We start from the raw sequence: 57,671 nt of genomic DNA on the forward strand, positions 1-57,671 counted from the left end.
CACTTCCCCCCCCCCCCCACCTCCCTTCCCCCGCGCCCGTTTCCCGGGTCCCCGCGCCCGGCCCCCCGGGGCCGCCCCCCGGGGCCCGGGGGGCCCGCCACGGGGAGCCGGTCAGTGCCGGTGTGGCGCGCGCGAGTTCAGCGACTCCTCCAGGCTGGTGGTGAACTCGCTCTGCACCCCGGCCAGTCGATCGTGGCTGCGGAAGCGGTCGAGCGCCGAACGCAGCCGGTCCAGGGCCTCCAGTTCACGGCCCCGGCTCAGCAGGTAGGCGGCGTGCGACTGTTCGGCGATGGCCTGGAGGTAGAGCAGGCCCGCTTCCTCGCAGCCGGCCAGCAGCCGGTGCCAGGCCAGGTCGACGGTCTCGCTGCGCCCGTGCGGGGGCAGGGTGTGCGCCTCGGTCAGCATCGACCACAGGTGGATCGAGGTGACCGGGCGGGCGGGCAGCAGCTCCCTGGCCTCCCGGGCCTGCCGCAGCGCGCCCTGCCGGTCCCCGGCCAGCAGGCTCACCCAGCTGTGGTGGACCAGGGCGACGGCCAGCGGCCGGGGGTCGCCGGACTCCACGGCCAGCGCGGCCGAGCCGGACGCCAGCCGGGCGGCCTCGGTCGCGCTGCCCAGGATCGCGGTGATCAGCGACTGGGTGGCGAGCGCGCGGGCGTACGCGGCGCGGCCCGCGGGCCCGGTCGCGGCCTCGCCGGCGGCCACCGCCCGGCGCGCGGCCTCGGCCGCCTCCTGGCGGCGTTCCAGCCCGAGCAGCGCGTTCGCCCGGGCGCCGTGCAACTGGGCGGCGGCCAGCTCGTCGCCGCACCGCTCGGCCTCCCGGACGCCCGCGCGCAGGCAGCCCAGCCAGTCGGTGAACCGGCTGGAGCCGTAGTACAGCGGGCCGGCGGCCTGGGCCAGCCGCCAGACCCGGTCCGGGTCGTCGGCGGTGCCGGTGATCAGCGCGCGGATCGCGGGCTCCTCGGCCTGGAACCAGTCCAGTGCGGCGCGGATGCCGTCGGCCGGCGGCAGGGCCCGCGGGGGGTGGACGAGCGTGTCGAAACCGTCCTGGCCCGGCTCGATGAACTCGCCGCCCTGCCGCAGCGCCGCCTGGTAGTAGTCCAGCAGCCGCTCCCGGGCGAGGCGTCGGCGCGGCTCGGGCTGCTCGGCGAGCAGCCCGGCGCTGAACAGCCGGACCAGCTCGGCGCGGCCGTAGCGCCCGGGCGCCGCACCGGTGAGCAGGTGGTGGGCGGCGAGTTCGCCGAGCGACCGGCGGGCGGTGGCCGGGTCGGCGCCGAGCACGGCCGCACTGGTCAGGGTGTCCACCTCCCGGCCCGGGTGGGCGGCCAGGAGGGTGAGCAGTTCGGCGGCGCCGGGGGAGAGGCGGCGGTACGTCAGGAGGAGCTCGGTGGTGACGCCGGTCGCGCCGTCGGCGTCCAGGACGGGCAGTCTGGTCTGCTCGTCGGCGAGTTCGGCGACCAGTTCGGCGATCGTCCAGTCCGGGCGGGTGGCCAGCCGGGCCGCGGCGATCCGCAGCGCCAGCGGCAGGTGGTCGCAGAGCCCGGCCAGTTCGGTGGCGGCGGCCGGTTCGGCCCGCAGCCGGTCGGGGCCGAGCGCGCGCTCCAGCAGCCGCAGGGAGTCGTCCTGGGGCAGCGGGGGCAGGCGCAGCAGGGCCGCACCGTCGGCGGCCACCAGCCCCTCCAGCGAGCCGCGGCTGGTCACCACGGCGGCGCAGCCGGGCCCCTGCGGCAGCAGGTCGGCGACCTGGTCGGCATCGGCGGCGTCGTCCAGGACCACCAGCAGGCGCCGCCCCCTGGTCCGGTCGCGGTAGAGCGCGGCCCGGTCGTCCCGGTCCTCGGGGACGGCGCCCTCGGAGACCCCGAGGGCCCGCAGGAAGCCGCCGAGGGCGGCTTCCGGGTCGGCCGGGCCGGCCGGGTCGAGGCCCCGCAGGTCGGCGAACAGCTGCCCGTCCGGGAAGTGCGGGGCGCGGCGGTGCGCCCAGGCGGTGACCAGCGCGCTCTTGCCGGCCCCGGCCGGTCCGACCACCACGGCCAGGCCGTCACCGGCGCGGTCCGGGCCGCACTCGCCGTCCAGCCAGCAGCCCTCGCTGTCCCGGCCGACGAAGTCGACCGGGCGGCGCGGGAGTTGACGGGGAACCCGCGGCGCGGCCGGAGGGGCCGCCGAGCGGGCCGGGGCCGGCTGCTCGGCCCGGCCCCCGGACAGCACCTCGGCGAGCGCCGCCTGGAGCGCCGGGCCGGGCCGGATCCCCAGCTCGCGGTCCAGCCGCACCCGGGCCTGGTGGTAGGCGGACAGCGCGTCCGCCGGCCGCCCGGCCTGGTGCAGACAGCGCATCAGCAGCGCCACCAGCTCCTCGCGCAGCCCGTCGGTCCGCACGTGCTGCTCCAGGGCCGGCACCGCCGCCACCCCGCTGCCCTGGCGCAGCCGCAGCCCGGCCCAGCTGAGCACGGCGGCGGTGCGGGCCTGCTCCAGCTGGTCGACCACGGCCGCGCGCGCGGCGGTGTCGGGCAGGTCGGCCAGGGCCTCGCCGCGCCACAGCCGCAACGCCTGCTCCAGCAGCGCGATCGCCTGCGCGTCCGCCGTGCCGCAGCCGAGTCCGGCCTGTTCGGCGGCCCGGTCGGTCAGCGCCTCGAAGCGCAGCGCGTCCACCTCCTCGGCCGGACCGGCCAGCAGGTAGCCGGACGAACGGGTGTGCAGCACGAACGGGGTGTCGGCGATCGCCTTGCGCAGCGCCGCCACGTGCCCCTGTAGGGCGGCCCGGGCGCTGGCCGGCGGCCGCTCGCCCCACAGCAGCTCGCAGAAGCCGTCCACCCCGACCACCCGGCCCAGCCGCAACGCGAGCAGCGCCAGGATCGCCCTGCGCTGCGCCCCCGGCAGCGAGGCGAAGCCGTCCGCCCCGGCCCGCAGCTCCACCGGGCCGAGGAGCCGAATCCGCACCAGTACCCCCACTTCACCCACGACGGGCAGGGCGTCCCCCCGCCCCATTGACGTCCGGGGCGTGCCCCGGGGTGGAGCAGTGTAGTGCCCTGAAGTGTCCTGTTCGCGCCAGATCGCCCACTCCCCGGGCGCCACCGGGTGGCGGCGCCCGGCGGAACGGACGTCGATGCCGGGCCCTGTGGATCTTGCCGGGTCCGGGTCCGACCCGACAAGATCCACCAGATCCGAGCAGACCCCATCCGGCCGCGTGCACGTGACCGGACCAGGCCTATCCTCTGACGACGCCGGGAAGACGCCGGAGGTTGTCGTCGGCGGCGGATCCGATCGGCGACAGGGGAGGAGAGGGCCGCATGCACATCGACCTGCTCGGGCCGGTCGCCGTACGACGGGACGACGGGACGACGGTCACACCCTCGGCCCCCAAACGCCGGGCGCTGCTGAGCACCCTCGCCATCCGGCTCAACCAGACCGTCGGCACCGACGAGCTGATCGAGCTGGTCTGGGACGGCGACGCGCCCCCCACCGCCCGCGCCGCGCTCCAGGGGCACGTCGCGGCCCTGCGCCAACTGCTCGACTGCCCCGGGCTCACCCTGGGCACCCGTGGCGCCGGCTACCTGCTGGCCGGCGACCCCGACCGGGTGGACCTGCTGCACTTCCGCGGGCTCTGCGACCGGGCGGGCGTGCTGCGGCCCGCCCCGGCCGCGCCCGCCGGGAGCACCGAGCCCGAGCCGCACGATCCGGCCGTGCCCCTGCTGCGCGCCGCCCTGGACCTGTTCCGCGGCCCGGCCCTCGTCGACTGCGGGTCCGTCCTGCTGCGCGAGCGCACCCTGCCGCACGTCACCGACCTGCGGCTGCGCGCCCTGGACCGGCTCGCCGAGGGCCTGCTCGGGGCCGGCCGCGGCGGCGAGCTGGCCGGCGAGCTGGCCGAGGCGGCGGTCGCCCACCCGACCCGGCAGACGCTGGTCGCGCGGCTGGTCCGCTGCCTCGACCAGGCCGGCCGCCGGGACGAGGCGGCGGCCTGGTACGACCGGGCGGTGGCCCGGCTCTCCGGCCCGCCCGGTCCGGAGCTGCGCCACGCCGGTGAACGGTCGGCGGACGGCCCCGAGCGGGACGCGCCGCCCAGACCCGCCCGGCTTCCGAGGCGTGGTGCGCCGGACCGCAGGTTCACCGGCCGGTCGGCCGAATTCGCCCGGCTCGACGAGGCCCTGGCCGCCGCCGTCCGGTCCGGCCACCCGATCCTGGTCACCGGACCGGCCGGGGTCGGCAAGACCAGCCTGGTCCAGCACTGGGTGCAGCGGTCCACCGGGCACTTCCCCGACGGAGTCCTGCACGCCGAGCTGGGCGGCTTCGACCCGGCCGGGCCCCGCGAACCCGCCGACGTGCTGGCCGGGTTCCTGCTCGCCCTCGGCGAGCCGGCGGGCGCCCTGCCCGCCTCGCCCGAGGAGCGGGAGCAGCGCTACCGGGAACTGCTGGCCGGCCGCCGGCTGCTGATCGTGCTGGACGACGCGCGCTCGTACGAGCAGCTCGCCCCGCTGCTGCCCGACCCGCCCCCGCCGGGGGACGGCCCGGACGGGAACGGGGCCGGGGACGGGGACGCAGGCACCCGCGGCACCCCCGTCGTCGTCGTCACCAGCCGCAGCCGGCTGCGCGACCTGCTGGTCCGCGACGGCGGCATCCCGCTCCCGCTGGGCGTGCTCGGCGCCGAGGACGCGGCCGAACTGCTCGCCCGGACCCTCGGCCCGGCCCGGGTCGCCGCCGAACCGCAGGCGGCCGCCGACCTCGCCGCGGCCTGCGACCACCTGCCGCTCGCCCTGCGGCTGGCCGCCGCCCGGCTGGCCGCCCGCCCCGGCTGGACCCTGGGCGACCTGGCCGCGGAACTCGCCGACGAGCAGACCGGCCTCGCCACCCTGGCCGGCACCGACCGCGGCCCGATCGGTGTCACCACCGCCCTGGACCACACCTACCGGACTCTGCCGCCCGCCCCCGCCCGGCTGTTCACCCTGCTCGGCCTGCACCCCGGCGCGGTGATCGACACCGCCACCGCCGCCGCGCTCGCCGATCTGCCGCCCGCCGCCACCCGCACCCTGCTGACCCGCCTCGACGCCGTCCACCTGCTGGAGGAGACCACGCCCGGCCGCTACGCCCGGCGCGAGCTGGTCCGGCGCTACGCGGCCGGGCAGGCCGCCGAACTCACCTGCGACGACCGGTTCGTCGCCCTCGACCGGCTGATCGCCCACTACCTCGCGGTCACCGCGGCCTGGACCACCGGCGGCTGCACCACCGCCGCCTGGACGCCCGAGGGCGGCGGCGCGGCCCCGGCGGAGGCGGCCGCCTGGTTCCGCCGGGAGGAGAGCGCCCTGCGCGCGGTGGTGGTCTGCGCCGAGCAGTTCGGCCGGACCGCCGAATCCTGGCAACTCGCCCACCGGATAGGCCTGCTGTACGAGACCACCGGCCACGACCGGACGCACTGGCGCGCCGTCACCGAGGCCGGCCTGCGCGCCGCCCACAGCTGCGCGGACCAGGCGGCCGTCGCCCGGCTGGCCACCGACCTCGCCGTCCTGCACGTCGACCGCGCCGCCCATCGCACCGCCGTCCAGCAACTGGAACGGGCCGTGGCCGCCGCAGACCGGGCCGGCGACCAACTGCTGCGCCACCAATGCCGTGCCCGGGTGGCCGGTGCGCTGCTGCGGGCCGGCCGCTACGACCAGGCCCTGCCGCTGATGACCGACCTGGTGAGCGCAGCCCGCACCCCGGCCGTCGGCGGCCTGCTCGTCCGCGCGCTCACCGACCTCGCCGACGCGCTGGTCCTGGCCGGCTCCCCCGGCCCGGCCCTGGTCCACGCCGACGAGGCCGTCCGGGTCGCCACCACCCGCTCCGGCGCCGAGGCCGTCCTCGCCACCCAGAGCCGGGCCCGCGCCCTGCACGCGCTCGGCCGCCGCGACGCCGCCCTGTCCACGGCCCGACTCGCCGTCGCCCTGGGCCGCACGGTCGGCGACACCGGACTGGAGTCCCGCACCCACGGCCTGCTGGCTGACCTGCTGTGCGAACTGGGCCGCACCACCGAGAGCGCCGTCGCCAGACGGCAGGCGGCCCGGGCCCTGGCGGCGGGGGAGCGCTGACGGTGCGCCGCCCCGCCGCCGCAGCAGCAGCCCTGCCCCGCTCGTCCCGCTCGTCCCGCTCGTCCTGCCCATCCTGCCCGTCCCGCCCATCCCGCCCATCCCGCTCGTCCCGTCCGATCGGCACAACCACAGGCGGAACTATGGGCAGAACCAGCACGCGCGGCCGTCCCACCAGCAGGTGGGACGCCGCGGCCCGCACCGGGGTGCCCGGCGCCTGAGCTGGGCGCTCGATGCTGGGAAAGGGCTGGGTGCGAGGCATACTTCTGCCCGGGCATACTTCTGCCTGGGACGGTCGATCAGGCACAACGCCTGGCAGAAGTAACGGCGCTAGCAGGGGCGGGACATGACGGCTGTGAGCGGCACGGGAGCGGGCACGGAGTCCGAGGGGGCCGGCGACTTCGGCCGCCTGCTGGCCGGGCACCGGGTGGCGGCGGGCCTGACCCAGGAGGAGCTCGCCGCGGCGGCCGGCGTCAGTCTGCGCGCCGTCGGTGACATGGAGCGAGGCCGCACCCGCGGGCCGCAGCGGCGCACCGTCCGGGCCCTGGCCGAGACGCTGGGCCTGGACGCCCCGCAAACCGCCGCGCTGGACCGCGCCGCTCAGTGCGGCCGCCCCCGGGGGACCAGGCCGGTGCCGGCCGCCGCCCCCACCCGCGGGCCGGCCGCCCCCGCCCCGGCCCCCGCCGGACCGGCCGAGACCGGGGACGCCGTGCCCCCCGTCCCGCTCGTGCCGGGCGCCCTCGCGCTGCCCCGCGACATCGCCGACTTCACCGCCCGCGAGAACGCCCTCGCCCTGCTGGCCGAGCTGGCCGAGGACGACCGACCCGCCCACCCCCGGGTGGTGCTGATCAGCGGTCAGCCCGGCCTGGGCAAGACCGCCTTCGCCCTGCACGCCGCCCACACCCTGGCCCCCTCCTTCCCCGACGGGCAGCTCTCGCTCGACCTCGGCGGCATGGCCGCCACCCCGCTCTCCGCCCGCGACGCGCTCGGCCAGGTGCTGCGCGCCCTGGGCGTCGCCGACAACGCGGTGCCCGCCGGGACGGAGGAGCGGGCCGGCCTCTACCGGGCCCTGGTGCGCGAGCGCCGGCTCGTCCTGGTCCTGGACAACGCCGCCGACGAGAGCCAGGTGCGCCCGCTGCTGCCCGGCTCCGGGCCCGCCGTGACCCTGGTGACCAGCCGCAACACCCTGCCCGGACTGGAGTCGGTGCTCCGCCTGCGGCTGGACGCCCTGGCCCCGGGCGAGGCCGCCGACCTGCTGGCCCGGATCGCCGGCCGCGAGCGGATCGACGCGGCGCCCGACGCCACCGCCGAACTGGCCCGGCTCTGCGGCTACCTGCCGCTCGCGCTGCGCATCGCCGGGCAGCGGCTGGTGGCCCGCCCGCAGCAGCCGGTCAGTCATCTGGTGCGCCAACTGGCCGCCGAGGAGCACCGGTTGGACCTGCTGGAGACCGGGGACCTGGCCGTCCGTCCGGCCTTCGCGCTGTCCTACCGGCGGCTGCCGGCCGAATCCCAGCTGGTGCTGCGCCGGTCGGCACTGACCGCCGGGCACGACTTCACCGCCGCCGTCGCCGCCGCCTACGCGGGCCTGCCGGTCGGCCGGACCGAACTCGTCCTGGAGCAGCTGATCGACGCCGGGCTGGTGCAACTCGCCACCCCGGAGCGCTATCGGCTGCACGACCTGGTCCGGCTCTACGCGGGCGAGCGGCTCGGCGCCGACGAGGGCCCCGAGGCGGTGGCGCGGGCCCGGGCAGGGGCTGGTGACTGGCTGCTGAACCGGGCCGCCGAGTACGGCCTTCGGTTCGACCCGGACCACGCGACGGCGGACCCCGACACCGATCCCGACGCCGACGCGGACCGGACCGGCCCCCCGGTGCCGCTCACCGAGGCGGCGCGCTGGCTGGAGGAGGAGCACCCGGAGTGGCTGGCCGCCCTCCACCAGGCCTTCGCCGCCGGCCGGCACCGGGAGGTGATCGACACCGCCGAGGCCATGCACTGGTTCTCCGACCGGCTGCTGAGCTGGGACATCTGGGCCGAGGTCTTCCAACTGTCGGTCGACGCGGCCCGCGCCTGCGGCGACCAGCTGGCCGAGGCCGTCCACGTCAACTACCTGGCGTGGACGTACGTCACCTGCCTGCACCGCTACCAGCGCGGCATCGACCTGGCCAACGAGGGGCTGGAACTGGCTCGCCGGATCGGCGCCCGCGAGCAGGAGGGCTGGGCGCTGACCTACCTCGCGGCAGGCCTTCGGCACCTGCACCGGCACCGGGAGGCCATCGACGCCTACCACCGGGCCGCGGACACCTTCGCCGCCGTCAACAGCCGCTCCGGCTGGATCGGCCGGCTGGTCACGCTGCGCGGCGCGGCCAACTGCCTGCGCGACTCGGGCCGGGCCGAGGAGGCGGTGGAGTCCCGCCGGCGCGCGCTGGCCGGCGCGTTGGAGCTGGTGGAGCGCTGGTCCTCGCCGCTGATGCACCTGGCGGCGGCCATGACGGCACACGAACTCGGCCTGGACCGCGCCGCGCTGGGGCGCTGGCCGGCGGCCGAGAAGGCCTACCGGCAGGCCCTGACCCACTACGAGGAGATCGGCCGGCCGGACAGCATGACCAAGACCCTCACCGAGCTCGGCACCGCCCTGATCGAGCAGGGCCGCGCCGAGGAGGCCCGCGAACTCCTCACCGAGGCGCTCACCGACCTCAGCGCGGACGGCCCCCGGCAGGGGCGGCGCCGGACGGGGTGAGGCGGGAAGCCCGGTGGCGGGCGAAACGCGCACGCCCGCACGGCGGGTGGGCCGTGCGGGCGCGTGAGCGGCGGACTGTGCGGGACGGTCAGATCCGGGTGTCCTCGACCACCGGCAGCGTGTGGTTCTCGGCGAAGGCGCTCGGGGCGAACGAGGTCCGCGGCGCGACGGTCGGCTTCTTGCCGCAGAAGGCCGGCTCCAGCGCGTTCATCAGGCCCTGCGTCACGGAGCCGTTGTTGGAGGCGTTGGCGAACACGACGACGGAGCGCTTGCCGTCCGGGGTGGCGAACGACTGGGTCTGGAAGCCCTGGACGATGCCGCCGTGGCCGTACACGTCACCGCAGGACAGCGAGATGCGGCGCAGCCCGAGGCCGTAGCTGATCTTGGCGGTGGGGGTGGCCAGGGCGGCCGTCATCTGCTTCAGCGAGTCGTCCGAGACCAGCCCGCCGGAGCTGCCCGCCATCAGCGCGGTGAGGAAGTGGTCGAGGTCCGCGGCGTCGGAGATGACCGCGCCGGCCGTCCACACCCAGGAGCCGGTCTGCGCGGTGGAGTCCAGCAGCGGCTTGGTGCGGTCGTCGTTGGTGAGGTAACCGGTGACGTGCGCGCCCTGGATGTCCTGGTCGGGCACGACGAAGGAGGTCTTGCTCAGGCCCAGCGGCTCGATGATCCGCTCGCGCAGGACGTCCTCGTAGGGGCGGCCGGTGAGGTGCTCGACCGCGAGGCCCATCAGGACGAAGTCGGTGTTGGAGTAGGAGTACCGGCTCCCGGGCGTGTACTGCTGGCCGTGCTTGACGGACATCGCCACCAGGTCGCGCGGCGCGTACACGTTGGTGCGGATGCGCGCCTCGAAGGCGCTGGTGGTCTCCTCACCGGCCTGCTCCAGCAGGTCGTTGGTGTGGTCGTAGATCCCGGCGCGGTGCTCCATGACCTGGCGGCCCGTCATGGTCCAGGTGTCCGGCAGGGTGCCGGCCGGCAGGTAGTCGCGCAGCGGCTTGTCGAGGTCGATCAGGCCCTGCTCCGCCAGCTGCATCACGAGAACGGCGTTGAACATCTTGCTGTTGCTGCCGACCCGGAACCTCCACGAGGAGTTCATCGGGGTGCCGTCCAGATCGGCCTTGCCGACGGCCAGCGACCGGGTGGACTCGGCGTCGCCGTGGTCGCGGATCACCGCGAAGGCGCCCGGGGCGCCCGCGTCGGTGGTCGACTGGAGGGCGGCGCGCACCGCGGCCGTGTCCGGGGTGGGCGCCCCGGTGGTGCCCTGGTCGGCGGCCACGGCGTGCGCGGCTCCGGTCGCCAGCAGGACGACACCCGCGGCCGCCACCGCGAGCGGACGCAGAAGGCTGATCTTCGCCATGATCCTCTGTTCTCTCACTCGGCTGACGCGGCGTCCGGCCACGTCCTCGAAGATCCACTATCACCGGAGGGGCCTGCGGCTGGCAAAGTGAACCCGATCGGCCGCACCATCCGTTTCCCGACCCGGGGTCAAGGTTTTACCTGCTGTCGTCTACCCGCGTCGACCGATCCACCCGATGCTGTTCGGGCGCCTCGCGCGTGCTCCCGCACCTTCGCCCAGGCCTTCCCCCTCATCGATCGTGGAGTTCCGCATGCCCCTGGCCACCTCCGCGCGCCGGGCCGGCGCGCTGCTGCTCGCCGCCGCCGGCCTGATACCGCTGTCCGGCACCGCCCAGGCCGCCACCGCCGCCACCGCCGCCACGTACACGCCGATCGTGTTCCCGGACCGGGACCACGGCGTCGTCTACGACCTCATCAACTCGGCCACCCGCTCGGTCGACGTGACCATGTACGAGCTGCGCGACACCACCGCCGTCAACGCCCTGATCGGCCGCCAGCGGGCCGGCCTCACCGTCCGGGTGATCCTCGACGGCCGGCACACCTCGGTCAACGGCGCCGCCTACTCGGCCCTGCGGGCCGCCGGCGTCGGGGTGACGTACTCCTCCTCCGCGTTCGTCTACACCCACCAGAAGACCGTCACCGTGGACGGCGCCAAGTCCCTGATCCTGACCGGGAACCTGGACTCCACCTACTACTCCAGCAGCCGCGACTACGGCGTCGTCGACACCGACGCCAACGACGTCGCCGCGATCGAGCAGGTCTTCGCCGCCGACTACGCCCAGACCTCGATCACCCCCTCCGACGGCGACAACCTGGTCTGGTCGCCCACCGACTCGCAGGCCCGCCTGCTGGACCTGATCAACGGCGCGCAGCACACGCTGGACCTGGAGCAGCTGGAGTTCGGCGACCAGGCCCTGGTGGACGCGGTCGCCGCGGCCGCCGGCCGGGGCGTCACCGTGCGGGTGGTGGGCATGAACCCCTCGTCCTACAGCAGCTACTTCGACCAGGTGGTCACGGCCGGCGGCCAGGTGGTCACCTACTCCTCGACCACGGGCCTGTACATCCACGCCAAGGCGATCGTCGCCGACTACGGCACGCCCTCGGCCAAGGTGTTCGCCGGTTCGGAGAACTTCTCCGACAACTCGCTGAACAACAACCGCGAGCTGGGCCTGATCACCACCGACCCCGGCGTGCTGACCACCGTCGAGTCCACCGTCGCCCGCGACTTCGCCAACGGCACGCCGTACTAGAACGGTTCGTCGCGCGGGCCTGATCGAGCGTCCGCGCCCGGGCCGCTCCCTACCCGAGGAATTGTCATGACTTCGTCCACCAAGCCCGGCTCCCGTCGCACCGCCACCGCCCTCGGCTCGGTGGCAGCCCTGGTCGCGGCCTCCGCCGGCCTCTGGGCCGCCACCGCCTCCACCGCGCAGGCCGCCGCCCTGCCCGCGCCCGACCACATCGTCGTCGTGGTGATGGAGAACCACGCCTACAGCCAGGTCGTCGGCAGCAGCAGCGCCCCCTACCTCAACTCCCTGGCCACCGGCGGCGCCAACCTCACCCAGTCGTTCGGCATCACCCACCCCAGCCAGCCGAACTACTACGCCCTGTTCTCCGGCTCCACCCAGGGCGTCACCGACGACAGCTGCGTCTCCGTCGGCGCCCTCCAGGGCCCCAACCTGGCCTCCGAGGTCACCGCCGCCGGCAGGACCTGGGCCAGTTACAACGAGACCCTGCCCGCGCAGGGCAGCACCGCGTGCAGCAGCGGCAAGTACGCGCAGAAGCACAACCCCTGGTTCGGCTTCGGCAACGTCCCGCTGAACTCGGCCAGGACCTTCGCCCAGTTCCCGACCGACTACACCACCCTGCCGAACGTCTCCTTCGTCGTGCCGAACCTCTGCAGCGACATGCACGACTGCTCGGTCGGCACCGGCGACACCTGGATCAAGAACAACCTCGGCGCCTACGCCACCTGGGCCAAGAGCCACAACAGCCTGCTCGTGGTCACCTTCGACGAGGACAACCGGCTCGCGGGCAACCGCATCCCGACCGTCTTCTACGGCGCCCACGTCACACCCGGCAGCACCTCCGCCGCGACCTACAACCACTACAACGTGCTGCGGACCCTGGAGGACCTCGCCGGCGCCACCACCCACGCGGGCAACGCGGCCAACGCCGGTGACATCACCGGCATCTGGAACTAGGTCCTGGCCCGCCGCTCGGACGATCCACCAGGAGTCGCCCCCGGACCACCGGCCGCCCCGCGCCCGCCGCGCGGGGCGGCTGCCGCGTCGGAGGTCGACAGCGGCGTGGGGGGCGGCGAGGATGGGGGCGTGCGATTCGATGCGGTGCCGATGCCGGAGCGGGTGGGGGAGCGGCCCCGGGACGTCCGGGGCTATCCGGTGCCGGCGATCACGCCGTGGCGGGGCGGCGAGCCGCAGTTCGCGTTGACCGACCACGAGCGCAGCGCGAACTGCGCGCTGGAGCGCCTCTGTTCGGTGTGCGGGGGGTTCATGGCCCGGGGCCCCGTGTGGCGCGTGGTCGGAGCGGCGGAGAGCGCGGCGATCGCGGCCGCGATCGCCGAGGGGCGGCCGTACCGCAACCTCGCGCCGACGATGGAGGGGCCCGGCCACCGGGCCTGCATGCTCTACGCGGCGATGGTGTGCCCGTACCTGGCCCGGCCGAACGCCCGGCGCCGGGCGACGGCGCCCGGCGGCGTGGACGAGCTGACGGCGGCCGCCGTCCGCGGGGCGGTGCGGGGCGGCACGGGGGCGGTGGTCGGGTTCGGCGACTACGAGTTCGCCGTCACCGGGAGCCGGGTGCTGTTCCGCTTCCTGGACCCGGTCGAGTTCCTGCCGCACGAGTCCGCCGACGAGCATGTGCCCGCGCTCCGGGCCGAGTTGGCCTCGCGCGACGGACTTTAGCGGAGGATTTGCGCGGTTCGCCCCGTACCGGCCACGAACCAGTGTCAGACTGAGGCGGACATGACCAGTCCTGGATCGGGGGCGGCCGTCCATCGGCGACGGCTTCAGGGCACCGACATCGAGGAGTACGTTTCTTGACCACTCACCTCAGGCACGGCACCGGTGCGCGGAAGGTGCTGGCGCTGCTGGCGGCACTGTGCGGGATCGTCGGCCTCACCGCGCTCGGTACGACCCCTGCGGCGGCGGCCGATTCGCGTCACGCGATCTACGCCATCGCGCACCGGGTCGACACCCTGGACGGGGTGGACGCCGCGCTCGGCCACGGCGCCAACGCCATCGAGATCGACGTCTGCGCCTGGTGGAACCCGAACGAATGGCGTGCCTACCACGACTGTTCCTCGGCCGGTGAGAACCGCCTGGGCCCCAGCTTCGACAGCATGATCGACCGCATCCTCTCCAACGCCAACGCCGGACGCCGGCTGTCGCTGGTCTGGCTGGACATCAAGGACCCGAACTACTGCGGGGAGCAGCCCAACCGCACGTGCAGCGTCGCCGGACTGCGCGACAAGGCGCAGCGGCTGACGGCAGCCGGGATCCAGGTCCTCTACGGCTTCTTCGAGTACCACGGCGGCAACACCCCGGACGTCGGCGGCAGGGGTTGGCAGAGCCTGGAAGGCAGGCTCGGCCCGCTGGAGGGCATCACGTCCACCGGTACCCGCGACCAGGTCCAGGGCGCCTTCAACCGGTCCGGTTCCGGATTCCCGGCCGGTCACCGGGCGATGGACTACGGCGACTCCGACATCACCAAGGGCTTCGGCAACTGTACGGAGGCCACCTACAACACGTGTGCGGAGCTGAAGAAGGGGGCCGGGGACCGCGCCGCCGGGCGGCTCGCGGCCACGCTGTCCTGGACGACCACCTACAACGACCCGTGGTACGTCGACAAGCTGCTCGGCGATGCGGGTGTGGACGGCATCATCGCGGGCTACGGCGCCTTCACCGGCGTGCGCGAGTACGACAACAGCTGGCAGTGCGCCAATGCCATCAACCTCGTCCGTGACTGGGTGAACCGCCACAGCGGCACCCACCGCATGGCCAACAGCGGCGACCGGCTGTTCCGCTAGGCCTTTCCGCCAGGCCTGTTCCGTGGGGCCCGTCCGCTGGGACCGTCCACTGGGCCTGTTCCGCTGGGCCCTGCCCGGCCGAAGGCACCCGCCGTCCCGCCCGCCGCCCGTGCGGCGGGCGGGACGGCGCCATGGCTAGCGGGTGATGGTCCACTGCTGCTCGGCGGAGCCGTCGCAGGTCCACACCCCGAGCTCCTTGTCGTCCTCGTGGTAGGTCAGGCAGTCCTGGTCGCTGATCCGGATCACGTACCGGTCGCCCGAGACGTTCTTCACCTCCCACTTCTGCTCCGAAGAGCCCTTCCACCCCTTGGTGTTGGCGAAGTAGGTGCCGGTGTTCTCGGTGAGGTCCCGCCCGAGTGCGTTGGTGATCCGGTAGCGGCCGCCGCCCGCGTCGCGGAACGTCCAGGTGCCGCCCGCGTCGCCCGGCTTCCCGGCGATCACCGAGGCGCCCTCGCCGGAGCCGGTGGCAACGGCGCCGAGGTTGTTGACGGTCCGCAGGTGCACGGGTGTGTTGAGCGCGGGCCGGCCGGAGCCGGTGGGGGTGCCGGTGCCGGGCTTGGTGCCGGGCTCGGCCGGCTCACCGGGCTTGCCGGTGTGCGGAGGCCTGGCCGGCGTGGCGGGCACCCCGGGGTCGTACGGCGTGCCGGGGTCCTGTGGCATCGCGGGGACGATCTGGGTGGCCGGCAGCCCGCCCGGCGCGGGAGTGCCCGGGTCCCTCGGCACGCCGGGGAACGCCATCGGGGAGAAGTTCACGACGCCGTCGGTGTGGTTGTAGCGCTGGCCGGCGCTGCCCGTGCCCCTCGGGTACGTCCAGGTGTGCTCGCGGGTGGTCCGGTTGAAGAGGCCGTAGAACCCCCAGTTGCCCCAGCCGCCGTCGAAGCCGTTGGCGAAGCTGCCGCCGCCGGAGAAGACCCAGATCCGGTAGGTCTGGTCCTCGCGCGAGGTCTTGTCGTGGTAGTCGACGTCGTACGTGAAGGCGACGTTCTGGAAGCTCTGTTCGTAGTTGTGGACGTACCAGGGGTCTCCGAAGGCGTTGTCGCCCTTGATGTTGAAGACCATGATGTTGTAGCTGCCGCCGGTCGCCTTGATCAGCATGTCGAGCGTGTCCTGGACGAACTCGCCGCGGGCCCGGTTCTTGACCTCCGAGGTGTGCTGCGCCGCCTGGATGCACCACACCAGGCTGGTCGAGCCGGGAGTCACCGCGTTGGCGGCGTTGCAGTTCTCCTGGGCCGGGTCGTACGAGCCGTCGGCCATCGCGGGCCCCGCCAGGCCGAGGACGGCCACGGCACTCATTCCTGCGGCCAGGGCCGACAGCTTCTTCGTCGAACGCACGTGCTCTCCTTGCGAGTTCTGTGATGGGCGGGACAAAATATGGCATTCCGGTCAGCCGATCAGTGCCATTTTGTCTCGATCCATACGCATCCCTTGCGTAGGCCTGACGCCCGCGGTGCGCCGGCCCGAACCCGTGCGGGCGATTTCTCAAGCCCCTTGTGAAGGACGGATGATCGGGCCGCCCGGGTTCAACGGGCCACGTCCGTCGATCACGCTGCCCGATCCCGGGGGCTCACGGCCGGTAGGCGGGGAGGCCCTTGACGGTGGAGACCTGGGCCGGGGCGGCGGAGCCGTCGGCGGGGAGGGTGCTGACGCCGTCGGGGGTGCGGGCCGCGATGGTCCGGCCGTCGGGGGACCACGCGGGTTCGGTGTAGTCGGTGGCGGCGGCGGGGGTGAGGTCCTTCTCGTCCTTCTGGTCGATCCGGCTGGAGCGGGTGAACAGGTGGTCGTGCCCGTCGACGGAGCGGACGAAGACGACGTGCTCGCCGTCGGGGGAGAGGGCCGGCTGGGAGCCCTGGCCCAGGTCGCGGGTGGCGGGGCGGATGTAGTCGTCGTAGAGGTAGACCTCGTCGGCGGGGGTGTTGGCGTAGATGATCTCGCCGTGCCGGCCGCCGGCGTCGGCCCAGGTGTTGCCGGTCTGCGGCGGCTGCGGCATGTTCGCGTTGCCGTCCAGGGAGGTGTGCGGGGTGAGCACCTCGGGGGTGCCGCCGACGGCCTTGGTGGGGATCTTCTCCAGGCGCAGGACGCCGCCCTTGGCGGCGGCGAAGACGATGGTGTCGAAGCGTTCGGCGGATTCGGGGAGGTCGCTGGGGCCCTGCGCGGCGTGCTGCCAGGTGGGGTGGGACCAGGTCTCGCCGCCGGGGGCCGTGGCGAGGGTGGCCTTCGCGCCGCCGTCGGGGTCGGCGACGACGAGGTCGCCGTTCCCGTCGATGAAGGCCGCCCTCCTGCCGTCGGGGGACCAGGCGAGGTCGCGGACGACGGTGCCGAAGTCGACGGTGGTGCCGTTCATCGCGACGGCCCGGGTGCCGGTGCTGATGGTCAGGTGGTTGGCGGCGCTGGTGCCGTTGACCTCCTTGGCACCCGGCGTGGGGGTACCCGGCGTGGGGGTGCTCGGCGTGGGGGTGCTCGGGTGGGTGGAGCCGCCCGGGGCCGGGGTCCCCGGAGCGGTGGCGCCGGGCGCCGCGCTGCCGGGGGCGGCGGTCGGGTCCGAGCCGGCGTTGTCGGGGCCGCAGGCGGAGAGCAGGACGGCGCCGACGGTGGTCATCACGGCGAGCGCGGCGGTGGTGCCGAATCTGTTGCGCACGGACATTTCCAGGTCCCCCTCGGGTGCTGTTCGCGTTCGAGGAGGAGCATCCCAGGGGGAGTTCAGCGGCCGGTGCGAGCCGTGTCACGGTCGTGGAACGACAGCCGCCCCGGCCGCCCTGCCGGGAGCGGAGCCTGATGCCGGGTCAGAGTCCGAGGGCGGTGAGGCCGGGGTGGTCGTCGGGGCGCCGGCCGAGCGGCCAGTGGAAGAGACGTTCGGCGGCGGTGATCGACAGGTCGTTGATGGCGGCGTGGCGGTGTGCCATCAGGCCGTCGCGGTCGAACTCCCAGTTCTCGTTGCCGTAGGAGCGGTACCACTGGCCGGAGTCGTCGTGCCACTCGTAGGCGAACCGGACGGCGATGCGGTCGCCGTCGTGCACCCACAGCTCCTTGACGAGGCGGTAGTCGAGTTCGCGGTGCCACTTGCGGGTGAGGAAGTCGGCGATCTGCTCGCGTCCGGTGAGGAACTCGGTGCGGTTGCGCCACCGGCTGTCGGGCGTGTAGGCGAGGGCGACGCGGTGGGGGTCGCGGGTGTTCCAGGCGTCCTCGGCGGCGCGGACCTTCCGTCGGGCGGTCTCCGGGGTGAACGGGGGCAGGGGAGGGCGCTGTTCGGTCACGGGGTCTCCTCGGGTGCGGCGGAGCCGACGGCGAGAACGGTCGTTCTCGCCGTAGCGGCTACCCTAGGAGAACCATCGTTCTCACGCAAAGGGCACGGCAGATGGACCAGCACGACCCGCGGGGCCTGATCCTCGACGCGGCCGAGGAGCTGTTCTACGGGCAGGGCATCCAGGCGGTCGGCATGGACGCCGTCCGGGCGGCCTCCGGCCTGACGATGCGCCGGCTCTACCAGCAGTTCCCGTCCAAGGACGACCTGGTCGAGGCGTACCTACGGCGCCGGGACGGGCGCTGGCGGGCGAACCTCGCCGCCTACGTGGCCGGCGCCGCCACGCCGCCGCGCGACCAGCTGCTCGCCGTCTTCGACTGGCTCGGTCGCTGGTTCGCCGAACCCGGCTTCCGGGGCTGCGCGTTCGTCAACTCCTTCGGCGAGCTGGGCGCCGTCTCACCGGCGGTCGCGGCGACCGCCCGGCAGCACAAGGAGGAGTTCAACGCCTACCTCGTCTGCCTGGCCGAGGCCGCCGGCGCCCCGCCCGCCACCGCCGCCCAGCTGGCGCTGCTCGCCGAGGGGGCCATGACCACCGCCGCCGTGCACGGCGACCCGAGCGCCGCCGCCGATGCCAAGGCAGCCGCCCGCGTACTGCTGGACGCCGCCCTGTCCGCCCGCACCTGACGGACCGGGGGGCCGTCAGCCCGGGACGGGGGCCGTGCGCCGCTCGAAGACCTCGGGGCGGGCCGCCTCCAGGGCGGTGGCGACGGCGCCCAGCAGGACGGCGTCCTGGCCGAGCCGGCTCGGCTCCAGCCGGGGCCGCAGCGGGGAGCGTTCGTACAGGGCCTGCTCCAGCGGGCGCAGCAGCAGGTCGGCGCTGCGCCCGATGCCGCCGCCGAGGACGATCACGTCCGGGTCGAGCAGCGCGGCGACGACGGCGAGGACGTAGCCCAGGTGGTCCACTTCCTGCCGGACGGCCTCGACCGCGGCGGGCTCGCCGAGCCGGGCCCGGGTGAACACCTTCTCGGCGGTGAGCGGCCGCCGCATCCCGAGGTCGAGGGCGGTGCGCACCACGGCGTCGGCGGAGACGGTCTCCTCCAGGGTGGTGCCGGTGCCGGTGCCGGTGTTGGTGTTGGTGGTGGTGTTGGTGGTGGAGGTGCAGCCCGGCAGGCGCAGCAGCCCGAGTTCGCCGGCCGCGCCGTGCGCCCCCGTCAGCAGTTCGCCGTCCTTGACCACACCCAGGCCGAGTCCGGTGCCGACCAGCAGGTAGACGAAGAGCCGGCTGCCCGCGCCCGCGCCGTAGGTGTACTCGCCGACGGCGGCGAGGTTGGCGTCGTTGGCGACGGTGACGGTGGTGCCCAGGCCGTCGGCTATTCGGTCGAACAGGCCGGGGCGGCCCCAGCCGGGCAGGCTGGCGGCGAGTCTGACACTGCGTCTGCGCTCGTCCCAGACCCCGGGCGTGCCGGCCACGGTGTGGGCGACGGCGGTGCCGGGCAGGCCCGCCTCGGCGATGGCCTCGCGGGCGGCCGCGACGACGGCGTCGGCGACGGCGTTGGCCGAGCGGCCGCGGTTGGGCAGGTCGCGGCGGGCGACGACGCATCCGGACAGGTCGGCGACGGCGACCCGCAGCCGGGCCCGGCCGATGTCGAGCCCGAGGACGTGCCCGGCGGCCGGGTCGGTCTCGTACAGGACGGCGGTGCGGCCGCGCTCGGGGGCGAACCGGCCGGCCTCGCGGGCGAGTCCGGCGAGTTCGAGGGTGGCCAGCGCGGTGGAGACGGTCGGCTTGGACAGCCCGGTGTCGCGGGCGAGTTGGGCCCGGGAGAGCGGGCCGTGCCGGCGCAGCCGCTCCAGCAGGAGCCACTCGTTGTTGCTCCGGAGCCGCTGCCGGTTCCACGGCTGTTGTCCAGGCCCTGACAGTGGAGCGAGGGTGGCGGGCTGCGGCGCCCCGTCCGTGGCCGTAGTCCGTCCTGCTGTGCTCATTCGGTCGATCGTAGGGCACTCGTCAGCCGACGAACGAGGACGGACGGTGAGAGGACGGGCGGTGAGCGGATCGGCGGAGTGGAGGAGTGGAAGCGCGGACCGCCGGTGGCGGCGGGGAGTCCCGGCTCCCTGCCGCCACCGGCGGTCGGATCGCCCGGCGCGGCCGCGCTCCGCCGGGGTCGGGGAGTCCGGCGGCGGGCCTCGCCGGGCCGGGGTCCGGTCCCACACACCGGACCCCGGGCTCGACGGGTGCGGGTGGGTCAGTCGATGGTGTAGCCGGAGCCGAAGGCGGTGACGCTGAGCGGGCCGTCCAGGTTGTAGTTGCCGGTGGCGGCGATTCGGCGCAGGCACTCGACCCGGTCGACGGACTTGCTCCATTCGGCGGCGGTGGAGGAGTTGGCCGGGTTGGTGAGGTCGTCGACGCGGACGTCGAAGAAGGCGTTCAGCCAGGTGCTCTCGCCGGCGCCGGACGGCGAGCCGACCTTGGCGTTGGTGCGGCTGATGAGGGCGGGCAGGGCGTCGTACTCGCTGCCGTTGCCGTGCTGGATGGAGGCGTCGTACAACTCGGCGCGGGCGAGGGCGGTGGTGAGGCCGAGCTGGTCGGCCTGGTTCATGGCGGGGGTGAAGTAGCGCTGGTCGACCTGGTCGTCCTGGACCTGCCGGAAGGTGGCGTCCTGGGCGGCCTGCTTCCAGGCGGCGACGTAGTCGCTCTCGGGCAGGCCGCTGGTGTCGCCGCTGCCGGCGGCGGCCAGGCGCTCCAGCTCGGGGATGAAGCGGGCGAGCGGGTTGTCGGGGGAGGCGGCGGTGTAGGCGCGGACGACCTTGAGCGCGTCGCCGTCGTTGGTGGTGAAGCCGGCGCGGCCGGCGGTGACGCCGCGGCCGTCGTTGATGTTCTCGGCGTAGCCGTACTGGAGTTCGGTGGTGCTGTTCTCGAAGATGCTGATCAGCTGGTCGGCCCGGCGGTGCTGATCGGGGGTCAGGCCGCCTGCGGACGCCCGCTGCACGGCCGCGGCGGTCGCCCGGGCGGGGGCGGCGGACGCCGAGGCGGAGGTGGCGGCCCAGGCCGCACCGGCGACCAGGGCGGCTGCCGCGGTGGCGGCGGCGAGGCGTCGGGTTCGGGAAACTCGCATGGGTGTGCTCCGATCTCCGGGGCGGTGCCGCCGGAGGCAGTGGGGGGTGGCGCGCCGGCCGACCGGGCGCTGTGGGGGCAAGAGCGCGAGCTCGCGGCAGCAGAGTACGGTCTGCGGTCGGTGACGGTCTATAAGGTAAGGAAAGTTTCCTAATAAAATTACTTCGGTCTCGGAGGCGGTACTCGGTCGTCGCCGATCGGGCCACCCCGGTGATACCGTCCGAGCGTCTGGCGACCGACTGCCCGGCCACCGCCGGGCCCGGCCCGCGAGCTCCCTGCACCGCCGACCCGGGTGCCCCGCGCGCACGCACACACCGCGTGCCCGCCGCGTGCGCACCGCCTGCGCCGTACGCGCGCGTACTGGACACGTCCCCGCGCCCGGCCGCCCCACCGAAACCCCGACCAGCACGGAGCACCGACCCATGAGCCTCCCGAGCACCACCCCACCCACCGTCACCCCGATACGGCCGCCGCGCCTGGTGGCCACCGACCTCGACGGGACGATCGTGCGCGGCGACCGCACCGTCTCGGCCCGTACCGTCGCCGCCCTCGCCCGGGTCGAACGGGCCGGCGGGCTCGTCGTCCTGGTCACCGGCCGCCCGCCGCGCCTGATGGGCGAGATCGCGGCCGCCTTCGGCCACCGGGGCGTGGCGATCTGCTCCAACGGCGCCTTCGGCTACGACATGCGCACCCGCACGGTGATCGCCGAGAACCCGATCCCGGTCGACGTGCTCGGCGAGAGCGCCCGGCGGCTGCGCGAGGCCGCGCCGGGGATCGGGCTGGCCGTCGAGTACGCCCAGGAGCTGGCCGGGGACGCGCACTACGAGGCGGGCGCCTGGGATGCCGACACCGCGGTGCAACGCCTCGACGACACACGGCTGTTCGGCCGCCCGGCGCCCAAGCTGATCGGCCGTCACCCGGAGCTGTCCGCGGACGAGCTGCTGGCGCTGGCCCGTCCGGTGCTCGGCGAGCTGGTGACGGTCTACCACGCGAACGGCGAGCGGCTGGTCGAGGCCGTCGCGAAGGGCGTCAGCAAGGCCGCCGCGCTCGGCGACCTGGCGCGGCGGCGCGGGATCACCCGCGAGCAGGCGGTCGCGTTCGGCGACATGCCCAACGACCTGCCGATGATGGCCTGGGCGGGCACCTCGTACGGCGTCGCCAACGCCCACCCGGAGGTGCTGGCCGCGGTGGACCACGTCATCGGCAGCAACGACGAGGACGGGGTGGCCGCCGTCCTGGAGGGCCTGTTCCCCGAGGGGTGAGTCACGCGCGGAACGGGCGTTCCCGGGAACGCCCGTTCCGGGACCACCTGTTACCGGAAGGCCCGTTCCCGGAACGGACGCTCCCGGGAAGGGAGCAGCCGCGACGGCGGCTCCGGGCGGGTGCACTCCCGGAACCGCCGCTTGCCGCCCGCGCCGTCAGGGCGCGCTGGTGTGGGTCAGGGTCTCCCAGCCGATGAAGTAGTTGGCCCCGAACGGGCTGTGCGCGGCCACGTACTGCTCGGTCTGCGGCATCGCCACGCCCTCGCGCAGGTGGTACTCGTTGTACGCGAGCTGGACGGCCGGGCCGAGGCCGGTCTTCGCCGAGCCGTCGCAGAGCCAGTCCGGCACGTTCGCGCCGTTGTCGTAGGCGGTGTGGAACTCCAGGGCCTTGACCAGCCGTTCACGCCCCTCGCCCCACAGGTCGAGGCCCTGGAGCCGGGCGGTCTCGGCGGTCTGGGCGGCGGCCTCCAGGCCCCAGCCGGTGTGCCCGAAGTCGCGGCAGGTCTCCTGCGAGAGCCCGTCCACGAAGGTCGACTGGCCGGACCAGTACTTCACCAGCGCGGCCTCGCCCTCGATCCCGGCCTTGGGCGGCGGCACCGGCAGATCGCCGTCGGAGGACAGGTAGACGTAGGCGGGCAGGCGCTTGCGCCACATGCCGGCGGCCTGGTCGAACAGGCCGCGGTCGTCGAGGAAGACCGCGATGCCCATCAGGGCGTCGGTCTCGATCAGCTCCCAGTTGCCGTTCTTGCGCGGGCTGCCGGGCGACAGCAGCGGCACGTAGACGGTGCGCAGCATGGTGGCGAAGCGGTCGACCGAGGCGGCCGGCCAGCCCGCCCCGGAGTGGCGGATCAACTCGGCGGCCCGGGACCAGTTGTTGCCCGACCAGCCGGTCTGCAGCGGGGCGTTGCTGTTGGTGTGCTCCTGGATCACGGCCGACCAGGCGTCCATGATCTCGATCGCCTTGTCGGCGTACCGCTGGTCGCGGGTGAGCACCCACTGCAGGGCGTGGGCGTAGGCGGCCATCGCGTCGTCGCGCTCGTCCGAACAGCCGTTGTCGGGGTGGGAGCTGGACCCGCACTCGACGGTGGCGCGCGGCCGGGGCCGCCAGTCCAGCGAGGCGTACTTGCTCGACCGGAGGCCGGCGAAGGCGGACGTCCAGGGTTCGGCCCCGGCCGCCAGCTTGTCCTTGAGGAAGCCGAGTTGCTGGTCGCCGACCAGCACGCCGGGGTGCTGGAAGGCGGCCCGCGGGCTGTGCGGGGCGGGTGCGACGGGTGCGGTGGCCCCGGCCGGTGCGGAGGCGAGCGGGAGCAGGGCGGCGAGTGCCGCCGCGGCGATCAGTGTCCTGGTGCTGCTACGTCCCATGGGGAGGTGTTCCTCTCGCGGGGGAGGCGGTCGAGCGCTGATGTCATGTTAGGAAAGTTGCCTAACATGGGAAGTGAACCACCAACCCCCGCGCGCGCCAAGAGGACCGGCTCCGTTCACCGCCGCACCCGTAGGCGTGCGTTCCGCATTTATCGCCTGTTGATCGTCGGGGCGTAACGTCGGACCCATGAACGAGATGACGGCCGAGTGGCCGGGGGCGGCGCCCGAGGGGCGGATGACGGAGCAGGACACCGAGCGGTTCCGGGAGTTGCTGGCACGGTTGGAGAACTCGCTGGCGGCGGATCGGACGGCTGACCGGGCGAGGCGACGGGCGGCGGCCGGGTCCGATGCCTGACGGGTCGGAGCGGCGCCCGGTGGTGGTGCTGCCGCTCTGGCGGCGCGGTGAGGCGTACGGGCCGGCTGACCGGCCCGGGGTGCCGCGGGGGCGCTCCGGGCCGGTGGCGGTCGATCAGGTGGCGGTGTCGCAGATGCCGCCGCTGCCGCCGGCGGCGCGGTGGAATCCGGACGGCTGACGGTACGGCACGTCAGCAGCTGCAGTCGCAGCAGTCACAACCATCACAACAGCCACAGCCGTCGCAGCCATCGCAACCGTTGCAGCAATTGCAGGGGTCGCAGCAGTCGGCGCAGTCGCAGTCGTGCCGCTGGCACCAGCCCTCCCGGCGCTCCCGGTTGAACGGGTCGTTGTGCTCGCAGCAGAGCAACTGGCAGGTGCAGGCCATCAGCGCCCACACGGCGCACCCGGCCAGCAGGTTGCGCGGTCGCGGCGGCTTGGCGCCGATCGGGGTGAAGCCGGGGTCCTGGGGCACCCACGGCGGGAGCGGGGTCCGGCCGGGATCCTGACCGGGAGTCTGCCCGGGCGGCGCCTGGCGCGGCGGCGCGTCGTGCGGGTGCTCCCCGGCGGCGTGCGGGTGCCCGCCGGTCGCCGCGTGCGCCGACCCGTCGGCGGCGGGTCCGGCGTTCCGGGTCTGGCAGGCGGCTGCGTGGGCGGCCGGGCCGAAGACCCGCTCGACGGCCCGCTCGGTCTCGTGCGCGAGCAGCAGGTGCACCAGGGCCCGGTCGGTCAGTTCGACCTCGCGCAGCGCGAGCCGGATGCCGTGGACGGCGTCGCGGCACAGGCGTTCGGCTTCGGCGCGCCCGGTGCCGGTGGCGGTCAGCGGGTTCCAGGCGCCGCCGGCGGCGTCGGCGGCCTGGTCCTCGGCGGCGTCGAGGAGGTGGGCGAGCCGGCCGAAGAGCCGGCCGGCCTCGGCGAGTGGGGCGGCGTTGCCGGGGCGCCCGGCGAGGACGGCGGTGTGCGCGAACGCGGCCGAGGTGGCGGTCTCGGTGGGCTCGGTGACCAGCAGGACTGAGCCGCCGGGCGGCAGCGACCGCTCCAACTCGCCCTGCCGGGAGGCGGCTTCGAGGAGTACGCCGGTGTCGAAGCCGACCGTCGAGGCGCTGCCGGCGCTCTGCCGGTCCCACCGCCGGGTGACCGCGCGGGCCCCGACGGCGACCGGGCGGCGGCCGAACACGCCGTCACGGTCCTCGACGTGGTCGCGGATCTTGACCGAGGCGAGGGCGAGCGAGACGGCGGCGGCGAGCCGGGCGCCCTCGCCCCGGGCGACGGAGGCGGTGCGCATGCCGCGCAGCGGGCAGGGCCCGGCGGTGCGCCGCCAGGAGGCGTCCTCGCGGGCGGCCTGGGCCTCGACCAGGACCGAGATGATCAGGCCGTCGTAGTTGGTGGCGGTGCGGGCGAGTTGACCGTGGTCGTCGCGCAGCGCGAGGCAGAGCCCGCACAGGTGCGCCAGCCACGACGCCTGAAGCCGTTCGGACAGCCGGTGCTTGCACGGTCTGATGATGCCGAACATGGTTCCCCCTCGCCGGTGGGCCGCTGACCAGCCCTGATCCGCCGCACATCATATGATCACCGCCCCTCCCGGGCCGAGGGGGCGGAAGAGTCGAGGCGGCGGAGGAGCCGGAGGAAGGGAGAGGGCGCGAGGAGCGCAGGGGCGCGCACCCGAACGCGGCGCGCCGTCCCGGCCGAGTCCACGCCTCCCGCCCTTCTCCACGCCCCGGTCACAGCGGCCCGCGCCCCTGGGAGTGATCTCATATCCGGGATAGCATCGCGAATATGGGAATCGAGACGGCCGTCGACGAGCGGCTCGCCAACCGGCTCGCCGAATTGAGGCTGGAACGGGGCTGGACGCTGGAGGAACTGGCCCGGCTGGCGGACGTCAGCCGTTCGACGCTGTCGCGCGTCGAACGGGCCGAGGTCAGCCCGACCGCCGCGCTGCTCGGGCGGCTCTGCGCCGTCTACGGGCGGACCATGTCCCGGCTGCTCGCCGAGGTCGAGTCGGCGCCGGCCCGGCTGGTGCGGGCCGCGGACCAGCGGATCTGGCGGGACGAGACCACCGGCTTCGTCCGCCGCTCCGTCTCCCCGCCGCACGGCTCGCTGCGCGCCGAGATCGTCGAGGGCCGGCTGCCCGCCGGCGCCGACATCGCCTACGACCGCCCCTGCCTGGCGGACCTGGAACACCACCTGTGGGTGTTCGAGGGGGTGTTGGAGCTCACCGTCGACGGCGAGCGGCACCTGCTCGGCCCCGGCGACTGCCTGCGCTACGTCTCCGGGACCAGCCGCTTCCGCGCCCCCGGCCCGGACGACGCCCGGTACGCCCTGGTGGTGGTGGAACCGTGAGGCGCCCGAAGACCCGGATAGCCGCCGGGCCCCGCGAGCGCTTCGACGCCGCCGGGCGCCGCGTCCTGCTGGTCTGCGTCGCCGGCGGCTTCACCACGCTGCTCGACCAGTCCGTCCTCAACACCTCCATCCCGGCCCTGCGCGAGAGCCTGCACGCCCAACCCGCCCACCTCCAGTGGATCGTGGCCGGCTACTCGCTCGCCTTCGGCCTGGCACTGATCCCCGGCGGGCGGCTGGGCGACGTCAGGGGCCGCAAGTGGTTCTTCGTCACCGGCCTCACCCTGTTCACCCTGGTCAGCCTGGTCTCGGCGACCGCCACCGCGCCCGAGGTGCTGATCGCCGCCCGGCTGCTCCAGGGCGTGGGCGCCGGACTGGTCAACTCGCAGATGATCGGCACCCTCCAGGACGTGTTCGACGGCCAACTACGGGCCCGCGCCCTCGGCATGTACGCCGTCACGGGCGGGCTGGCCTTCGCGCTCGGCCCGCCGATCGGCGGCGCGGTCCTGGCGGCGGCCGGCCCCGAGCACGGCTGGCGGCTGACCTTCCTGCTCAACGTGCCGTTCGGCCTGGCCACCGTCGCGCTGGCGGTGCGTCACCTGCCCAGGCCGCGCCCGAGTGCCCGGCACGCCGACCTCGACCTGGTCGGCCTGCTGCTGGTCGCCGCGCTCACCCTCGCCCTGATGCTGCCGTTCGTCCAACCGCCGGGCTGGACCGGCTGGCTGGCCTTCGCCGCCGTCGCCGTCCTGCTGCTCGGCGCCCTCGCCTGGTGGCAGCGCCGCTACGCCCGCTCCGGCGGCCACCCGCTGATCCACCCGGCACTCACCCGCTCCGCGCCGTACGCGCTTGGCACCGCGACCGCGATGGCCCAGTTCGGCTCCTCGCTCGCCGCCGGACTGGTGCTCACCATGTTCCTCCAGGACGGCCTCGGGCTCTCCCCGATGGGCGCCGCACTCGTTGCGCTGCCCTCGGCGGTGGCCATGGGCGTCGCCTCCGCGCTGGCCTGGCGGGTGGTGCAGCGCTTCGGGCGGCGCACCATCACCGCGGGCATGACCGGCTCCGCCCTGGTCATGCTGGCGAGCGGACTCGTCGCGCACTGGGCGCCCGCGGCCGTCCTGCCCTGGCTGCTGGCGCTGCTGCAACTGTTCGGCGGCGCCTCGATCGGCGTGATGGGCGCCACCAACCAGGCGTACGTGCTGCGCCACGCGCCCGCCGAGGCGGCCGGGGTGAGCGGGGCCATCCTGCAGATGGCCCAGCGGATCGCGGCGGCGGTCGCGGTCTCGGCGCTGTCCGGCGTCTACCTGCGGCAGACCGCCGGGGGCGGCGACCACCGCTCCGCCTACCTGGCCACCAGCGTGGTGTGCGCGGCGGTCGCCGCCCTCGCCGTCCTGGCCTCGGTGTTCGCCGGCCGGCGGGCGGCCCGGGAGGCGACCGGCGAGCCCGTCGCGGTGAGCCGTGGGCGAACAGCGGTCCGTTAGCGCAGGCCCGCACGTACGGTGGCGGGCATGACCGAGAACCGGATCGTGGACCTGCCCGAGGTGGCGCTCGCCTACCGCGAGAGCGGCCCGCCGGACGGCCCGGCGCTGGTGCTGCTGCACGCCCTCGGGGAGCGCGCCACGGACTGGGACGTCGTCCTGCCAGAGCTCGCCCCCAGGCACCGCGTGTACGCGCTCGACCTGCGCGGCCACGGCGACAGCGGCCGCACCGCCCGGTACGGCCTGGAGGAGATGCGCGACGACGTGCTCGCCTTCCTCGACGCGCTCGGCCTGGCGCGGGTCGACCTGGTCGGCCACTCGATGGGCGGCGTGGTCGGCTACCTGGTCGCCCAGGCCCGGCCGGAGCGGATCGGCCGTCTGGTCCTGGAGGACATCCCGGCACCGCACCCGCGCCCGGCCGGCGCGGTGCCGGACGCGCCGGAGGAGCCGGTGCACTTCGACTGGGCCGTGGTGAAGGCCGTCAAGGCGCAGGTCGACACCCCCGACCCGGCCTGGCTGGCGGGGATGGCCGGGATCACCGCCCGCACCCTGGTGGTCGCGGGTGGCTCGGCGAGCCACGTCCCGCAGGAGCGGCTCGCCGAGCTCGACCGGCTGATCCCGGACTGCCGGATGGTCACCATCGAGGCCGGGCACCTCGTGCACAGTGCCCGGCCCGTCGAGTTCGTTGCCGCGGTGGCGCCGTTCCTGTCCGCCTGACCCGGGCGTCCTGACCCGGGCGTCCTGACCCGGGCGTCCTGATGCGGGCGTCCTGACGCGCGGGCTCCGTTCGGGCCCGGTGCCCCCGGTCAGACGCCGAACTCGGCCGGCAGCCGGCCGGCGCGCACCGCCGCGACCAGGTCGGCGTGGTCGGCCTCGGTCCGGTCCGCGTACGCGACGGCGAAGGCGGCGACCGCCTCGTCCAGCGCCTCGCTCCTGCCGCAGTAGCCGGCCAGCAGGCCGGGGTCGGCGGTGTGCGCGTGCGCCCGGGCCAGCAGGGCGCCGGTGATCCGCGCGTAGTCGTCCAGTTGGCCCGGCAGCAGCGCGGCCGGGTCGACGCTGCCCTTGCGGTTGCGGAACTGCCGGACCTGGTAGGGGAGTCCGTCCACCGTCGTCCAGCCCAGCAGGGTGTCACTGACCACCTGCATGTGCTTCTGCCCGAGCACCACCCGGCGGCCCTCGTGGCCGTCCTGACCGGCCACCGGGTGGCCCGCGCGCTCCAGGTACGGCAGCAGCACGGACGGTCGGGCCTCCTTCACCTGGAGCACCAGCGGCTGGTCCCGGTGGTCGGTGAGCAGCACCACGTACGAGCGGGTGCCGACGCTGCCGGTGCCCACCACCCGGAACGCCACGTCCTGCACCCGGTAGCGGGACAGCAGGGTGCGCACCTCGGCGGGCACCGTCGCCACGTACGGGCCGAGCGACTGCGCGACGGCCCGCGCGGTCGCGTCGGTCACCTCGGTGAGCACCGGCGGAGCGGCCGTGAACCGCCGTCCGCCGTCCGCCGTACGGGCGGTGCTGCGGGCGGCGAACCTGGCGCTGGTGTTGCCCAGCGCCTTCGCGCCGACCTTGCGCAGCACCTCGGCCAGGTCGTGCGCCTCGGTGAAGGAGACCAACTGCTCGTCCGCGACGGCGTTCCAGGCGTCCAGCGCGGGCAGCTTGGCGAGCGTGCGCATCGTCCGGCGGTAGGAGCCGGCCGCGTGCTGGGCGGCCTCCCGGGCGGTGGTCTCGTCGGCCCCGGTCTCGCGGCCGGCCAGCACCAGGCTCGCGGCCAGCCGCTTGAGGTCCCACTCCCACGGGCCGGGCACGGTCTCGTCGAAGTCGTTGATGTCCATCACCAGTTGCCCGCGGGCGTCCCCGTACAGCCCGAAGTTGGCGGCGTGCGCGTCCCCGCACAGCTGGGCGCCGACCCCGGTGTCCGGGGTGCCCGCCAGGTCGGCGGCCATCAGTCCGGCCGAACCGCGCAGGAACGCGAACGGCGTGGCGGCCATCCGCCCCACCCGGATCGGCACCAACGCGGCGATCCGGCCCGCGTTGGACGCCTCGATCGCCTCGACGGCCGTCGGCCGCTCGGGCCCGGGCGAGAACTCCGCGTGCCGTTCCCGGGGGATGCGCCCGCGCAGCGCCTTCCCCCGTTCCCGCGCCCGCCCGCCCCGCCCCGACGCGAACCCGGCCACCGCGAACGCCCGCCGCCCCTGCGGCGCAGCTCCGTCCACACCGGCCACGGCCCCGTCCGCCACCTCGGTCACCTCGGTCACCTGCGTCACCGTTCCCCACCCGTCCCTTCCGGCTCCCACTCGCCCGCGACCTGCGCGAACGGCTTGCAGGGGGAGTGACGTCCGACATCTGACGACGGTTCCTGAGCCCGCCGGACGCGGGACGGCCGGCGAGCAGTCGGCGGAGGTCTCCGGAGGTCTTCGGAGGTCTGCGGAGGCGGGAAGGGCGTCCGCCCGTATCCTCGGGGCACGGCCCGCCGTGGAGGCCGGGCGTGGAGCTGGTCGGGACCGGGGGGCAGCGGTGAGCGACGGGGGGAGAGCCCGGCGGGGCAGGCCCACGGTGAACGACGTGGCGGCGCTGGCGGGCGTGTCGATGGCGACGGTGTCGCGCGTGCTGGCGGGCGACTACCCGGTGGCCGGGGCCACCCGGGAGCGGGTGCTGCGCGCGGTGCGCGACCTCGACTACGTCGTCAACGCGCAGGCGCGGGCGCTGGCCGGCCGGCGGTCCCGGACGGTGGCGATCCTGCTGGGCAACCTCGCGGCGCCCTTCCACAACCGGGTCGCCCACGGCGTGGAGCGGCAGGCGGTGGACGAGGGCTGCCTCTGCCTGGTGGCGGCGACCGACGACGACCCCGACCGCGAACTGACGCTGGTCGAGGAGATGCGGGCGCGCGACGTCGAGGCCGTCGTGCTGGTGGGCGGGGTGGAGGACAGCCCGGGGTACCGCTCCCGGATCGCCCGGTTGGCGCGCATCCTGGACGCGGCCGGCTCCCGGCTGGTGCTCTGCGGCCGGCCGGCCCCGGGGGAGGAGCTGCCGCTGACGGCCGTGCACTACGACAACGCGGGCGGCGCGCGGGCGGCCGTCGACCACCTGCTGGCGCTGGGCCACCGGCGGATCCTCTTCCTCGGCGGACCGGCCGCGACCACCACCACCCGGGAGCGCCTCGCCGGGTACGAGGCCGCGCTGGCGGCCCACGGCCTGCGCCGCCCGGCCGAACTGACGGTGGAGGGGTGTCACACCCGGGACGGGGCTCGGGCCTGGCTGCGCCGCCGCCTGGCCCAGGGGCCGCCGGACTTCTCGGCGGTCTTCGCGCACGACGACGACGTGGCGGCCGTCGTGCTGACGGTCCTGCGGGAGCACGGGATCGCCGTGCCCGGACAGGTCTCGGTGGTCGGCTTCAACGACCTGCCCGGGGCCGAGGACCTCAGGCCCGGCCTGACCACCGTGCGCATCCCGCACCTCGACCTCGGCCGCACGGCGCTGCGCCTCGCGCTGCACCGCCCCGGCCCCGAGCCGCAGCGGGCCGTCCTCGCCACCGAGCTGGTGCCCCGCGGGTCGACGGGGCCGGTCGGGTAGCCGGCCCTCCGGTCACGGGCCCGTGCCGGAAGCGTTGTCCTCGCGATAGAAAGCGCTTACTCTCCGGTCAGACAAGGGAGTTCGCGAGGAAGGACGGCCCGATGGACAGCTCGTGGACGGAGACCGGTGGCCCGGCGGCGATACCGGTCCTGAGCAGGCGCGGACTGCTCAGGACCAGCGCCGCCGCCACCGCCGCGGCGGCCGCGTGGTGGCTCGGCGGGCCCACCGAGGCCCGGGCCGCCGACGGCTACGACGCGATGCGCGCGGCCTGGTCCGAGCAGCTGGCCGGCACCGGGTACGACCCGGCCGCGCCGCCGTTCGCCCGCGCGCTCACCGCGCTGGGCGACCAGGCGCGGGGCCACCAGGCCGCGTTGAGCCCGCAGTCCGGGTCGCTCTGGCCCGACCTGCCGGTCGGCTCGGCCTCCGCCGCCGTCACGTCGACGGTCGGGCGGCTTCGGCTCATGGCCCTGGCCCTCACCCGGCCGGCCACCGGCTCGACGGGCGATCCCGGCCTCGGCGCCGCCGTCGCGACCGGCCTGGACTGGGTGCTCCAGCGCTCCTACACCGCCACCACCACGTCGTACGGGAACTGGTGGGACTGGCAGATCGGCGCCCCCCAGGCGCTGCTGGACGTGTGCGTGCTGCTCGGCGACCTCCTGACGGCCGAACGGGCGGCCGCGTGCGGTGCGGCCGTGGACCACTTCGTCCCGTCCACGGTGGTCGACAAGTACACCGGGACCAGCACCGGGGCCAACCGGGTGGACCTGTGCCGGGTGCTCGCGCTGCGCGGTGTCATCGGCCGCTCGGCGGCCCCGGTCGCCGCCGCGCAGCGGGGGCTGTCACCGGTGTTCCGCTATGTGACCACCGGCGACGGGATCTACGCCGACGGCAGCTTCGTCCAGCACACCTGGGTGCCGTACACCGGCAGCTACGGCGAGGTGCTGCTCGGCAGCCTGAGCCGGCTGCTGCGCCTGCTCGCCGGAACGCCCTGGGCCGTCACCGATCCCGCGCTGCGGAACGTCTTCACCGCCGTGGACCGGGGGTTCCTGCCGTTCCTCTTCAACGGCCTGGTGATGGACGGGGTTTCGGGCCGCGCCGTCAGCCGGGGCGTGCAGGCCGGCGACGCGCGGCGGGCCCGCCTGGACGACCACGTGCGCGGTCACGCCCTGCTCGGGGACGTCCTGCGGCTGGCCGACTCCGGGTCGGTGCCGGCCGCCCAGGCGGCGGCCTGGCGCGCCGCCGTGAAGGGCTCCCTCCAGCGCGACCAGGTGCTCCCCTACCTGTCCAACGTCCTCGCCGACATCCCCGAACTCGCCCGCGCACAGGCCCTCCTGGCGGACTCCGGCACCCGGGCGGCGGACGAGGGCACGGGCAGCCGGGTGTTCACCATGGACCGGGCCGTCCACCGCCGGCCCGGCTGGAGCGCGCAGCTCAGCCTGTCCTCGTCCCGGACCGCCTTCTACGAGTGCGGGAACGGCGAGAACCTGCGGGCCTGGCACAGCGGCAGCGGAATGCTCTACTGGTACGGCGGCGAGCAGGGCGACGAGCAGTACAGCGACTCCTTCTGGCCCACCGCCGACCCCTACCGGCTGCCCGGCACCACCGTGTCGACGCGCCCGCTGGCCGACGGGGCCGGCGGCGACTGGGGCCAGGCCCGCCCGGCGACCGCCTGGGCGGGCGGGGCGAGCGACGGCGACTGGTCGGTGGTCGGCCAGGACGTCCGGGGCCTCGGCTCCGCCCTGGTCGGGCGCAAGTCCTGGTTCTGCCTGGACGATTCGATCGTCTGCCTCGGCGCGGGCATCGGCTGCACCGACGGCGTCGCCGTCCGCACGACCGTCGACCACCGCAACCTCGGGGCCCGCGAAGATCGGGAGTTCGTGCTGGACGGCGTCCGCCAGCCCGCCGACCCCGGCTGGAGCCGGAGGGCCGACGGCGTCCGCTGGGCGGCGCTGGCCGGGTCGGGCGCCTGGGTGTTCCCCGACGGCGCCACCCTCGACCTCGCCCGCGAACGGCGGACCGGGGCGTGGGTCGACATCAACCGGGGCGGGGCGCCCGACCCGATCACCCGGACCTACCTGTCGATCGGCCTCGACCACGGCACCGACCCCGTCGACGGGACGTACCACTACGTGCTGATGCCCGGGGCCGGCCCGGACCAGGCGGCGGCCCGCGCGGCGGCCCCGACGGCCACCGTGCTCGCCAACACGGCCGACGCCCAGGCGATCAGCGTGCCCGGACTCGGACTCACCCTCGCCAACTTCTTCGCCCCCGGCACGGTCGGCCCGCTGACCGTCTCCGCCCCCTGCTCCGTCCTGCTCCGGGAGAACGGCGGCGACCTCTCCGTCGCCGTCGCCGACCCCACCCGGAAGGCGGCCACCGTCCAGCTGACGCTGGCGCGGGACGGCTACCGGCTCGCGAGCGGCGGCACCGGCATCACGGTGCTCTCGGACTCCGGGCCGCTGGCGCTGCGCTGCGCGGTGGCGGGCACCGGGGGAGCGAGCCTGTCGGCGGTGTTCCGGCGGGGCGCCGCCTTCCAGCGAGGCGCCGCCTGACGGGGCCGCCCGCCGAGGTCAGCGCACCGGGACGGGCCTCACTGGCCGACCCGCCCGTCGAGGCACTCGCGCAACAGGTCGGCGTGCCCGCAGTGACGGGCGTACTCGTCGATCCTGTGCACCAGCAGCTCTCGCACCGCGATGCCGTTCTTCCCCAGCCGCACGCCCAGATCGGGGTGTGCGGCCAGGGCGGCGTCGGTGGCGGCCTGTTCGCGGGCGAGGTCGGCGAAGGCCGCGTCGACCTCGGCCTGCTCGGCGACGGCTCCGTCGAAGTCCGCGTCCCGCCGGCCGTAGAGCTTCGGCAGCGGATCACCGTCGCTGATCCAGCCGCGCCAGTCCCGTTCCACTTCGGCGAGGTGCCGGACGAGGCCGAGCAGTGACATCGTCGACGGCGGGACGGAGCGGCGGGCCAGCTGCTCCGGTTCCAGGCCCTCGCACTTCATCCGCAGGGTGTGGCGGTAGTTCGTCAGGAAGTCGTTTAGAGTCGGGAGTTCGCCGTCCGGGCTGACTCCCTCGCTGTTGCGGGGGTCGTCGTCCGGGTCGGCCCACATGTCGGGGTAGACGGTCGCCTGGGTCCATCGCTCGGGTTGGTCGCTCATGCGGGCCATGTTCGTTCGTGCGGGCCCGAGCCGCCAGTGGGTTTCGCCGCGATGGTGGCGGCTCCTCAGAGCGTGGACGTGGGCGTGGGTGTCGGCGTGGGCGTGGGAGCGGCGGCCGGAGGCGGGGGGCCGGGGAGGGCGCTCGCGCGGGCGGCGAGGTCGGTGACGACGCCGGTGCAGCTGTCGCCCTCCTTCTGGTGGCCGCACACCTGCAAGGTGGTGTCGCCGGGGCTCGCGTCGACCATCACGGAGTAGTTGTCGTAGCCCCAGTGGATCAGGGCGGTCTCCTGCGAGCCGTGGTTGGTGGTGATGGTGGCGCTGTCCCCGGGGGAGCCGTCGGTGATCCCCGACCAGGCGGCCCGGCAGCGCGGGCTGTAGTGGACGTAGAGGACCACCTTGCCCACGTTGCCGGTCAGCAGGGTGCGCTGGTCGACGTCGCACCGCATGTCCTGGGGGTCCTTGCCCGCGCAGCCGACGCCCTCGCAGAGCGGCGCGGACCCGGCGGCCGTCGTCGCCGCCGTCTTCGGCGGGAGCGTCGCCGCCGATGCCGTGCCGTTGCCGCCGTGCGGGCCGCGCAGGTACAGGGCCGCGAACAGGATGAGCACGGCGGCGACGGCGGCTCCCACGCCGGCCGCCGGCCGCCGCCACGGGGCGGGCCGCGGTGAGGCGGGGGCGGCGTCGGGCGCTTCGGCCGCCGGCTCGGGCACCTCGGCGGGCGGTGCGGGTACGGGCGCGGGTACGGGCTGGGGCTCGGGGGCCTCGGCGGGCGGTGCGGGTACGGGCGCGGGGGCTTCGGCCGGCGCGGGCGCGGCCTCGGGGGAGAGCGCCTCGTCCGCGTCGCGCGCGGCCTCGGCCTTCCGCAGCAGGGAGGTGAGCAGATCGGCGTCGCACTCGACCGTGGCGATCAGGCCGGCCAGGGCCTGCGGGGTGATCAGGCGCTTCCCGTTCAGCCAGCGCTCCCAGGAGGCCTTGCTGAGGTAGGTCCTCTTCCCGAGTTCGGCCAGTGAGATCTGGTGCGCGTCCTTGACCGCGCGCAGCTCCTCGGCCAGACGCCGAGCGGGTTCCGAAAGATCGTCAGGGAGCGGCTTCCAGGACTGGCTCATCGCGGGTACCTCGGGCGGGTCGGTGGAGGATGCAAACTGATCCACTTTCGGATGATCAGTCTAATCGGTCGACCTCTCTCGGCCACCGCCCGCTTCCCCGAGCGCCGCGCCCTGCGGCGCGCCCACCCGGGGCCCGCGTCCCGGACACCGTCTCACGATGCCTCCGCCCCGGCGTCCCAAGGTGCAGCTCCGGGCCGTGGGACGACCTCGGACCGTCTCAGAACCGCCGAAGACGCTCGAAGATCGGCGGAGAATCCCGCAGAGTGGGCCGCGCCTTGGCCGGCACGCCGGCAGGCTCCCGGCCCGGGCACGGTCACAGTACAGAGCAACGGGGGAGAAGCCACATGGACCGCCACCACGCGTCGTACACCACGTCTCCAGCCCCTGCCGACGAACTCGCCAGGGAGCTCCGGTCGCTGAAGTCCGAGTCGGGCCTGACGTACGCCCGGATCAGCGAACGCACCCACTACGCGAAGTCCTCCTGGGAGCGGTGGGTGAACGGCAAGCAGTTCCCGCCGCGCGACGCCGTGGAGAGCATCGCCTCCGTCTGCGCCGGCGACACCGACCGGCTGCTCGACCTGTGGCGCCGGGCGGACGGCTGCCGCGCCGCGGGCGCACCGGTCGGCGCACCGCCGGACACCGCCGTGCCGCCGGCACCCGGGCCGACGGGGACCCACCGCTGTCGGACGGCCCTGCTGCGGCCGCTGATCGCCCTCGTGCTGGTGCTGGCGGCGGGCCTGGTGCTGGCCGTCACCGGCCGCCGGCCGTCCCGGCCGGACAGGACCTTGGGCTGACCACGACGACGCCCCCGCGGACGCAACGGATCCGCGGGGGCGTCGGGTGGTCCGGGCCAGGGCCGGCGGGCACGGGGTCAGGCGACCAGCCGGCTCCAGGTGCGGGCGTCCACCACCCCGTCGGCGGGCAGTCCGGCCGAGGTCTGGAAGGCCGTCACCGCGGACCGGGTGCCGGGGCCGAACGCGCCGTCCACGCCCACCTGGATGCCGTGCGCGACCAACTGGTTCTGCACGGCCAGCACCGCGCCGCCCGAGGCGCCGTCGGCGAGGGGCGCGACCGCCTGGCTCCACGTCTGGTTGCCCGCGATCCCGTCCGCGGTGGCGTGCGTGAGGTTCTGGAAGGCCGTGACGGCGCTCTGCGTGGCGGGCCCGTACGCTCCGTCGACGGTCAGGCTCGCGCCGTGCTGCACCAGCAGGTACTGGAGGGTCCGCACCGTCTCGCCCGAGGCCCCGCCGGTGAGCACCGGCCACACGGGCCCGGTCGGGTCTCCTCCGATGCGGGCCGCGACGTCGCGGCGCAGCTGCGGGATCAGCGCGTACAGGCGGTCACCGGGGCACTCGGTGTTGTTGAAGTCCCGGTGCCCGTAGATCTGGTAGGCCCGCAGCCCGTACTGGCGGCAGATGTAGGTGATCAGGTCGACCAGCGCCGCGTACTGCTCGCCGCGCGGGTCGACGGTGGTGTAGGTGCCCTCGTTCTCGATGCCGATCGCCACCGTGTTCTGCGCCGTGCAGTGGGCGGACTCGACGTGCTGGGCGCCGCCGCGCAGCGTGGACAGGCTGTTGTGGCGGCCCTCCAGGACGTACGCGCCGCGGCTGATGGTGAAGTGCTGCCCGGTGTCGATCCAGCCCTCGGAGTCCATCTGGTACGTCTGCATCGACCGGGCCAGCGAGAACGCGGCCGCCTGCGAGTAGTCCGTCACGTTGGGGGTCGCGGTGTGGTGCACGATCACCTTGTCCGGCACCCCGGCCAGGACGTTGACGGGGATGCTGGAGGGCCGGGCGCCCCACGCGGCCGTGTCGGCGACCGTCGGCCCGTCGGCGGCTCGTGCCACCCCGGCGGGCAGGGCGGACGCGAGCAGGGCACCGCCGCCGACCGCGAGGGCGCCGGTCAGGAAGGAGCGGCGACCGGGGCGGGGCGGGGTGAAGTCGGGGTACATGAACGGGGCCACCTGTTCCTTGGCGGGCTGGCGGGCTGGCGGGCGGGTCCGGGCGGGTCCGGGCGGGTCCGGGCGGGTCCGCGGGCGGTCCGCGGTCCGCACCGGTCGGACCGGTCGGCCGCCACGCTAGGAGCGCGGAGGCCCGGTCCACCATGGCTTCGCCGTCCCTCCCCCGTCCCGGGACGCCGCAGCCCGGGGCGGGAGACGCGAGGGTGCGTTCCTCGGGGCGCCTTCGCGCACCCGGCGCCGATCGCCTACCATCGCGGTCGGCCGCGTCGAGCGACGGGCGGGGCGACGGGCAAGGGCGATCCGAGAGGCGCGGAGCATGGGCGACGAGCGCGGCTACCTGCTGGACAACCGGCAGCGGGAGGCGGGTCGACGGTTCGAGGGCATCGCCGAACTGTTCGACCCGTGGACGCTGGAGCACCTGGACCGGCTGGGCCCGGCCGACGGGCACCACTGCTGGGAGGTGGGTGCGGGCGGCCCGGGGATCCCGCTGGCGCTGGCCGAGCGGGTCGGGCCGACCGGCCGGGTCCTGGCCAGCGACCTCGACACCAGCTGGCTGACCGGACTGCCCGCCGACCGCGTCGAGGTCCGCCGGCACGACGTCACCCGCGACCCGCTGCCCGACGAGCTGTTCGACCTGGTGCACGTCCGCCTGGTGCTGGTGCACCTGCCGGACCGGGCCGAGGTGCTGCGACGGCTGGCGTCGGCGGTCCGGCCCGGGGGCTGGCTGGTGGTGGAGGACGCGGACCCGGCCCTGCAACCGCTCGCCTGCCCGGACGAGCACGGACCGGACCAGGAGCTGGCGAACCGGGTGCGCCGGGCGTTCCGGGCCCGGCTCGCCGAGCGCGGCGCCGACCTCGCCTTCGGCCGCACCCTGCCCCGGCTGCTCCGCGAGGCGGGCCTGACGGACGTCGCCGCCGAGGCGTACTTCCCCGTCACCTCCCCGGCCTGCCGGGAGCTGGAGGCGGCGACGGTCCGTCAGCTCCGCGACCAGTTGGTCGGCCCCGGCCTCACCGCCGCCGACCTGGACCGGCACCTGGCCAACCTCCGCGACACCGAACTGGACGTGACCACCGCCCCGTTGATCACCTGCTGGGGCCGGCGCCGGTAGCCGACCACCGCGGGAACGCTCAGTCCCCGACCGGCCGGGTCGTCGAGGCGACGGCGTAGCCGGTGAGCAGGGCGGTCACGATGTCGGTGAGGCGGGGTTTCAGAACTCGGAGCTGGGGGCGTCCGTGACGGGGCCGAGGTCGGGTCGGTCGCGGAGGTCGAGGGCCTCGCCGTGGCGGGTGAGTTCGAGGAGGACGAGGGTGTTGGTGCCCGGGCGCCAGAGCGGGGCGGGGGCGTAGAGGGTGCGCTGCGGTCCCTCGTCGGTGTAGCGGCCGAGGAGGAAGCCGTTGAGCCAGAGCAGGCCGCGGCCCCAGCCGGGGAGGGCGAGGAAGGCGTCGGCGGGGGTGTCGAGGTCGGTCTCGAAGCGGTGGAAGGCCGGGTCGCCGTCGGTGGCGGTGGTGGCCGGGTCGAAGGCCAGGCCGCTCAGGTCGGTGAGGGGGAGCGGGCGGATCTCCCAGTCGTGGAGGCGCTGGCGTTCGTGCGAGACGCCGCGCCGGATGCCCTTGCGGTCGTCGAGTTGGGGGCCGTAGTTGGTGCGGCCGAGCGCCTCGACCAGGATGTCCAGGGTGGCGCCGGCCGGCGTGGTGGCCAGCGGGAGGGTGGCGCCGGGGTCGTTGCGGTCGAGGGTGCCGAGGGGGTTGCCGTCGGCGAAGACCTGGGCGCGGTCGCCGAGGCCGTCGACGCGCAGCGGCAGGGTGGGGCGGGGGCCGGGGACACGGGTGCGGTAGTGGATGAGGCCGAGTGACTGGCCGAGGTTCTCCATGGGTTCCGGGACGGGCCGGTGGTGGGGGGTGGCGAGCGCGTCGAGGGAGTCGAACAGGCGGGCCCGGCCGGTCCTGCGGTCGATGCGGCGCGGGGTCAGGCGGGGCGGCTCGGCGGGGAGTTCGCCGTCGGGCAGGGGGAGGTACCGGCCGATGACGTCGCGCAGGGCGTGGAACTTGGGGGTGAGCTCGCCGGCCTCGCCGATCGGGGCGTCGTAGTCGTAGCTGGTGGTGGTGGGCTCGTAGCCCGGGGTGTCGGGGCTGGTGCCGGTGTGGTTGGCGCCGGACCAGAGGCCGAAGTTGGTGCCGCCGTGGGCCATGTAGAGGTTGACGGAGGCTCCGGTGGCGAGGAGTGCGTCCAGGGAACGGGCGGTCTCCTCCGGGTCGCGGACGTGGTGGGGCCCGCCGACGCGGTCGAACCAGCCGATCCAGAACTCCATGGCGGCGAGCGGCCCCTTGGGCTGCTGGCGGCGCAGCACCTCGAAGCGCTCGGGGGCGCGGGAGCCGAAGGTCGCGGTGGCGAGCAGGCCGGGGATCGCGCCGCCCTGCTGCATGAAGTCCTCGGCGCCGTCGGCGGTGAACAGCAGGCAGTCCACGCCGCGCGCGAGGAGGCCGTCGCGCAGGTGGGCGAGGTAGGCGGCGTCGGTGCCGTAGCTGCCGTACTCGTTCTCGACCTGGACGGCCACGACGGGGCCGCCGCGGCTCGCCAGCAGCGGCACCAGCTCGGGCACGAGGGCGTCGAACCAGCCGTCCACGGCGGCCAGGAAGGCGGGGTCGGCGCAGCGCAGGCGCAGGCCGTCGACGGCGAGCAGCCGGGCGGGCAGGCCGCCGAACTCCCATTCGGCGCAGATGTAGGGGCCGGGCCGCAGGATGACGTCCAGTCCGTGCTGCTGGGCCAGCCGGACGAACCGGGCCACGTCCCGCCAGCCGGTGAAGTCGATCTCGCCGGTGGGAAGTTCGTGGAAGTTCCAGGGGATGTAGGTGTCCACGGTGTTGACGCCGAGGGCGCGCAGGCGGCACAGCCGGTCGTCCCAGAGCTCGGGGTGGACGCGGAAGTAGTGCAGGGCGCCGGCGACGATCCGGTGCGGGGCCCCGTTGCGGCGGAACCCGGAGTCGTCGTAGTCGAGTTCGATCGTTTCGATCATGGCGTGACCAGCTTTCGAGGGGGTGGCACGGGCTGCCAGGGTAGGGCAGGGCCGAACGGCGGACGCCCGACGGCTACCGGCGCGGCGCGGCGACCATGTGGGTGCGGTGGCGGTCGGCCACGGTGGCGAGGGTCTGCGCGCCGGGGGTGGCCCAGATCCGCTCGTTGAAGATCTCGACCTCGATCCAGCCGGTGTAGCCCGCGGCCGTGACCTGGTCGGTGAGGGAACGGAAGTCGATGTGGCCGTCGCCGACGTGGCCGCGCCCGAGCAGGACGTCGGCGGGCAGCGGCAGCGTCCAGTCGCACACCTGGTAGGCGGCGATGCGGCCGTCCCGGCCCGCCCGGTCGAGCTGTTCGGGCAGCGCCGGGTCCCACCAGACGTGGTAGCTGTCGACGACCACGCCGACCTGGGCGGCCGGGTGCGGCGCGGCGAGGTCGAGCGCCTGGCCGAGGGTGGAGACCACGGCGCGGTCGGCGCAGAACATCGGATGCAGCGGTTCGATGGCCAGCCGTACGCCGAACTGTCCTGCGTACGGGGCGAGTTCGGCGAGCAGGTCGGCGATCCGGGCGCGCGCGCCGGGCAGGTCACGGCTGCCCTCGGGCAGGCCTCCGGCGACCAGCACCAGGGTGTCGGTGCCGAGTTCGGCGGCCTCCTCGACGGCCCGCCGGTTGTCGTCGAGCGCGGCGCGGCGGCCCTCCGCTCCGGCGGCGGTGAGGAAGCCGCCCCGGCAGAGGCTGCTGACGGTCAGGCCGCTGTCGCGGACCAGCCGGGCGGCGCGGGCCGTTCCGGTCTCGGCGACCTTGTCCCGCCACAGGCCGATCGCCGGGATGCCCGCCTGCGCGCAGCCCCGGACGGCCTCGGGCAGGGACCAGTGCTTGGTGGTGATCTGGTTGAGCGAGAGCCGTTCCAGTCCGGGGGCGGCGGTGCCCCGTTCGGCGGGGTGAGGTGCGGTCACGCCGACCACCCGGCCAGGGCGAGGTAGCGGCGCATCCGGTCGGCCGCGAGCTCGGGGTCGGGGAGTACCCCGGCGGCGTCGGCGAGTCGGAGCAGTTCGACGAGGTGCGGTACGGACCGGCCGCTCTGGGCGCCGGCCACCATGGTGAAGTGCTCCTGGTGGCCGGCCAGGTAGGCGAGGAAGACCACACCGGTCTTGTACTGGTAGGTCGGCGCCGCGAAGAGGTGCCGGGCCAGCGGAAGCGTCGGGCCGAGCAGCGCGTCGTAGCGGGCGGTGTCGCCGGCGTCGAGGGCGTGCAGGGCTGCCGCGGCGTGGCCGGCGATCGGGTCGAAGACACCGAGCAGGGCGTCGCTGTGGCCGAGTTCGTCGCCCTTGATCAGTTCGAGGTAGTGGAAGTCGTCGCCGGTGTAGAGCCGCACCCCGGCGGGCAGGGCGCGGCGCAGCGCGATCTCCCGGTCGGCGTCCAGCAGCGACACCTTGATGCCGTCGATCCGCCCGGGGTGTTCGCGGATGAGGGTGAGGACGGTGTCGGTGGCCGCGTCGAGGTCGGCGGAGCCCCAGTAGCCGGCCAGTGCCGGGTCGAAGGCGGCGCCGAGCCAGTGCAGGATCACCGGCCGGGCGGACTGCCGGATCAGCCCGTCGTAGACGCGGAGGAAGTCCTCCGGGCCACGGGCGCGGGAGTTGAGGGCCCGGCTGGCCATCAGGACGGGCTGCGCGCCGGCCGCCTCGACCACGGCGAGCTGCGCCTCGTAGGCGTCCGCCACCTCGCTCAGGGCAGCGGCTGTGATGTCGCTCAAGGAGCTTGCCGGGTCGGTGAGTTGGTCGGTGCCGACACCGCAGGCGAGCCGGCCGCCGACGGCGCGGGCCGCCGCGCCGGAGCGGGTGATGAGTTCGCGGGTGGCGGCCCAGTCCAGGCCCATGCCGCGCTGGGCGGTGTCCATGGCGTCGGCGACGCCGAGGCCGAGCGACCAGAGGCGGTGGCGGAAGGCGAGGGTGGCGTCCCAGTCCAGGGCGGCCGGGGCGCCGGCGGCGTTGGCGCCGAGCGGGTCGGCGACGACGTGGGCGGCCGCGAAGGCCGTGCGGGAGGCGGGCGGGTGCGCGGGCAGGTCGAGCGGTGCGGGCTCGCGCAGCCGCAGCCGGCCGTGCCCGGGCAGGTCCAGTTCGGCCATCAGAGCACCAGCTCGGGGACGTCGAGGCGGCGGCCCTCGCGCGCCGAGCGCAGGCCGAGTTCGGCGAGTTGGACGCCCTTGGCGCCCTCCAGGAGGTCCCACGGGTAGGCGGAGCCGGTCGCCACGTGGCGCAGGAACAGCTCCCACTGCACCTTGAAGCCGTTGTCGTACTCCTCGTTCGCGGGCACCGGCTGCCACTGGGCGCGGAAGGGGTCGGTGGCCGGGAGGTCCGGGTTCCAGACCGGCCGGGGGGTGGTGGCCCGGTGCTGGACGCGGCACTCGCGCAGCCCGGCGACGGCGCTGCCCTCGGTGCCGTCGACCTGGAACTCGACCAGTTCGTCCCGGTCGACCCGCACCGCCCAGGAGGAGTTGATCTGCGCGACGACGCCGCCGGCCAGCTCGAAGACGCCGTACGCGGCGTCGTCGGCGGTGGCGGGGTAGGCCCGGCCCTGCTCGTCGACGCGGCGGGGGATGTGGGTGGCGGTGTGCGCGTACACCGTGCGGACGGGCCCGAAGAGGTTGTCCAGCACGTAGCGCCAGTGCGGGAACATGTCGAGGATCACGCCGCCGCCGTCCTCGGCGCGGTAGTTCCAGGACGGGCGCTGGGCGCTCTGCCAGTCGCCCTCGAAGACCCAGTAGCCGAACTCGCCTCGCACGGACAGGATCCGGCCGAAGAACCCGCCGTCGACCAGCCGCTTGAGCTTGCGCAGCCCGGGCAGGAACAGCTTGTCCTGGACGACGCCGTTGCGGACGCCGGCCGCCCGGGCGAGGCGGGCCAGCTCCAGGGCGGCGTCGAGGGATTCGGCGGTCGGCTTCTCGGTGTAGACGTGCTTGCCGGCGCCGATCGCGGCGCGCAGGGCGGCCTCCCGGGCGGGGGTCACCTGGGCGTCGAAGTACACCTCGGTGAGCGGGTGGGCGAGCGCCTCGTCGAGCGAGGTGGTCCAGTGCTCCAGGCCGTGGCGTTCGGCCAGGGCGCGCAGCTTGGCCTCGTTGCGGCCGAGCAGGATGGGTTCGGGCCAGAGCACCCGGCCGTCGTCGAGGTCGAGGCCGCCCTGCTCGCGGATGGCGAGGATCGAGCGGACGAGGTGCTGGCGGTGGCCCATGCGGCCGGTGACGCCGTTCAGGACGACGCCGATCACCTTGCGGTCCACGGGTGTTCTCCTTGCAGCTGGTAACGGGGGGGCGGTCAGGCCGTGCGGTGGATGCCTTCGGGGTGGACGGCGTGGGCGAACGGCAGGCCCCGCGCGTAGCGGGCGAGTTCGTCGGCCGCGGCGGCGGCCATCCGGTGCAGCTCGCCGCCGAGCGAGCCGGCCACGTGCGGGGTGAGCAGGACGTTCGGCAGTTCGTACAGCGGTGAGTCGGCGGGCAGGACCTCGGGGACGGTGACGTCGAGGACGGCGTCCAGGCGGCCGGCGACGAGTTCGTCGGTGAGCGCCTGCTGGTCGACCAGCGAGCCGCGGGAGGTGTTGACCAGGGTGGCGCCGTCGCGCATCAGGGCGAGCCTGCGGCGGTCCACCAGGTGATGGGTCTCCGGCAGTTCGGGGGCGTGCACGGTGACCACGTCGGAGGAGGCGCACAGGTCGTCCAGGCCGACGGCCCGGGCACCGAGCGCGGCGGCCTCGGCGGCCTCCACGTACGGGTCGTACAGCAGCAGGTCGAGGTCGTGCGGGCCGAGCAGTTCGAGCACCCGGCGCCCGATCCGGGAGGCGCCGACGATGCCCACTGTGCGCCGGTAGTTCCCGGCGGCGGCGTAGGCGCCCTGCCAGTCGTGCGGGGCGCGCCGGTGCCGGTAGTCCTCGCGGATCGCGAGCAGCCGCTTGTTGGCGAGCAGCACGGCGGCGACGGTGTACTCGGCGACGGGCAGCGCGTTGGCCCAGGCCGCCGAGGTCACCTGGAGGCCGCGCCGCCAACAGGCCTCGGTGACATGGTGCTTGACCGAGCCGGCGGCGTGGATGACGGCGCGCAGCCGGGGCGCGGCGGCCAGCACGGCCTCGTCCAGCGGCGGGCAGCCCCAGCCGCTGATGATGACCTCGGTGCGGGCCAGCGCGGCGGCGGCCTCGGGGGCGGCGAAGTCGTCCACGACCAGGTCGGGGTCGAGGTCGGCGAGGTCGGTGAGCCGCTGGACGGCGTGCCGGTCGAGCAGCCGGGCGGGCAGGGCGCGGTCCATTGCGAGCAGGGCGCGGGGCCTGCGGGCCGGGGCGGCGGGGGAGCGGATGTCGGCTGTGGTGGTGGTCATTTGACGCTTCCTGCGGTCAGGCCGGCCCGCCAGTGGCGTTGCAGGCCGACGAAGGCGGCCACCAGCGGGAGGACGGCGAGCAGCGAGCCGCTGACGACGAGGGGGTAGTACTCGGGGAAGGCGTGGGTCTGGGCGTTCCAGCTGAACAGGCCGAGGCTGACCGGGAAGAGCCGGTTGTCCGAGAGCATCACCAGGGGGAGGAAGAAGTTGTTCCAGATCGCGGTGAACTGGAAGAGGAACACCGTGACGAAGCCGGGCGTCATCATCCGCAGGCCGATCGACCAGAAGGTGCGCAGTTCACCCGCGCCGTCCATCCGGGCCGCCTCCAGCACCTCCCCGGGGACGTAGCCCGCGCAGAACACCCGGGCGAGGTAGACGCCGAAGGGGTTGACCAGGGAGGGCACGAAGACCGCCCAGAAGGTGTTGACCACGCCGAGGTCCGAGGCGAGCAGGTACATCGGCAGGGCCAGCGTGGTGGTGGGCACCAGCACGCCGAGCAGCACCAGGCCGAACAGCTTCTCCTTGCCGGGGAAGGCGTGGACGTGGAACGCGTACCCGGCGCAGACGCAGACCAGGGCGCAGGCCAGGGCGCCGAGCCCGGCGTACAGCAGGGAGTTGAGGTACCAGCGGAAGTAGATGCCGTCCCCGGTGGTGGCCAGCGCGTGCAGGTTGTCGCCGAGGTGCCAGGTGGCGGGGGAGAGGGCGCGCCCGCCGAGCAGGTCGCCGGTGTTCTTGGCGGCGGCGGTCACCAGCCACAGCAGCGGCAGCAGGGTGTAGGCGGTGGCGAGGACGAGGGCGCCGTTGACGGCGGCCTTGGAGAGCGTCCACGGCCGGCGGGGCGGGTGGCTGCGGGCGGCGGAGCGCTGCCGGGGGCGGCGTCCGGGGGCGAGCGTGGTCATCCGGTGGCCTCCGTCCGCCGGTCCGGGCGCGGGCGGGTGGCCCGGGTGACGAGGAAGGACAGCGCGGCGGCGGCGAGCGCGAGCAGCACCGAGGCGGCGGCGGCCAGGCCGTAGTCGCCCCGGTCGAAGGCGGCGGTGTAGGCGTACATGCTGGGCGTCCAGGTGGAGACGACGCCGGGGGAGGCGCCGTGCAGGATCATCGGTTCGGTGAAGAGCTGGAGCGAGCCGATCAGGGTGAACAGGCCGACCAGCACGATCGAGGCGCGGATGAGCGGGATCTTGACGCTGACGGCGGTCCGCAGCGGTCCGGCGCCGTCGACGACGGCCGCTTCGAGGACTTCGCGCGGGACGGCCTGGAGCGCGGCGTAGAAGATGACCATGTTGTAGCCGGTCCACTCCCAGAGCGCGATGTTGACCACGGCGGGCAGTGGCGCGCCGAACGGGTCGGGGTGGGCGCCGCCGGCGTTCAGCACGTCGATGACCGGGCTGATGCCGGGCGTGTACAGGTAGACCCAGATCAGCGCGGCGATGATGCCGGGCACCGCGTGCGGCAGGAACAGCGCCAGCTGGAAGAACCGGCGGGCGCGGGCCAGCGCCGAGTCCAGCAGCAGCGCGAGGAGCAGTGCCAGCCCCGTCATCAGCGGGATGTAGAGCAGGCAGTACTGCGCGGTGGTCCAGAAGCCCGAGCGGAACGCCTGGTCGCCGAGCGCCCGGGCGTAGTTGCCGAGGCCGGTGAAGACTGTCTCGCCGCCGCCGAAGCCGAGCCCGGACCGGTGCTCGGTGTACAGGCTGAGGTGGACGGCGTAGCCGATCGGAACGAGCGTGCAGGCCGTGAACAGGAGCACGAACGGGGCGAGCAGGACGGCCGGGGCCCCGTACCGCCCGCGCCGGCGGGCGCGGGCGGCGACGGCGGGCCCGGGCCCGGGCCCGGTGCGGGGCGGGTGGGCGGTCACTGCTTGACCTTGAGGCCGCGGTTCTTCAGCTCGGCCTGGGTGGACTGCTGCGCGGCGTCGAGGGCCGCCTGCACGGTGCCGCCCTGGGTGAGCTTGCCGAACGCGTCCTTGAGCGCGTTGTTGGTCGCGTTCATCGTCGGGCCCCACTGCCAGTTCGGCTTGATCGACTTCGCGGCGTCCGTGTAGAGCGCGTACACGTCCTGGCCGCCGTAGAAGTCGGCCTTGAAGGCCTCCTCGGCCACCGGGACGAGGGCGGGCGCGGCCGGGAAGGCGGAGGAGGTGCCGGAGGCGATCCGGGCCTTGATGCCCTCCGGCGTGGTGGTCGCCCAGGTGGCGAACTCGACGGCGGCCCCGGCCTTCTTGCTGTCCTTGGAGACGGCGAAGGTGGTGCCGCCGACCATGCCGCTGGCCGGGGTGCCGTCCCAGCTGGGCACCGGGGCGACGGCCCACGTGCCGGCCGCGTCGGGCAGGGTGCCCTTCAGCACCCCGCCGCCCCAGGAGGCGCCGAGGTAGCCGGCGGTCTCGCCCTTCTGCAGCGAGGCCGTCCACGGCTGGCTGAACGAGGGCTGGACGCGGACCAGGTCCTCGGCGATCAGCTGCTGCCAGTAGTCCGCGGTCGGTTTGGTCCCGGCGCCGTTGAGGTCGACGCTCCAGGCGTCGTCGCGGCCGGTGAACCAGTGGGCGCCGGCCTGCCAGGCCATCGCCTCGAAGGTGGCCGGGTCGTCGGGGAAGAAGGTGGCGATCCGGGTGTCCGGCTGGGCCTGCTTCAGTTTCTGCGCGGCGGTGCGGAATTCGTCCCAGGTCTTCGGCGGGGTGAGGCCGGCCCGGTCGAAGAGGTCCTTGCGGTAGTAGAAGGCCTGCGGCGAGGCGTCCAGGGGCAGCGCCCAGGTGCGGCCGCCGAGGGTGGTCAGGTCCATGGTCTGCGGCAGGTACTTCGCCCTGAGCTCGCCGGGGACGAGCTTGGAGATGTCCTGGACGGCGCCCTGGCTGACGAAGTCCGGCAGTTGGGCGTACTCGACGTTGAACACGTCGGGGGCGTTGCCGGCCTTCACCGCGTTGGAGATCTTGGCGTACCCGCCGGCCGTGCCGGAGGGTATCTCCTCGTAGACCACGTTGACGTCGGGGTGGGAGGCGTTGAAGGCGGCGACGACCTCCTTCGTCCCCTTGGACCAGGCCCAGAAGGTCAGCGTGACCGGCTTGCCGTCGTCGGCCTTCGGGGCCCCGCCGCCGCTGCCGGCGCAGGCGGCGAGGAGGACGGTGGACAGCAGGCCGCCGGCGGCCGCGCGGAGGAGTCTGCGCCGGGGGTGGGGGAGGGGGAGCGGGAGTGAGGGCATGCACGACTCCGGGAGAGGGGGGCGCGGCCGGGGGTCAGGGGGGCTGCCGGTGGCCGCGACCGGGCGGGCAAGTGGTCGCCATCCTGGGCGGGCGATCGATCGAAGTCAAGAGATCTGGATCAAATGATCCATTGCGATCAAAAGCCTTGACGAACGATCAACCGCTTTCTAGATTCCCCGCACGGGGCGCGACTCCCGAGCCCCGGGCCATGGAGGACACCGCCGTGCTGCTGCCCCCGGAAGACCACGCCCTCAGCCCCCGCACCGGCTGGACCAGAGCCCACTGGGAGGCCGCCGCCGACGGGCTGCTCGACGCCGTCCTCCCCTGGGCCGGCCCCGGACACGCGCTGATCGACCTCCCCGGCCCCCGGCCGAGCTGGTCCGGCCGCCGCTCCGACGCCCTCGAAGGCTTCGCCCGCACCTTCCTCCTCGCCGCCCTGCGGATCGCCGGCGCCGGCGGCGCCGACCCCCACGGCCTGCTCGACCGCTACGCCGCCGGACTCGACGCCGGCACCCGCCACCCCACCACCGCTCGCGACCTCACCGACGACGACCCGGCGTCCTGGCCCGTCGTCACCGACCGCGGCCAGGCCATGGTCGAGGCCGCCGCCATCGCGTTCGCCCTGCGGCTGACCCGCCCCTGGCTCTGGGACCGCCTCCCCGCCGACGTCCGGACCAGAACTGCCCGGTGGCTCGCCGAGACCCTCCACCGCACGCCCAACGACAACAACTGGTGGCTCTTCCCGCTCGCCGTCGGCGGCTTCCTCGCCGAGGCCGGCATCGAGGAGCACGCCGCCCGCGCCGCCGTCCGGCGCGGACTGGACCGCGTCGACCGCTTCTACCTCGGCGACGGCTGGTACACCGACGGCCGCCCCCGCGCCTTCGACCACTACAACGGCTGGGCCCTGCACCTCTACCCCGTGCTGCACGCCCACCTCGCCGACGACCGCGCCCTGCTCGCCGAGTACGGCCCCCGGCTCGCCGCCCACCTCGCCGACCACGCCCACCTGTTCGGCGGCGACGGCGCGCCGGTGCACCAGGGCCGCTCGCTGATCTACCGGTTCGCCGCCGCCGCCCCGCTCTGGGCCGGCACGCTCACCGGCCACACCCCGCTCACCCCCGGCACCACCCGCCGACTCGCCTCCGGCGCCCTGCGCCACTTCCTCGACCGCGGCGCCACCGGCCCCGACGGCCTGCTCACCCTCGGCTGGTACGGCCCCCACCCCCCGCTCGTCCAGCCCTACTCCGGCCCCTCCTCGCCCTACTGGGCGGCCTCCGGCTTCCTCGGCCTGCTGCTGCCCGCCGGCCACCCCGCCTGGACCGACCGCGAGGAGCCCGCCCCCGCCGAACGCCGCGACACCGTCCGCGCGCTGCCCGGCCCCGGCTGGCTGGTCCAGTCCACCGCGGCCGACGGCCTGGTCCGCCTCCACAACCACGGCAGCGACGACCAGCCCGCCGACCGCGTCCACCCCGACGACCCGTACTACGCGCGGCTCGCCCACTCCACCGCCACCGGCCCCGTCCACACCGGTCCGGCCGACAACCACCTCGCCCTGCTGGTCGACGGCGAACCCACCGAACGCGGCCCGATCACCCCGCTCGCCACCGGCGACGGCTGGGCGGCCTCCACCCACCGCCCCCGGGCCGGCGGACACCCCCTGCCCGGCGTCACCGTCACCTCGCTGACCCTCGCCCACGGCGCCGACGAGGTCCGCGCCCACCTGGTCGTCGGCGCCCCGCCCGGCACCCCGCTGCGCGAGGGCGGCTGGGCCGTCGCCGGAGACCACCTGCCACCCGCCCGGCCCGGCACCGCCGCTGCCTCTGCCACCGCGACCGCCCACACGCTGGACGGCCGGCTGCTGACCAGCGAACTGCGCGCCCTGCACGGCTACGCCGCCGCCCGCACCAGCCCCGTCCCGGACGGCACGGCCTTCGGGTCGGCCGCCGCCCTGCCGGTCCTGACCGGCGCCACCGGCGGGGCCGTCCACCTGCTGGTGTGCGCAGCCCGCCTCACCGCAGCCCGCCTCACCGCCGCCGCAGGCGAGCTCCCGCCGCTAGGTGGCCCGACGGCGGACGTGGCGGCCGCTCCCGACGAGGCCTACCGGCTGCGGGTGCGGTGGGCCGACGGCACCGTCCACGAGGCGGAGCTGTCGCCGGGAGCGGCCTTCGCCCGCCGACTTCCGCCCGGCGACCGAACCTGAGGAGCACCCGTGCCGCTCGCCCTGTCCACCCTCGGCCTGCCCGATCTGCCGCTCGCCGCCGCCGCGCGCCTGGCCGCCGACCACGGCTGGCACGGGCTGGAACTGCGCTGCGCCCCGGGCCAGCCGGTCCACCCCGGCCTGACCGCCGACGGGCGGCGCGCCGCGGTGCGCGCACTGGCGTCCACCGGGACGGTTCCGCTCGCGCTGGCCTCCTACCTCGGCATCGCCGCCCCGGGCGCGGACGCCCCGCTTCTCGCCGACCTCGGCGGTCACCTGGAACTCGCCGCCGACCTGGGTTGCCCGGCCGTCCGGGTCTTCCCGCGCGGCGGTGCCGCGCCCGGCCCGGCGGCGGCCGACGAACGGGCTGATGAGCGTGCCGCCCGGCGGCTGGCCGCCGTCGCCGGCCGCGCGGCCGAGCTCGGCGTCCGGGTCCTGGTCGAGACGCACGACTCGCACCCGACCGGCCGCGACCTCGCCCGGCTGCTCGCCCCCGTCGACCACCCGGCCGTCGGCGCCCTGTGGGACCTCCAGCACACCGTCCTCGGCGGGGAGCCGCCGCAGGCCACCCACCGGGCGCTAGCCGGCCGGCTGGGCCACGTCCAGGTCAAGGACGTCGCCTCGGCCGTCGACCGCACGCCGCTGCCGCTCGGCGCCGGCACCCTGCCGATCGCCGCCTGCCTCGCCCTGCTGCCGGCCGACGCCTGGGTCTGCTGGGAGTACGAGGCGCCGTGGTACCCCGAGGCCGCCCCGCTGGCTCCGCTGCTCGGCGCGGCCGCCGCCTGGCTGGCGGGACTGCGGCGGTAGCGCTCCCCGGCCCGGCCCGTGGGCGGACCGCCCTGCGAAGGTGGCAGCTGGACGGGCCCCCGGCCGGGGGCTGGGGGTTCAGCCGCCGCAGGAGGTGCGGATGCGCAGGGCCGGGAGCAGGGAGATCCGGTGCACCGGCAGATCGGGCCCGGCGGTGAGACGGCGCAGCAGGAGGCCGACGGCGGTCTCGCCGACCGCGCGGGTCGGCGGGGCGACGGCGGTCAGCGGCGGGGCCGCCAGGGCGGCGAACACGTCGTCGTAGGCGATCAGCGCGAGGTCGGCGGGCACCGCGAGGCCGCGGGCGCGGAGCAGCGGGAGCAGCTGGATCGCGTCCTGGTCGTTGTGGATGAGGGCGGCGCGGACGCCGTCGGACACGGCGTCGGCGATCAGCCCGGCGAGCCGGTCGGAGTCGGCGGGGCGGCCGTCGTCACCGAGGGTGTCCAGGACGGGCAGGGCGGCCAGTCCGAGCAACCTGGTGCCGTACTGGTAGCCGGCCCGGACCTCCCGGGCCGTCCAGGAGTCGCCGCGGGCCGCGAGCAGGACCCGGTCGTGGCCGAGGTCGGCGAAGTGGCGCAGCGCGAGGAGGACGCCCTGCCGGTGGTCCGAGCCGACGGAGTCCAGGCCGGCGCCGGGGCCCCCGTACTCGGGGGCGCCGCGTTCGACCAGGACGGCGGGCACCGGCAGGTCGTCCAGCCAGTCGTGGGCCTGCGCGGGCCGGCCCGGCAGGAGGTTGGGCGCGAGCAGCAGCCCGTCGAGGCCGGACTCCAGCAGCCGTTCGGCCTGCGTGCGGTCGTCGCGGGCCTCGTACGGGGCGATGCCGAGGACCAGCCGGGCGCCCGCCGCCGTCGCGGCGGCCCGGGCTCCGTTGATCAGCTCGTCGAAGTACGACCCGACGGAGGGCACGAGCAGCCCGAGGGCGCGGGTCCCGCCCTCGCCGTCCGTCGGCTTCTCCGGTGTGCGCCGTACGACGAATCCGTGTGAGCGCCCCACCCGGCCGGCCTCGGCCAGCGCGGCGACGTCCCGCCGCACGGTCACCGCCGGAATGGCGAGCCGCGCCGCCAGGTCGGCGAGCCGCAGGGGCCCGCTCGCCTCGCCGACGGCCTTGAGGATCAGGTCCCGACGTTCCTCGGCCGAGATGGTCATCGCCTGTCCCCCGTACTGCTCCGAACCGCCGCTGGTTGATCGGACCATATCTTTCGATCGACTTCCGATCAAGTATGACCGTGATGCCGCACCCGGTACCGCACCGGCCTGCCCGCGCGTCCACGGCGACGGCCCGCCCGGCCTGACCTCAGGCGCAGTCCTTCCGCCCGCCCTTCGCACTCGCGGGGAATCCGCCGCGCCCGTGCATGATCGGATTCCAGCCGCGCACTGGCGGAAAGCCACCTTGCCCACCCGTCACGTCGAGTGAGAGCGTCGACACGTTAAGTGTTGATCACCGGCCGTCGCGTTCCCGGCGGCCAACGGCTTGTGAGGTGGCGGGTTTGACGGAGGTTCAGCATCTGGCGCGGGTCTACAGCGACCGCTCCTATGTGCACACCACGACCGTGCGGCACCAGGGCAGCACGGTCGCCTTCGCGATGGACGACCAGCGACGGATCGTCTACACGGTCCTCGACCTGTCGCAGCACGACGAGGCGCGCGGGGAGGCGGATGCGGCGTACTGGTCGGAGAACCCGCTGCCGCTGCCGTTCCCGGCGGAGCTGGCCCGGGTCGGCTACGCGGTGGCCGGTGCGGTGCGGATGCCCGTGGTCAAGCGCGGCGGGCGGGTCGAGGCGGATCCGGCGGAGCGGCTCGGCGACGACGAACTGGACCCGTTCCTGTCCAGCACGGCCAGGCTCGGTGCGGCCGCGCCCTTCCACGTGGTCTCCGACGGCACCCACCTGTACGTGCTGCGCCAGTCGATCCGGGCCGACGACGCGGACGCGGTCTTCCGGCTCGCCGACGGCACCGGCTCCTCGGCCGACCCGACCCGCACCGACTACCTCGCCGGCGGCGGTGCGGGCCGGACGCCGGTGGTCGACGCCACGCTGCTCTGCGACCGGTTCCTGCTGGTCGGCGGCGAGTTGAAGCCGGTGCTGGAGGTCCGCTACCGCCGCAGCCGGCACAAGGGCCGCCCGGACTCCGCGAAGGACAGCCTCGGCACCCGGGACATGGAGGGCCGGGCGTTCATCGAGCCGACCCAGGAGCTCAACTTCGTCCGCAACCTCTCCCGCGGCCGGTTCACCGCCCTGCTGGTGCCCACCGCCGTGCACGGCAGGGAGCGCTGGCAGATCTTCGCGCACAACGACGCCACCGCCCGGATCGACGGCTTCAGCGTCGAGCGCAGCCGCGACGGGCTGTTCAACACCCAGGGCTCGCAGGCCTGGACCAGCCCCGACGAGCGCTACCGCGAGGCCGTCTACGAACCCGCCCCCGGCACCTGCCCGTTCACCGGCCGGCCGCTGGTACCGGCGGTGAGCGAGAGCGGCCACGCCGAGACGGCGCTGCGCTTCGACGGCGTCGACGACGTGGCCGAGCTGCCCGCCAACGCCCTCCAACTCGCCGACGCGGACTTCACCGTGGAGTTCTGGGCCCGGCGCACCGCGACCGGCGGCCAGGAGGACTTCCTGATCGGGCACGGCGCGGCCGCCGGCGCCCGGCTGCGCAGCCTGCACATCGGCTTCCGTTCGGACGACACCTTCGCCTTCGCCTTCTACGCCGACGACCTGAACGTCGGCCGGCGCACCAGCGACACCGACTGGCACCACTGGGCCTGCGTCTTCGTCCGCGCCACCCGCGAGCAGATCGTCTACCGCGACGGCGTCGAACTCGGCCGCCGCACCACCGACATGCCCTACGCCGGTCTCGGCCCGCTGACCCTGGGCCGCGCCCTCGGCTCGTTCGGCCGCGCCGAACTGGACGAGGTCCGGATCTGGAACCGCCCCCGCAGCGGCGACGAGCTGGCCGCCGACCGCGGCCGCCGCCTGATCGGCAACGAGCCCGGCCTGGCCGTCTACTACCGCTTCGACGAGGGCGCCGGCGACACGCTGTACGACCAGACGGACAACGCCCGCAACGCGGCTCTGCGCGGCGGGCCGGCCTGGATCACCTCCGAGGCCCCGATCGGCGACAACCCCGGGGTGCGCCGCGACAGCTTCGCCTTTACCGGGCGCACGGTGGTCTCCGGCCTCTCCGCCGTCCTGCACCACCAGCAGGAGGCCTCCCCGGCCGGGTACGACGGCGCGGCCAAGCCCGTCAAGCGCCAGGCCCGGGTGCTGCTCGCCTGCGCCACCGGCGGGCCCGACCCGGTGACCGGCAAGGCCACCGACGACGCCTACCTCGCCACCCTCGACCTGGGCGTCGGCGGGGACGGCCGGCTGGCCGAGATCCCGGACCGGGTGGCCCTGCCGGTGCTCGCCGCCCCCGACTCCAGCGGCGCCGTGGACGCCGTCGGTGACCTGGACGCCCAGGTGGCCAAGCTCGTCCGGGACGTGGCCAACTCCGAGGCGGAGATCGCCCGCCTCCAGCAGGAGACCGCCGAGGTCCCGGAGTTGGAGCGCCGGCGCGCCGAACTGCGGGCAGGCCAGGACGACGACGTCACCCTCTGGCGCTACCGGCTGCGGTTCAGGCTGCCCAAGGACGGCCGGGACCAGTACCTCGCGGTGGAGAACGACCGCAAGGACGCGACGGCCCCGCTGGTGCGCACCGCCAACCGGACGGCCGCCTCCACACTGTGGACCTTCGAATCCACCGGCACCAACCTCAACGGCGTCCCCTGCTACTTCCTGCGCAACGTCGACTCCGGTCTGGACATGAACCTCTCCGGCGGGAAGACCGACAACGACACCCCGCTGATCCAGTACCGCCGGGAGGCCGACAACGACGCCACCCACTTCGCGCTGGACAGCTGGAACGGCCGAGGCCTGGTGGTCCGCCGCAGCGGCAAGCTGGTCTGCGCCCGGGACAGCCAGGGCGACCGCATCGTGCAGTACGACTACGGGACGGTCAACGCCTCCGGCGAGGGCGTCATCGTGCTGGAGAAGGACGGCGCCTCCGGCAGGCCGGGCGCGAGTGCCGCCCAGCGGAACCAGCAGATCCTGGACATCGACAATCGGCTGCTGACACTGGGCGGAAAGCAGGACGCGCTCGCCCGCCACCGCCGCGACCTGCCGGCCCGGCAGGCCCTGCTGGCAGCCAAGCGCGAGGAGCTGGGCCGGCTCACCGGCGGCGTGCGCGGCTCCGACGACATCGCCCTGCCGATGTCCCAGCTCTCCGTCGACCGCACCGGCCTCAGCAGCTCCGGCGCGCTGCTCGCCTTCGCCCGGGGCAGTGACCGGCCGTTCCTGCTGGACAGCGCCACCGGCAGCCTGGTGCTCTACTTCCGGGGCGCCAACGGCCAGTTCTTCGCCGGCTACTACGACACGCAGGTGCTGCGCTCCTCCCGGCGGCTGACGGCCGGCGGCAAGGCGCTCGCCTTCACCGCCCGCGATGCCGCCACCGACCTGGCCGCGGCGGAGATCACCGTCGAGGTCGGCGACAACCCGGCCCAGGTCAAGCTGACCATCCGCCGGGACGGGCAGAGCGAGCAGTGGTCCCACCTGCCCCGCCGGGCCGAGGACTTCGCCGCCGTGGTCAACGGCGCGGCCGAACAGCCGGTGCCGATCGGCACCGTGCTGCGGATCGACGGCGGCGTGGTGGAGTTCACCGAGGGCACCCTCGCCCGGCTCGCCGGCCCCGGCTTCGTCACCGTCGGCGGCCACGGCTTCCGCTTCGAGGGCGACCACCCCGCCGGCAGCAAGTCGCTGAAGCTGGGCGCGGGCGCGGACCCGACGGTGCTGAAGCCGGGCATGGGCGTGCAGCGGGTGCGCTACGACCAGCGCTGGGCCACCGCCTCCGCGCCCGGTGTGGCGCTCTCGTCCGGCTCCCGGCTGGTCACCGTCGACCCCGGCGGCCTCGCCGAGATCCCGGTCGGCACCGCCGGCGACCTGCTGCGCGGCCACGGCGGACGCTGGCGCGCCGACATGCCCGGCCGCGCCTACGCCTTCGACGGGCAGGGGCGCTTCCTGGCCCTGCCCGCCGAGCAGCTGCCGCGGGCCGCCACCCCCGGTGACCTCACCCTGGAGGCCTGGGTGAACCCCGAGCGGGTCGAGGGCCCGGTGCGGCTGGTGCACGCCAACGCGGGCGACACCCCGTACGGCCTGGGGCTGCTCGGCGGCCCCGCCGCCTCGGCGCTGGCCTACGACGGGGTGAGCGCCGCCGCGGTGGTGCCCGGCGCGTTCGGCTTCGGCGACGGCGACTTCACCGTCGAGTTCTGGGCCCGCCGCACCGCCGTCGACGAGCGCGACCACTTCGTCCTCGGGCACGGCGGCGACCAGGGCCGCAACAACGAGAGCCTGCACATCGGCTTCCGGTCGAACGGCAAGTTCACCTTCGCCTTCTTCGGCGACGACCTGGACACCACCCAGCGGTTCGGCGACACCCAGTGGCACCACTGGGCCTGCGTCTTCGAACGCGGCACCAGCCAGCAGGTGGTCTACCGGGACGGCCAGGAGATCGCCCGCCGCACCGCGAGCGCCCCCTACCGGGGCCAGGGCAGGCTCTCCCTGGCGCAGGTGCCCTTCCAGGCCACCAAGTTCGCCTCCCTACAGATCGACGAAGTCCGGCTCTGGTCCAGCGCGCGCGGCGGCGACGACGTGCGCGCCGCGATGAAGCGCCGGCTCACCGGCGGCGAGACCGGGCTGCTCGGCTACTGGCTCTACTCCGCCCCGGCGGCCGGTGCGCAGCCCGTGCTGGCCGACCGTTCCGGCAACCAGCGGCACGCCGAACTGCGCGGCAAGCCGGGCCCGGTGCCCGCGCCGTCGCCGATCGAGGGCGGCCGCTACTGGGCCGTCGCCACCGTCGGCGATCGCCGGGTGGTCAGCCGGGAGACCTTCCCGCTGAGCGAGTGGAGCCACTTCGCCGCCGCCTACCAGCAGTCCTGGGCCGTCCGGTTGGACGGCGAGGCCTACCTGGAGGTCGCCGACGACGACGCCCTCGACATCGCCGACGACCTGACGCTGGAGGTCTTCGCCCGCCTCGACCGGCTCGGCGAGACCCAGGGCCTGCTCTCGAAGGGCCGCACCGCCGACGGCGCGGGCGGCAGCGTGCCGTACCGCCTGGCGGTGCTGCCCGACGGCAGGCTGGAGTTCGCCTTCGAGGAGCCCGAGGGCCGGGCCGTGCGGTACACCTCCACCGAGGGCGTCAAGGCCGGGGCGTTCCACCGGATCGCGGTGGTCCGCAAGAGCGGGCGCTCGATGCAGGAGCAGAAGGGCACCCGCCAGATCACCGCGGCCGGGGCCGACGGCAAGCCGGTGACCCAGAGCGTCGAGCTGGTCGAGTCGGTGGCGGTCCGCGAGTGGCAGGACATCCGCTTCCACCTGGACGGCCGGGAGATCGGCACGGCCCGCTACGAGGGCCCCGGCCCGCGCGGCAACGACGCGCCGCTGGAGCTGGGCCGGGCCCGCGACGGCTCCGTCGTGCAGCGGCTGACCGGCGTGCTCGCCGAGGTCCGGATCTGGGGCGCCGCCCGCGACGCCGCCCGGCTCGGCACCGCCGTCACCGCCCGCGACCGGGGCCTGATCGCGCACTGGCGGTTCGAGGAGAACGCCGGCGGCACGGCGGCCGACGCCACCGGCTCGCACCCCGCCCGGCTGCGCGGCGCCCGCTGGGTCCGCAACCCCGACCCGCGCGGCAGCGTCTTCCGGCTCTACCGCAACGGCGTCGCCGTGGCCTGCGACCCGGCGGGCACCCCCGGCGCCCCCGACAGCGCGGCCCTCGCCGACGCCGGCGACGCCCAGCTGACCCTGGGCGCGGTGATCAGGGGCGGCAAGGCCGCGGAGTCGTTGAACGGCGTGCTGGAGGAGGTGCGGATCTGGCGCACCGCCCGCACCCACGAGCAGTTGCTCGACAACCTCTTCACCCGGCTCAAGGGCGAGAAGGAGGACCTGGTCGCCTACTGGCCGTTCGACCGCGACTCCACCGAGCC

The 57,671-nt window shown here is 75.0% G+C and carries 41 protein-coding genes (1 of these 41 running past the window's edge); 19 read left to right on the top strand and 22 right to left on the bottom strand.

All coding sequences use genetic code 11. The features are described 5' to 3' along the window. Positions 1–111 precede the first annotated feature (111 nt). Positions 112–2,931, bottom strand: coding sequence for an AfsR/SARP family transcriptional regulator (locus AB0P03_RS22625; protein WP_363589469.1), 2,820 nt, complete (start codon positions 2,929–2,931; stop codon positions 112–114). 350 nt (positions 2,932–3,281) lie between these two features. Between AB0P03_RS22625 and AB0P03_RS22630 the strand changes: the two genes are divergently transcribed. Both AB0P03_RS22630 and AB0P03_RS22635 read left to right on the top strand, forming a co-directional pair. Continuing rightward, complete coding sequence (locus tag AB0P03_RS22630; protein ID WP_363630459.1) at positions 3,282–6,050, top strand: BTAD domain-containing putative transcriptional regulator; 2,769 nt, start codon at positions 3,282–3,284, stop codon at positions 6,048–6,050. A 343-nt stretch (positions 6,051–6,393) separates the two neighbouring features. Beyond that, complete coding sequence (locus AB0P03_RS22635) at positions 6,394–8,784, top strand: tetratricopeptide repeat protein (protein WP_363630461.1); 2,391 nt, start codon at positions 6,394–6,396, stop codon at positions 8,782–8,784. An 88-nt stretch (positions 8,785–8,872) separates the two neighbouring features. Here AB0P03_RS22635 and AB0P03_RS22640 read toward each other — a convergent pair whose 3' ends face one another. Continuing rightward, a complete protein-coding gene (locus AB0P03_RS22640) occupies positions 8,873–10,138 on the bottom strand; it encodes a serine hydrolase domain-containing protein (protein WP_363630463.1) in 1,266 nt (421 codons plus the stop codon). Positions 10,139–10,388: 250 nt separating this feature from the next. On the opposite strand from AB0P03_RS22640, the gene AB0P03_RS22645 reads away from it, so the two are divergent. The 4 genes from AB0P03_RS22645 (at position 10,389) to AB0P03_RS22660 (ending at position 14,182) form a co-directional block, all read left to right on the top strand. After that, positions 10,389–11,387 carry a phospholipase D-like domain-containing protein gene (locus AB0P03_RS22645; RefSeq protein ID WP_363630465.1) on the top strand — a complete coding sequence of 333 codons (999 nt, stop codon included), beginning with the start codon at positions 10,389–10,391 and terminating at the stop codon, positions 11,385–11,387. Between the two features lie 66 nt (positions 11,388–11,453). Further along, a complete protein-coding gene (locus AB0P03_RS22650; RefSeq protein ID WP_363630467.1) occupies positions 11,454–12,338 on the top strand; it encodes an alkaline phosphatase family protein in 885 nt (294 codons plus the stop codon). Positions 12,339–12,467: 129 nt separating this feature from the next. Next, positions 12,468–13,058, top strand: a complete 591-nt coding sequence (locus tag AB0P03_RS22655; RefSeq protein WP_363630469.1) for a hypothetical protein — start codon at positions 12,468–12,470, stop codon at positions 13,056–13,058. Between the two features lie 134 nt (positions 13,059–13,192). Next, the gene (locus tag AB0P03_RS22660) at positions 13,193–14,182 is read left to right on the top strand and encodes a phospholipase (protein ID WP_363589482.1); all 990 of its coding nucleotides are present in this window, start codon (positions 13,193–13,195) and stop codon (positions 14,180–14,182) included. Between the two features lie 135 nt (positions 14,183–14,317). On the opposite strand, the gene AB0P03_RS22665 is transcribed toward AB0P03_RS22660, so the two are convergent. The 3 genes from AB0P03_RS22665 to AB0P03_RS22675 form a co-directional block, all read right to left on the bottom strand. Beyond that, positions 14,318–15,514, bottom strand: coding sequence for a hypothetical protein (locus AB0P03_RS22665; protein ID WP_363586494.1), 1,197 nt, complete (start codon positions 15,512–15,514; stop codon positions 14,318–14,320). A gap of 232 nt (positions 15,515–15,746) precedes the next feature. Then, complete coding sequence (locus AB0P03_RS22670) at positions 15,747–16,823, bottom strand: hypothetical protein (protein ID WP_363630471.1); 1,077 nt, start codon at positions 16,821–16,823, stop codon at positions 15,747–15,749. Between the two features lie 139 nt (positions 16,824–16,962). Then, on the bottom strand, positions 16,963–17,433 hold the full coding sequence (locus AB0P03_RS22675; protein ID WP_363630473.1) for a nuclear transport factor 2 family protein: 471 nt from the start codon (positions 17,431–17,433) through the stop codon (positions 16,963–16,965). A gap of 101 nt (positions 17,434–17,534) precedes the next feature. On the opposite strand from AB0P03_RS22675, the gene AB0P03_RS22680 reads away from it, so the two are divergent. Next, complete coding sequence (locus AB0P03_RS22680) at positions 17,535–18,104, top strand: TetR/AcrR family transcriptional regulator (protein ID WP_363586491.1); 570 nt, start codon at positions 17,535–17,537, stop codon at positions 18,102–18,104. 15 nt (positions 18,105–18,119) lie between these two features. Here the strand turns inward: AB0P03_RS22680 and AB0P03_RS22685 are convergent, their stop codons facing one another. Next, a complete protein-coding gene (locus AB0P03_RS22685) occupies positions 18,120–19,400 on the bottom strand; it encodes an ROK family transcriptional regulator (RefSeq protein ID WP_363630475.1) in 1,281 nt (426 codons plus the stop codon). Between the two features lie 260 nt (positions 19,401–19,660). Beyond that, positions 19,661–20,530, bottom strand: a complete 870-nt coding sequence (locus tag AB0P03_RS22690) for a chitosanase (protein WP_363630477.1) — start codon at positions 20,528–20,530, stop codon at positions 19,661–19,663. Positions 20,531–20,951: 421 nt separating this feature from the next. On the opposite strand from AB0P03_RS22690, the gene AB0P03_RS22695 reads away from it, so the two are divergent. After that, positions 20,952–21,791: an HAD-IIB family hydrolase gene (locus tag AB0P03_RS22695; RefSeq protein WP_363630478.1), complete on the top strand. Its 840-nt coding sequence runs from the start codon at positions 20,952–20,954 to the stop codon at positions 21,789–21,791. Between the two features lie 156 nt (positions 21,792–21,947). On the opposite strand, the gene AB0P03_RS22700 is transcribed toward AB0P03_RS22695, so the two are convergent. Continuing rightward, entirely contained in the window at positions 21,948–23,153 is a 1,206-nt protein-coding gene (locus tag AB0P03_RS22700; protein ID WP_363586487.1) for an alginate lyase family protein, read from the bottom strand. 187 nt (positions 23,154–23,340) lie between these two features. Here AB0P03_RS22700 and AB0P03_RS22705 point away from each other — a divergent pair, with 187 nt between their 5' ends. After that, on the top strand, positions 23,341–23,508 hold the full coding sequence (locus AB0P03_RS22705) for a hypothetical protein (RefSeq protein WP_350879489.1): 168 nt from the start codon (positions 23,341–23,343) through the stop codon (positions 23,506–23,508). 190 nt (positions 23,509–23,698) lie between these two features. Here AB0P03_RS22705 and AB0P03_RS22710 read toward each other — a convergent pair whose 3' ends face one another. Beyond that, the gene (locus AB0P03_RS22710; RefSeq protein WP_363630480.1) at positions 23,699–25,018 is read right to left on the bottom strand and encodes a DUF5685 family protein; all 1,320 of its coding nucleotides are present in this window, start codon (positions 25,016–25,018) and stop codon (positions 23,699–23,701) included. Between the two features lie 263 nt (positions 25,019–25,281). Here AB0P03_RS22710 and AB0P03_RS22715 point away from each other — a divergent pair, with 263 nt between their 5' ends. The 3 genes from AB0P03_RS22715 to AB0P03_RS22725 are packed head-to-tail and all read left to right on the top strand — an operon-like array spanning position 25,282 to position 28,034. Continuing rightward, positions 25,282–25,845 (top strand): XRE family transcriptional regulator, encoded by a 564-nt coding sequence (locus AB0P03_RS22715; RefSeq protein ID WP_363630482.1) that lies wholly within the window; start codon positions 25,282–25,284, stop codon positions 25,843–25,845. Continuing rightward, positions 25,842–27,320, top strand: coding sequence for an MFS transporter (locus tag AB0P03_RS22720; protein ID WP_363586484.1), 1,479 nt, complete (start codon positions 25,842–25,844; stop codon positions 27,318–27,320). The genes AB0P03_RS22715 and AB0P03_RS22720 overlap by 4 nt, the downstream gene beginning before the upstream one ends. A gap of 27 nt (positions 27,321–27,347) precedes the next feature. Then, positions 27,348–28,034 carry an alpha/beta fold hydrolase gene (locus tag AB0P03_RS22725; RefSeq protein ID WP_363586483.1) on the top strand — a complete coding sequence of 229 codons (687 nt, stop codon included), beginning with the start codon at positions 27,348–27,350 and terminating at the stop codon, positions 28,032–28,034. 89 nt (positions 28,035–28,123) lie between these two features. Here the strand turns inward: AB0P03_RS22725 and AB0P03_RS22730 are convergent, their stop codons facing one another. Further along, the gene (locus AB0P03_RS22730) at positions 28,124–29,491 is read right to left on the bottom strand and encodes a DUF2252 domain-containing protein (RefSeq protein WP_363586498.1); all 1,368 of its coding nucleotides are present in this window, start codon (positions 29,489–29,491) and stop codon (positions 28,124–28,126) included. 379 nt (positions 29,492–29,870) lie between these two features. Between AB0P03_RS22730 and AB0P03_RS22735 the strand changes: the two genes are divergently transcribed. Together AB0P03_RS22735 and AB0P03_RS22740 are read left to right on the top strand one after the other, a co-directional pair. Beyond that, entirely contained in the window at positions 29,871–30,887 is a 1,017-nt protein-coding gene (locus tag AB0P03_RS22735) for a LacI family DNA-binding transcriptional regulator (RefSeq protein ID WP_363586482.1), read from the top strand. Between the two features lie 101 nt (positions 30,888–30,988). Then, positions 30,989–33,439: a polysaccharide lyase 8 family protein gene (locus tag AB0P03_RS22740; protein WP_363630484.1), complete on the top strand. Its 2,451-nt coding sequence runs from the start codon at positions 30,989–30,991 to the stop codon at positions 33,437–33,439. Between the two features lie 38 nt (positions 33,440–33,477). Here AB0P03_RS22740 and AB0P03_RS22745 read toward each other — a convergent pair whose 3' ends face one another. Both AB0P03_RS22745 and AB0P03_RS22750 read right to left on the bottom strand, forming a co-directional pair. Beyond that, positions 33,478–34,047: a DUF664 domain-containing protein gene (locus tag AB0P03_RS22745; RefSeq protein WP_363630486.1), complete on the bottom strand. Its 570-nt coding sequence runs from the start codon at positions 34,045–34,047 to the stop codon at positions 33,478–33,480. Positions 34,048–34,103: 56 nt separating this feature from the next. Next, positions 34,104–35,186 carry a DUF2690 domain-containing protein gene (locus tag AB0P03_RS22750; protein ID WP_363630488.1) on the bottom strand — a complete coding sequence of 361 codons (1,083 nt, stop codon included), beginning with the start codon at positions 35,184–35,186 and terminating at the stop codon, positions 34,104–34,106. Between the two features lie 299 nt (positions 35,187–35,485). On the opposite strand from AB0P03_RS22750, the gene AB0P03_RS22755 reads away from it, so the two are divergent. Next, complete coding sequence (locus tag AB0P03_RS22755; protein WP_363630490.1) at positions 35,486–35,935, top strand: helix-turn-helix transcriptional regulator; 450 nt, start codon at positions 35,486–35,488, stop codon at positions 35,933–35,935. 77 nt (positions 35,936–36,012) lie between these two features. Here AB0P03_RS22755 and AB0P03_RS22760 read toward each other — a convergent pair whose 3' ends face one another. Then, entirely contained in the window at positions 36,013–37,104 is a 1,092-nt protein-coding gene (locus tag AB0P03_RS22760; protein WP_363630492.1) for an N-acetylmuramoyl-L-alanine amidase, read from the bottom strand. A 313-nt stretch (positions 37,105–37,417) separates the two neighbouring features. Between AB0P03_RS22760 and AB0P03_RS22765 the strand changes: the two genes are divergently transcribed. Then, positions 37,418–38,209 (top strand): methyltransferase domain-containing protein, encoded by a 792-nt coding sequence (locus AB0P03_RS22765; RefSeq protein ID WP_363630494.1) that lies wholly within the window; start codon positions 37,418–37,420, stop codon positions 38,207–38,209. A 99-nt stretch (positions 38,210–38,308) separates the two neighbouring features. Here the strand turns inward: AB0P03_RS22765 and AB0P03_RS22770 are convergent, their stop codons facing one another. From AB0P03_RS22770 to AB0P03_RS22805, 8 genes are all read right to left on the bottom strand, one after another. After that, entirely contained in the window at positions 38,309–40,114 is a 1,806-nt protein-coding gene (locus AB0P03_RS22770) for a beta-galactosidase (protein ID WP_363630495.1), read from the bottom strand. Positions 40,115–40,187: 73 nt separating this feature from the next. Beyond that, positions 40,188–41,069 carry a sugar phosphate isomerase/epimerase family protein gene (locus AB0P03_RS22775; RefSeq protein ID WP_363630497.1) on the bottom strand — a complete coding sequence of 294 codons (882 nt, stop codon included), beginning with the start codon at positions 41,067–41,069 and terminating at the stop codon, positions 40,188–40,190. Next, positions 41,066–42,238, bottom strand: coding sequence for a dihydrodipicolinate synthase family protein (locus AB0P03_RS22780; RefSeq protein WP_363630499.1), 1,173 nt, complete (start codon positions 42,236–42,238; stop codon positions 41,066–41,068). Before AB0P03_RS22780 ends, AB0P03_RS22775 begins: the two co-directional genes overlap by 4 nt. Next, a complete protein-coding gene (locus AB0P03_RS22785; RefSeq protein WP_363586472.1) occupies positions 42,238–43,389 on the bottom strand; it encodes a Gfo/Idh/MocA family oxidoreductase in 1,152 nt (383 codons plus the stop codon). The genes AB0P03_RS22780 and AB0P03_RS22785 overlap by 1 nt, the downstream gene beginning before the upstream one ends. A 35-nt stretch (positions 43,390–43,424) precedes the next feature. Then, on the bottom strand, positions 43,425–44,405 hold the full coding sequence (locus AB0P03_RS22790) for a hydroxyacid dehydrogenase (protein WP_363586497.1): 981 nt from the start codon (positions 44,403–44,405) through the stop codon (positions 43,425–43,427). A 65-nt stretch (positions 44,406–44,470) separates the two neighbouring features. Beyond that, positions 44,471–45,373: a carbohydrate ABC transporter permease gene (locus AB0P03_RS22795; protein ID WP_363586471.1), complete on the bottom strand. Its 903-nt coding sequence runs from the start codon at positions 45,371–45,373 to the stop codon at positions 44,471–44,473. Further along, positions 45,370–46,233, bottom strand: coding sequence for a sugar ABC transporter permease (locus tag AB0P03_RS22800; RefSeq protein WP_363586496.1), 864 nt, complete (start codon positions 46,231–46,233; stop codon positions 45,370–45,372). The genes AB0P03_RS22795 and AB0P03_RS22800 overlap by 4 nt, the downstream gene beginning before the upstream one ends. An 89-nt stretch (positions 46,234–46,322) precedes the next feature. Then, the gene (locus tag AB0P03_RS22805) at positions 46,323–47,660 is read right to left on the bottom strand and encodes a sugar ABC transporter substrate-binding protein (RefSeq protein WP_363630501.1); all 1,338 of its coding nucleotides are present in this window, start codon (positions 47,658–47,660) and stop codon (positions 46,323–46,325) included. A gap of 209 nt (positions 47,661–47,869) precedes the next feature. Between AB0P03_RS22805 and AB0P03_RS22810 the strand changes: the two genes are divergently transcribed. Further along, complete coding sequence (locus tag AB0P03_RS22810) at positions 47,870–49,861, top strand: DUF2264 domain-containing protein (RefSeq protein ID WP_363630503.1); 1,992 nt, start codon at positions 47,870–47,872, stop codon at positions 49,859–49,861. 9 nt (positions 49,862–49,870) lie between these two features. Next, positions 49,871–50,665 carry a TIM barrel protein gene (locus AB0P03_RS22815; protein ID WP_363630504.1) on the top strand — a complete coding sequence of 265 codons (795 nt, stop codon included), beginning with the start codon at positions 49,871–49,873 and terminating at the stop codon, positions 50,663–50,665. A gap of 78 nt (positions 50,666–50,743) precedes the next feature. Here the strand turns inward: AB0P03_RS22815 and AB0P03_RS22820 are convergent, their stop codons facing one another. Further along, on the bottom strand, positions 50,744–51,808 hold the full coding sequence (locus AB0P03_RS22820; protein ID WP_363630506.1) for a substrate-binding domain-containing protein: 1,065 nt from the start codon (positions 51,806–51,808) through the stop codon (positions 50,744–50,746). A 341-nt stretch (positions 51,809–52,149) separates the two neighbouring features. Here AB0P03_RS22820 and AB0P03_RS22825 point away from each other — a divergent pair, with 341 nt between their 5' ends. Continuing rightward, positions 52,150–57,671, top strand: partial view of a LamG-like jellyroll fold domain-containing protein gene (locus tag AB0P03_RS22825; RefSeq protein WP_363630508.1) — the 5' portion only. Its footprint extends 2,044 nt past the window's final position; the window shows 5,522 of its 7,566 coding nt (coding positions 1–5,522); the start codon lies at positions 52,150–52,152; its stop codon lies off the right edge, out of view.

The sequence above is a fragment of the Kitasatospora sp. NPDC088779 genome (assembly GCF_040685395.1).
Taxonomy (GTDB): Bacteria; Actinomycetota; Actinomycetes; order Streptomycetales; family Streptomycetaceae; genus Kitasatospora.

What these genes read in the sequence shown, in the direction of transcription:
- AB0P03_RS22630 (WP_363630459.1), top strand. Translation starts at nt 3,282, where the DNA reads ATGCACATCGACCTGCTCGGGCCGGTCGCCGTACGACGGGACGACGGG.
- AB0P03_RS22635 (WP_363630461.1), top strand. Translation starts at nt 6,394, where the DNA reads ATGACGGCTGTGAGCGGCACGGGAGCGGGCACGGAGTCCGAGGGGGCC.
- AB0P03_RS22640 (WP_363630463.1), bottom strand. Translation starts at nt 10,138, where the DNA reads ATGGCGAAGATCAGCCTTCTGCGTCCGCTCGCGGTGGCGGCCGCGGGT.
- AB0P03_RS22645 (WP_363630465.1), top strand. Translation starts at nt 10,389, where the DNA reads ATGCCCCTGGCCACCTCCGCGCGCCGGGCCGGCGCGCTGCTGCTCGCC.
- AB0P03_RS22650 (WP_363630467.1), top strand. Translation starts at nt 11,454, where the DNA reads ATGACTTCGTCCACCAAGCCCGGCTCCCGTCGCACCGCCACCGCCCTC.
- AB0P03_RS22670 (WP_363630471.1), bottom strand. Translation starts at nt 16,823, where the DNA reads ATGTCCGTGCGCAACAGATTCGGCACCACCGCCGCGCTCGCCGTGATG.
- AB0P03_RS22680 (WP_363586491.1), top strand. Translation starts at nt 17,535, where the DNA reads ATGGACCAGCACGACCCGCGGGGCCTGATCCTCGACGCGGCCGAGGAG.
- AB0P03_RS22685 (WP_363630475.1), bottom strand. Translation starts at nt 19,400, where the DNA reads ATGAGCACAGCAGGACGGACTACGGCCACGGACGGGGCGCCGCAGCCC.
- AB0P03_RS22690 (WP_363630477.1), bottom strand. Translation starts at nt 20,530, where the DNA reads ATGCGAGTTTCCCGAACCCGACGCCTCGCCGCCGCCACCGCGGCAGCC.
- AB0P03_RS22695 (WP_363630478.1), top strand. Translation starts at nt 20,952, where the DNA reads ATGAGCCTCCCGAGCACCACCCCACCCACCGTCACCCCGATACGGCCG.
- AB0P03_RS22700 (WP_363586487.1), bottom strand. Translation starts at nt 23,153, where the DNA reads ATGGGACGTAGCAGCACCAGGACACTGATCGCCGCGGCGGCACTCGCC.
- AB0P03_RS22705 (WP_350879489.1), top strand. Translation starts at nt 23,341, where the DNA reads ATGAACGAGATGACGGCCGAGTGGCCGGGGGCGGCGCCCGAGGGGCGG.
- AB0P03_RS22710 (WP_363630480.1), bottom strand. Translation starts at nt 25,018, where the DNA reads ATGTTCGGCATCATCAGACCGTGCAAGCACCGGCTGTCCGAACGGCTT.
- AB0P03_RS22715 (WP_363630482.1), top strand. Translation starts at nt 25,282, where the DNA reads ATGGGAATCGAGACGGCCGTCGACGAGCGGCTCGCCAACCGGCTCGCC.
- AB0P03_RS22725 (WP_363586483.1), top strand. Translation starts at nt 27,348, where the DNA reads ATGACCGAGAACCGGATCGTGGACCTGCCCGAGGTGGCGCTCGCCTAC.
- AB0P03_RS22740 (WP_363630484.1), top strand. Translation starts at nt 30,989, where the DNA reads ATGGACAGCTCGTGGACGGAGACCGGTGGCCCGGCGGCGATACCGGTC.
- AB0P03_RS22745 (WP_363630486.1), bottom strand. Translation starts at nt 34,047, where the DNA reads ATGGCCCGCATGAGCGACCAACCCGAGCGATGGACCCAGGCGACCGTC.
- AB0P03_RS22755 (WP_363630490.1), top strand. Translation starts at nt 35,486, where the DNA reads ATGGACCGCCACCACGCGTCGTACACCACGTCTCCAGCCCCTGCCGAC.
- AB0P03_RS22765 (WP_363630494.1), top strand. Translation starts at nt 37,418, where the DNA reads ATGGGCGACGAGCGCGGCTACCTGCTGGACAACCGGCAGCGGGAGGCG.
- AB0P03_RS22770 (WP_363630495.1), bottom strand. Translation starts at nt 40,114, where the DNA reads ATGATCGAAACGATCGAACTCGACTACGACGACTCCGGGTTCCGCCGC.
- AB0P03_RS22780 (WP_363630499.1), bottom strand. Translation starts at nt 42,238, where the DNA reads ATGGCCGAACTGGACCTGCCCGGGCACGGCCGGCTGCGGCTGCGCGAG.
- AB0P03_RS22790 (WP_363586497.1), bottom strand. Translation starts at nt 44,405, where the DNA reads ATGGACCGCGCCCTGCCCGCCCGGCTGCTCGACCGGCACGCCGTCCAG.
- AB0P03_RS22795 (WP_363586471.1), bottom strand. Translation starts at nt 45,373, where the DNA reads ATGACCACGCTCGCCCCCGGACGCCGCCCCCGGCAGCGCTCCGCCGCC.
- AB0P03_RS22805 (WP_363630501.1), bottom strand. Translation starts at nt 47,660, where the DNA reads ATGCCCTCACTCCCGCTCCCCCTCCCCCACCCCCGGCGCAGACTCCTC.
- AB0P03_RS22810 (WP_363630503.1), top strand. Translation starts at nt 47,870, where the DNA reads ATGGAGGACACCGCCGTGCTGCTGCCCCCGGAAGACCACGCCCTCAGC.
- AB0P03_RS22820 (WP_363630506.1), bottom strand. Translation starts at nt 51,808, where the DNA reads ATGACCATCTCGGCCGAGGAACGTCGGGACCTGATCCTCAAGGCCGTC.